Origin of the sequence: Kribbella sp. NPDC051936 (assembly GCF_040680955.1) — a bacterium.
Taxonomy (GTDB): Bacteria; Actinomycetota; Actinomycetes; order Propionibacteriales; family Kribbellaceae; genus Kribbella.
The window spans coordinates 337,597-392,904 of record NZ_JBFAXS010000003.1; the positions used below are offsets into that span (position 1 = coordinate 337,597).

Consider the following 55,308-nt stretch of genomic DNA (forward strand, 5'->3'; position numbering starts at 1 on the left):
ACGTGACGGTCACCGCGGTGGGTTTGCGGCCCGACTTCGCCTGCTGCGCCATCTTGGCCCGCGCGGACTTCATGACGGCGTCGTAGAACGCCTTGGTGGCGGCTTCGTCCTGCGGCGAGCCGACGTACGCCGCCCGGGTGGCAGCGGTGGAGACGGTGGCGACGGTGTGGTCGGTGGCCGGCGCGGCAGTCGAGGGGGACGCTGCCAACGCGGGCACGGCCAGCGCGGCGGCGGCGAGCCCCGCGAAGCTGGTCAGGATACGGCGATGCGACATGGAGGGCCTCACTCCGAATCGGTGGCGGATAGCGACGGGCGGATCACCGATCGCTACCAACGGATGCTGCCAAGACTCACCGGATTTCGCATCGGATCGCGGAAAACCCTCGGGTTAACCCGCGAACCGGGCCGATCGTTCTATGCCGCCCATAGCTTTGTGGTTATGGGGTGTCGTGCGTGTCCAGGAAGCCGCGCAGGTCGCTCGCGATCCGGTCCGGGTACTCGCCGTTGACCGCGTGCGACGCGTCTGGGTAGAACGCGACGGTCTTCGTACGCAATGCGCGCTCGGCGGTACTGCGGGCCTTCGCGGGGTCATGCATCACCGAACGCCCGGCGATGATCGCGAGCACCGGCATCGGCAGGTCCGCCAACTGCTCCTCGGTGATCCGGTGCGGCTGCGGCTGACGCATCGTGTAGTTCTTCATGCCGGACTCGATCATGTCGGCCACCGGCACGTGCTCGACCGGCTTGCCGCCGGCGGTGTAGGAGTTGAAGTTGTCCCGCCACGACCGCGGCAGCCACTTCACCGTGGCCGGCAGCGAGCGGATCACGACCTCGAGCGGCAACCCGTCGTACACGTAGACCGCGTCCAGGGTGGTGACCGTCGCGATCCGGTCGGGGAGCCGGACGGCGAGGTTCATCGCGGTCCAGCCGCCGATGGACAGCCCGAGGAGGTTGAACCGCTTCTCCGGCAGAGCCGCCAGCGTCTGGTCGAGCCAGGCGGCCTTGTCGGCGTCGGAGGTGATCGGCTTGCTCTGGATGCTCATCCCGGGCTCGCCGAGCAGGTCGATCGCGTAGCCGTCGGTGATCGCGAGCAGCGACTTCAGGTTGTCGGCCCACACCGGCGTGCCCGACGAGGTGCCCGGCAGCAGGACCAGCGGATGGCGGTTTCCCTGGGCGCCGGTGAACCGGTACACGCGGACCAGGCCGAACTCGGTGCGAATGTCGTGCACCGTCGCCGGCGCCGGGACGTCGCGCATCGCCGCGTCGTACTTCGAGCGGTAGTCGTCGTACCCGGAAGCGCTGTTCCAGTGACCGACCGGATTCTTGGGCATCGGAGGTCTCCTAACCACTTGGTAGGTAATCCCACCCTACGGTAAGTTGAGTCCATGCCTTCAGCGCGCGGCCGGAACCTGACGTTCACCGAGGAAGCCCGCCGCGCGCAGCTGGTCGACGTCACGATCGAGCTCGTCGCGGATCGCGGGTACGCCGCGGCGTCGCTCGGGCGGATCGCGGAGAGCGCCGGGATCACGAAGGCCGGCGTGCTGTACCACTTCCCGTCCAGACAGGCCCTCGTCGAGGCCGCCTATCAGCACGTGCTGGCGGCGGTGGTGGCGACCGTCGGCGCGGCTGTCGAGGCCGCGGGTCCGGCGGACGGCGTGTCGGCGTACGTCCGGTCGATGGTCGGACATCTGCGGGAGCGGCCGCGGCATGTGCGGATGCTCATCGAGGCGATGACGTCGGTGGCGCCGTTGACCGACTCGAAGGCGCGCTGGTCCGCGGTCGCGGACCTGCTGGCCGCGGCCCGTGCTGCCCGCGGGTTGACGGAGCCGGTGGATCTGCGGTCCGCCGCGCTGCTGATCGGCGGCGGAATCGACGCGATCGTGGCCGAGTCGCTCGCCGATCCGGCGTACGACGCGGCGGCCGCCGCCGAGCTGCTGGTCGACGTGGTCGAGCGTGGGTTCCTGAGTTAGGCCTCGCCGGGGATGCCGACGTTGAGAAGGCGGGCGCCGGGACCGCGGGTGGAGAGGCGGTCCTCCTTGTTGTAGAGGTTGCAGCGCTGGAGGCTGAGGCAGCCGCACCCGATGCAGGAGTCGAGGTCGTCACGGAGCCGTTCGAGCTCGGAGATCCGCTCGTCCAGGCGGCTGCGCCAGGACTTCGAGAGCTTGCTCCAGTCGGCGCGGGTCGGCGTGCGGTCCTCGGGGAGCGAGTCCAGCGCCTGTTTGATCTCGGCGAGCGCGAGACCGACCCGCTGCGCCGCCTGCACGAACGCGATCCGCCGCAGCGTGCTGCGCTGGTACTGCCGCTGGTTGCCGGCCGTCCGCCGGGACGCGATCAGTCCCTGATCCTCGTAGAACCGTAACGCCGACGCCGCCACCCCGGACCGCTGCGCGATCTCCCCGATCGAGAGCCAATGCTCTTTGCTGGGGACGTTCTCCTCTCCCATACCGCCACCCTAGGACGGCATTCCAAAAACTCAACAACGCTTGAACTGTGTGGCGACGGGTGCCGAGAGCACCAGTTGGGCGGGTGGTCTGGTCCGCGGCGGGTGGTCGGGGCGGTCGTCACGATCGGTTATACTTTTCTGGTGTCGGTGCGCGCGTCGCGTCACCAGAGATGTTCCCAGGCGCTCCGACCCGTCGGTTTCAGCATCCGGCTGAAGATCCCGGCGACATGGGTGCAACGCGATAGCACCCGCAGGTCGATGCCCGTCTCCTGCTGAAGTACGTAGCTTGTCCGGTCATGTTTCGTGACCGGCGCTCACGTGCGGCTGCGATCCGGCGCCAATCGTCCGTGAATCCGAGAGAGAGTTTGCGTGACCCAGCACCACCAGCACGACCCCGAGTCCGCCGACGGGCGGACCAAGAAGCCCCGGCACAAGAAGCACCAGAACCAGTCGTACGGCGAGCGGATGGCCGCGGACGCGACGTACGACGCACCGCGCGCGGACCGTGCGCCGGTGAAGGGCTACCGCTCCGAGCAGCCCCGCCCCGACCGCGGCCAGCGCAACCGCGACGACCGTCCGTACAACCGCGACGACCGCCCGCAGTACAACCGCGATGACCGTCCGCGCTTCAACCGCGACGACCGTTCGTCCGACAACCGCGACGACCGTTCGTCGTTCAGCCGTGACGAGCGTCCGCGCTTCAACCGCGATGACCGTCCGCAGTACAACCGTGACGAGCGGCCGCGCTTCAACCGTGACGAGCGTCCGCAGTACAACCGCGATGAGCGGCCGCGCTTCAACCGCGACGACCGTTCGCAGTACAACCGCGATGAGCGGCCGCGCTTCAACCGCGACGACCGTCCGCAGTACAACCGCGACGAGCGTTCGTCGTACCGGCGGGACGACCGTTCGCAGGGTGAGCGGACCGACCGGCCGCGGTTCAACCGGGATGAGCGTCCGCGCTTCAACCGCGACGACCGTCCGCAGTACAACCGGGACAACCGGTCGCAGTACAGCCGGGAGGACCGGCCCCGTTTCGAGCGGGACGACAAGAGCTATCGGAGGGACGAGCGAGTGCAGCGGGACGACCGGCGGAACGAGCGTACGGAGCAGCCGGTGGACCTCGGTACTGTTGCTGAGGACAACCAGTTTGCCGCGCTCGGCCTCGCGCCGCGGCTCGTGCAGCGGCTGGCCCGGGACGGAATCACCACGCCGTTCCCGATCCAGGCGGCGACCATCCCGGACGCGCTGGCCGGCAAGGACGTGCTCGGCCGCGGCCAGACCGGATCCGGCAAGACGCTCGGCTTCGGTCTCCCGACGCTGATGCGGCTGGCCGGCGGCCGGACCGAGTCGCGCCGTCCGCGCGGCATGATCCTGGTGCCGACCCGTGAGCTCGCGATGCAGGTGCACGACGCCCTCGAGCCGCTCGCGCACGTGATGAACGTGTCGCTGAAGCTGATCGCCGGCGGCCTGCCCTACCCGAAGCAGATCGAGTCGCTGCGCCGTGGCGTCGACCTGCTGATCGCCACCCCGGGCCGCCTGATCGACCTGTGCGAGCAGGGCGCGGCGGATCTGGGCGCGGTGGAGATCTCGGTCCTCGACGAGGCCGACCACATGTGCGACATGGGCTTCATGCCGGCCGTCACCACGCTGCTCGACATGACGCCCGCCGAGGGCCAGCGGCTGCTGTTCTCCGCGACTCTCGACAATGACGTCGACAAGATCGTGCGGACCTACCTGAAGGACCCGGTGCAGCACTCGACCGAGTCCGGGCAGGCGACGGTCAGCACGATGGAGCATCACCTGCTGGTGATCGAGCCGGCGCACAAGCAGTCCTTGACCGCGGAGCTGGCCAGTCGTGACGGCCGGACCATCGTCTTCGTCCGTACCAAGCTGGGCGCCGACCGGATCGCGACCCAGCTGCGCGACCGCGGCGTGATGGCCGCGGCCCTGCACGGCGGCCTGGCCCAGGGCGCACGGAACCGGACGCTGGAGCAGTTCAAGGACGGCTCCGTTCCGGTGCTCGTGGCAACGGATGTCGCGGCCCGGGGTATCCACGTCGACGACGTCGGGCTGGTCGTCCAGGCCGACCCGCCGGCCGAGCACAAGGACTACCTGCACCGCGCCGGCCGTACGGCGCGTGCGGGCGGCAAGGGCGCCGTCGTCACGCTCGTTCTGCCGCACCAGCGGCGCGGGATGATGCGGATGGCCGAGTCGGCCGGCGTGAAGGCCGAGCCGGTCCGGGCGCGTCCGGGCGACGAGCTCGTGACGGAGCTGACCGGCGGCAACAAGCCGTCCGGGTACCCGGTGAAGCTGCCGGCCCCGAAGCCGCGCGGCAACAAGGGCGGTCGTCGCTTCGGCAGCACCCGCCCGGGAGGCGGCCACTACAGCCGCGGCGGCAACGGCCCCCGCCGCAGCGGCAACGGCCCCCGCCGTACCGACGGGAAGTCGTACCAGCACTGAGCCGCCGGCGTTGAGCCCCAGTCGCCATTTGAGGGGTTAACCACGCAAGCTGCCCCTTCACACCTTGCATGCACGCTGTGAAGGGGCACGGTCGGGGGTTAACCCCTCAAACGTGTCGGGAGGCGGTCAGGTCAGGACGGCCCAGAGGCGGGCGAGGACCGCGGCGATCTCGTCCGCGTCGAGGGGGACGAGCTCCAGCATGAGTTCGTCCTCGGCCACGCGGTCGGTCATCACGTAGATCGGTGGTGTGCCGGCCTCCAGCTCGGTGGCGACGCGTTTCGCGTCCGGGACCGTCAGCCGGACCCGGGACACCTGCAGGCCGGTGGGATCCTGCACCGCCACGGCAGTGATGCCGGGGATCCGCGAGGCCGCGTCGACCAACGCGTCCACCTTGGCGAGCTCGTCGGCCTCCCACTTCACCCGGTCGAACGCCTGCCACTCCTCGAGGGCCGCGAGAACGCCGACGATCGCTTCCTTCGTCGGCTTCATCAGCCGCCCGATGCCCTTCTCCTGGGCCCGCAGCGCCTGCACCAGGCTCCAGCTCCCGGCCGCCAGTCCGGCGGTCGGCGAGCCGAGGTACTTCTGCCCGCTCACCAGCACCAGGTCCGCGCCCGTCGCGAGCAGGTCCGCGATCCGCGGGAACTGCGCGGCGCCGTCGATGATCGCCGGTACGCCGCGGCGGTGCGCGGCCCGGATCGCGGCGACCAGGTCGATCGGCTCGCCGCGCGTCAACCGCGACGACACCAGCATCAGGCAGGCGACGTCCGGGCCGTCGAGCTCGGCCTCCAGATCGTCGATCGTGCAGCCGTCCTCGTCGCCGGCCAGGTCGACCTGCGCGCCGGCCAGCCTGATTCCCTGCAGGTTGGAGTGCCCGTAGTCGATGACGTGGCAGGCCGGCAGCACGACGCGGTTGTGCATGTCCGTTGCGTCCGGCAACGCCGCCGTCCGCCGGGGGTCGCCGCCGGTCATCGTGGCCGCGGCGGCGAGCGTGACACCGGCCGCGGTGCAGTGCACGACGGCGCCGGCCTGGGCGCCGGTCACCTGCGCGATGGCCTCACTGGCCCGGTCGCCGAGCTCGTCCATGTCGAAGAACTCGGGCAACGCCTGTGCGACCGCCGCCGCCACCCCGTCGGAGCTCCTCGACACCCCCAGCGGGGTGTACGTCCCCTTGGCGTTGATCACCACACTCAACCGATAACGATCGTGGATGCTCATGGTGTTGCCGAGCGTAGTGGTCACGGACAGCAATTGGCGAGAGTCCGAGAGCAATCAAGATCTTGACCCGAAGCTACTCGTGAGTCATTCTCACTTTTACCGACCTGAGGAGGGACCGTGCCCCGCCCCGCACTCCGAACCCGCCTTCGTACGGCTGCCGCCGCGGCCGCTGTCACCGCTGTCCTCGCGGCTCTGCCCGCGCCGACCCAAGCGGCCTCGCAGATCGCTTCGCAAGCCGTTGCCGTGAGCCCCACCGACTATTGCCTGGAGCAGTGCCGTGACATCTTGCCGCCCGGGCAGAACGGCAACGCAACCTTCACGGATCTCCTTGCTTTCAAGGCGTTGGGAGTCCGTCCGGCGCACTTCAGCGACACGGTGAAGCCGTACCAGGACCTGGTCTGGAACTCGCAGGGCATCACAGACGCGGGTCTCGCGCCGTACTTCGACGACGCGTCGTTCGGGGTGAAACCGGACGACGTGGCAAGCACCGTCCAGCCGCGCAGCGACGTGACGATCGTCCGCGACAAGTCGCGCGGCATCCCGCACATCACCGGGACCACGCGGCTGGGCACGATGTTCGGAGCGGGGTACGCCGGCGCGCAGGACCGGCTGTTCGTGATGGACGTGTTCCGGCACCTCGGCCGCGGCCAGCTGACGCCGTTCGCGGGCGGCGCGGCGGCGAACCGGGAGTTCGAGCAGGAGTTCTGGCGGACCGCGCCGTACACCGAGGCCGATCTGCAGCGGCAGTTCGACGACGCGGACGAGTTGTACGGTGCCGACGGCGTGAAGATGCAGCAGGACATCCAAGCCTGGGTGGACGGCGTCAACCACTACATCGACACGGTCGGCATCGCGTACCCCGGCGAGTACGTCGCCCTCGGCCTGCAGTGGCCGACACCGCACTGGAAGGTGACCGATGTGGTCGCCACCGCGGCCGTGGTCGCGGGCATCTTCGGCACCGGCGGCGGGTCCGAGGTGACGTCGGCGCTGGCGTTGCTCGAGGCACAGGCGAAATACGGCGTCGACCAGGGCACCAAGGTGTGGGAGTCGTTCCGCTCCCAGAACGACCCGGAAGCCAGTACGACGGTACACAACGGCGCGACCTTTCCTTACGGGACGACCGGGCCGAATCCGGCCGGCCGCGCGCTGCCGGATCGCGGCTCGGTCACTCCGGAGCCCGAGGTGATCGACCAGACGGCCGGCAAGACGGCCGCCGCCGTACCGGCTCCGGACAACGCGGAAAGCCTGCGCGGAATCTTCGACGGCGGACTCTTTCCGGAAGGTTTCGGAAAGAAGGGCCTGTCGAACGCCCTCCTGGTTTCCGGCGCGCACACCCAGTCCGGCCGCCCGGTCGCGGTGTACGGCCCGCAGACCGGGTACTTCGCCCCGCAGCTGCTGCTCCGTCAGGAGCTCCAGGGGCCCGGCGTCAGCTCGCGTGGTATCGCGTTCGCCGGCCTGAACTTCTACACGCTGATCGGCCGCGGCCCCGACTACTCGTGGAGTGCCACGTCCGCGGGCCAGGACATCAGCGACACGTTCGCCGTGCCGCTGTGCGAGCCGAACGGCGGAACGCCGACGAAAACGTCGCAGTACTACGTTTTCCGCGGCCAGTGCGTGCCGATCGAGCGGCTCGAGCGGCACAACGCGTGGTACTCCAGCCTCGGCTCGTCGGAGCCCGCCGGGTCGTACACGCTGGTTGCCCTGCGCACCAAGTACGGCATCGTCACGCATCGCGGCACCGTCGGCGGAACGCCGGTGCTGTTCACCAAGAACCGCTCGACGTACGGCAACGAGGCGGGGTCGGCGCTCGGGTTCATGCAGTTCAACGACCCGGACAAGGTCAAGTCCGCCGCCGACTTCCAGAAGGCGGCCGCGAACATCGGGTACACCTTCAACTGGTTCTACACCGACAAGGACTCGATCGCGTACTTCAACTCCGGTGACAACCCGGTCCGCGCGGCCGGCGCCGACCCGAACCTGCCGACCTGGAGCTCGTACGAGTGGCAGGGCTGGAACCCGGCCACGAACCGCGCGACGTACACGCCGGCGGCGCAGCACCCGCAGGTGGTGAACCAGGACTACCTGACCAGCTGGAACAACAAGCAGGCGCCCGGGTACTCCGCGTCGGACGGTCAGTGGGGCTACAACGCGGTCTACCGCAGCCAGCCGCTCGACGACCGGATCAAGGCGGTCATCGGCAGCGGCCAGAAGTTCACCCGCGGCAAGCTGGTCGAGGCAATGGAGGACGCGGCCACGGTCGACCTCCGCGGCGACCAGGTCCTGCCCTACCTCCTGAGAGTCCTCAGGTCCGCACCGATCACGGACCCCGCGGTCGCCGACGCGGTCGCGAAACTGACCGCCTGGCAACAGGCCGGCGCGCATCGCAAGACCCCCAGTGCAGTGTCCCGCACGTACGACAACGCCGACGCCGTCCGTCTGCTCGACGCATGGTGGCCCCTGCTCGTCCCCGCACAGTTCAAGGCCCTGGGGCCCGACCTCTACGGCGCACTGACCGCCAACCTCAAGATCGACGAGCGCCCGAGCGCCCAGGGATCCGCCTTCCAGAGCGGTTGGTGGGGCTTCGTCCAGCGCGACCTCCGAAAGGTCCTCGGCGACCCGGTACAGGCGGACCAGCCAGTCACCTTCTGCGGCAGCGGGTCACTGGCCGCCTGCCGCACCACCCTCACCGAGACACTGCTGGCCGCGACCAAGGTCCCGCCGTCGACGATCTACGCGGCGACCGCGGACTGCGCGGCCGGCGACCAGTTCTGCGCCGACCAGATCGCGCACAACCCGATGGGCGGCATCACCCAGGACAGGATCGCGTGGGTCAACCGGCCGACGTACCAGCAGGTGGTCGAGTTCCCGGCGAAGCGCGGCGACGACGTCAGCAACCTGGCGGCCGGGAGGACGGCGACCGCGAGCAGCTACGAGAAGGGCTGGTACAACTCGCCGCCGGCCCAGGCAGTGGACGGGAAGCTGAACACGCGGTGGGCCAGCGACTGGTCCGATCCGCAGTGGCTGAAGGTTGACCTCGGCAACGAGCAGCCGGTCAGCCGGGTGGTGCTGCACTGGGAGGCCGCGTATGCGCGGGCGTACAAGGTCGAGGTGTCCCGCGACGGATCCACCTGGCAGCAGGTGTACGCGACGACAGCCGGTGACGGTGGCCAGGACGTGGTCCGCTTCGGTGCCGTACCGGCCCGGTTCGTGCGGGTGACGGGGACCCAGCGCGCGACGTCGTACGGGTATTCACTCTACGAGCTGCAAGTCTTCAGGTGGTGATACCCCGGCGCCTGTCACCATGGGCGCATGAACCAGAACTTTCCCCCGAACCAGCCGTATCCGCCGCAGCAGCCCGGTTACCAGCAGGGCCCGCCGCCCGGGTACCAAGGTCCGGCGCAGCAGGGGTACCAGCAGGGTCCTCCGCAGCAGGGGTATCAGCAGCAGGGGTATCAGCAGCAGAGCTACAGCCAGCCGGCCCAGCCCGCTCAGCCCACAGCGCCGCACGTCGCTCCTCAGGGGTCGCCGTACCCGGTGCTCGTCTCGACCATGAACGACCTGCCCGGCTACACCGCGGAGCAGGTGTTCGGGGAGGTCTTCGGGCTGACGGTGCGCAGCCGCAACATCGGGTCGAACTTCACCGCGAGCTTCCGGTCGCTCGGCGGTGGCGAGGTGCCGGAGTACACCCAGATGCTGGCCGAGTCGCGGCACGTCGCCGTGATGCGGATGTGCCAGATGGCGCAGCAGATGGGCGCGAACGCGATCCTCGCGATGCGGTTCGACTGCAACGAGATCGCGCAGACCATGAGCGAGGTGGCCGCCTACGGCACGGCGGTGGTCGTCCGGAAGATCGAGCCGCCGCGCGCCCAGGACACGACACCCGACGAGGACGATGCGAATGACAGCTGATCTCACCACGTCGAGCGCAGCGAGCGAGGAACTGATACTGCCGCCCGGTTTCCGGTGGGGGGTCTCGACGTCGGCGTACCAGATCGAGGGTGCCGTGGCCGAGGACGGCCGCGGTCCCTCCACCTGGGACACGTTCTGCGCCGAGCCCGGCCGGATCCTGAACGGCGACACCGGCGCGGTGGCGTGCGACCACTACCACCGGTACGCCGAGGACATCGCGCTGATGCGTGAGCTCGGCGTGGACACCTACCGGTTCTCGTTCGCCTGGCCGCGGATCCAGCCGTCGGGGAGCGGTCCGGGGAACGCGGCCGGCCTGGACTTCTACGACCGGCTGATCGACACGCTGCTCGGCGCCGGGATCCAGCCGGCGCCGACGCTGTACCACTGGGACACCCCGCAACCGCTCGAGGACGCCGGGGGCTGGCTGTCCCGCGACATCACCGACCGGTTCGCGGAGTACGCCGCGATCCTGGGCGCGCGCTTCGCGGACCGGGTGCCGCTGTGGATCACGATCAACGAGCCGGTGGTGCTGACGTTGATGGGGTACTCGCTCGGCGCGCACGCGCCCGGCAAGGAGTTGCTGTTCGACGCGCTCCCGGTCGCGCACCACCAGCTGCTCGCCCACGGCCGCGCGGTGCAGGCACTGCGGGCCGCCGGCGCCCGGACGATCGGCATCGCGTCGAACCACGCGCCGACCTGGCCCGCGACCGACAGCGCGGAGGACAAGGAGGCGGCGGCGCTCTACGACAACCTGGTCAACTGGTTGTTCGCCGATCCGATCCTGCTCGGCGAGTATCCGGCGGGGATGGGCGACGCGATGCCGGGGCCGGTCGCGGACGACCTCGCGGTGATCTCGACCCCGCTCGACTTCTTCGGCATCAACCACTACGCGCCGGTCTCCGTCGGCGTCGCCACCGGTCAGCCGGACACCGCGGCGACCGACGGCGTTCAGCTGCCGCCCGGCTTGCCGTTCGAACCCCGCCGGCTCGAGGGATACCCGACCACGGACTTCGGGTGGCCGGTCGTGCCGGAGGCGTTCGGCGAGATCCTGCGGATCTTCAAGGAGCGGTACGGCGACAAGCTGCCGCCGATCTACATCACCGAGAACGGGTGCGCGATCAACGACGGTCCTGTCGACGGAGTGGTGACCGATCAGCGCCGGATCGACTACCTGGACGGCTACCTGCGGTCGTTGAAGGGCGCGATCGACGCCGGGATCGATGTCCGCGGGTACTTCCAGTGGTCGCTGCTCGACAACTTCGAGTGGGCAGCCGGGTATTCGCAGCGGTTCGGTCTGGTGCACGTCGACTTCGAGACCCTCGAGCGCACGCCGAAGGCGTCGTACTTCTGGCTCCAGGCCCTGATCGCCCAGAACCGGCGATGATTCCCGAGCCCGGCGTGGTGCCGTCCGCCTTGGCAGAGCCGACCGTCCGGGTGCGGGGCGGGTGGACGGCGGCGGTCGTGCTCGCGAATGTCGGGGTGTTCGCCGCCTGGCTCGGGCCGATCCAGGTGCTGCTGGCGAAGCAGTCGGAGGCTGTTGCGCCGGGCAACAAGGAATACGTTTTCGGACTCGTCACCGGTGTCGGTGCGGCGGTGTCCGTGGTGGCGAATCCGGCCTTCGGCGCGCTCTCGGACCGGACCACGTCCAGCCACGGCCGCCGCGTTCCGTGGGTGGTCGCCGGTGCCGTTGGCGGCGCCATCGGTCTCGGGATCCTGTCCGGCGCACACGTGATCGCGCTGATGCTCATCGGCTGGTGCCTGATGCAGCTGTTCGGCAACGCACTGCTCGCCGCGGCCACAGCCGTCGTACCGGACCGGGTTCCGGTCGCCCAACGTGGAGTGGTCGGCGGCTGGGTCGCCATCTCCCAGGTTCTCGGCGCCCTGGTCGGGACGGCACTCGCGGCCGCGTTCGAGAGCTTCACGCTCGGGTACCTCGCCTGCGCCGCGTTCCTGCTGTTGTCGGTCGTTCCGTACCTGTTCCGCAGCGACGACGTCCCGCTGACGGAGCGCCCGCCGTTCGTGCTCGGCGAGTTCCTGAAGGGCTTCTGGATCAGCCCGCGCCGCTACCCGGACTTCGGCTGGGCGTGGCTGACGCGGTTCCTGTTCAACGTGGGCAACGCGTTGGGCACGCTGTACCTCTTCTACTACCTGCAGGACGAGGTCGGCGTCGACGACCCGGACACCGGCGTCCTGATCTTGACGGCCATCTACAGCGTGTGCGTGCTGGTGACCGCGATCGGCTTCGGGCGGTGGTCGGACCGGTCGGGCAGGCGGAAGGTGTTCGTCACCGCGTCCGGCTGGGTGATGGCGGCGGCCGGGGTCGACCTCGCGGTGTGGCCGAGCTGGCCGGGCGCGATTCTCGGGGCGATCATCCTCGGTGCCGGCTTCGGCGTGTACCTGTCGGTGGACTTCGCGCTGCTGACCGAGGTCCTGCCGAGCGCACGCGACCGCGGCAAGGATCTCGGCGTCATCAACATCGCGAACTCGTTCCCGCAGGTGCTGGCGCCGGTCATCGCCGCGCCGATCGTCAAACACCTGGGCGGCTACCCGGTGCTCTACTTCTCGGCGTCCGCGGTCACGCTTCTGGCCGGCGTACTCGTGACCCGGATCCGCTCGGTCAGCTGAGCCGCCGTACGCCCATCGGCGGGGACGGCGATGTGCTCGAGGTCGAGCCAGTTCGCCATCAGGTGGAGCTCGGCCGCCAACTGCTCGACGAAATCGGGGGCGCCCGGCTCGGCGGTGAGGGTCGGCACGACCAGAGTCGAGTTCTGGCGGTCGGCCTTGAGGTCGACGCGGGCGACCAGCCGGTCGCCGAGGAGGAACGGAAGCACGTAGTACCCGTGGACGCGCTGCGGTGCGGGCGTGTAGATGCTGATCCGGTAGAAGAAGTCGAACAGGTGGTGCGTGCGGTCGCGGTTCCAGATCAGCGGATCGAACGGCGACAGCAGCGCCTGCGCCTCGACCGGCCGGTCCTCCGCTTCGTGCCACCGGTACGACTGCTGCTTGACGCCCTCGACCCGCACGGGCACCAGGTCGCCGGCGTCGACCAGATCGGCGATCACCTCGCGACCGGTTGCGGCCGGCAACGGAAAATGCGCCTGACCGCTGCCGCCGCAGAGCTCTTTCAGCGTCGCGATCCCCAGACCACGCGCCGCGATCCGGACCAGCTCACGCCGCGCCTCGTCGGCGGTCGGCACCGGGGCGTCGAGGACGCCGGCGGGTAGCACGCGCTCGGTCAGGTCGTAGATCCGCTCGAAATGCCGACGGCCCGCGATCGTCACCTGGCCCGTGCAGAACAGGTACTCGATCGCGATCTTCGCGTCCTGCCAGTTCCACATCGTGCCGGTGGACGGATCCGGGTGCGGATCGGTGCGCCTGCGGCGTACGCCGTCCGGGCTCGCCTCGCCCGCGGTCACCGGCCCCTGTTCCGTCACGAGCCGGAGGACCTGGTCGACGTACCCGGGCCGCTCCGCCGTCAGCCGGCGCATCCCCGCGACGACCGACCACGGCGCGGTCACGTCCGGGCTCAGCTCGTCGTCCCACACCTGCCGCTCGGCGGCCAGCATCCGCCACCGCATCAACGGGAAGACGTCCAACGGGAGCAGTGCCGCCTTGTGGCCCCAGAAGTACTCGAACAGCTCCCGGTCCGCGCCCCAGCTCATCCGGTCCAGGCTCGCCCGCGAGTAGTTCCCCACCCGCGCGAACGCCGGCAGGTAGTGCGACCGGCACACCACGTTCACCGAGTCCAGCTGCAGTACGCCCGCCTGCCGGATCGCTTTCCGCACCCGTCGTACGTCCACCCGCCTCCGCGCATCGCCGAACCCCTGCGCCCGCAGGGCAATCCGCCGCGCGCTCTCCACCGAGACGTCATCACCAACGGCCACCATGAACCGAACCTATAGCGCAACACTTGGCTCATGCAGTCCATCACGATCGGAAAGTCACCGGAGTACCTCCGGCTGACCGCCGCGCGGCGGCCGTCAGATGCCCCGCACCACGTGCCGAGAGAAACGCGTGCAGCGCCGGCAATCCCAAGGGCAGCACCGAGGTTAAGCCGACCCCCGGCGCGCCGACGGCGGGCGCAGCACCGCGGGACCGGAACGCCCAGCATCCCGTCGGCAGACCGCATTTGAGAGGTTCACCTGCCAACTCGCCCCTTCGCCCACGGTGTGCAGGGGGTGAACGGACACTTTGAGAGGTGAACCCCCGATGATCTCCGGCCAGACGTCGTCACGTCCGGAGGACGTTGCGCGCGCGTTCGAGCTGGGTGTGCCGGTCGGCGGTCTCGTCCTGGTCAGGCGCGGTGACGCGGAGGCCTGGCGGCTCGACACCAGCACCGGAAGCTACTTCGTGAAGGGGTACTTCGAGGACCTGACCGGTCAGCTGGCGGTGGCGATGGAATTCGAGCGGCTGGCGCTCGAGGCCGGGGTGGACATGCCGGAGCCGGTCGCGCCTGCCGATCCATTGCTGGGCTGGGTGACCCGGATCGATGAGCGGCTCTTCCGCGTCTACCGATGGGTCGAGCACCGCGACCCTGCGCTGGACGTCTCCAGCTGGTTCGGCCGCACGATGGCGCAGGTCCATCAGCTGCAGCCCCTCGGCTCGAGCGGCTTGCCTCAGTGGTGGCGGCAAGCGGTTCATTTGCCCGCGACGTGGGAGGGCTGGTTGGCCGACGCACAGCAGCGGCAGGCGCCGTGGGTCGACAGTTTCGCGGAGACTCTTCCGCGCATCCGCACAGCCGGCGCACGCATCGCGGAGCTCTGCGACGACGTACCGGATCTCGTGACAACCCATGGCGACTTCAAGCCCCACAACATCGTCAACTCTCCCTCCGGGCCTGTCCTGGTGGACTGGGACGCCGTCCGCACCGACAGCGCAGCCCTCGAAGCAGGTCGGGCCGCCTATATCTTCGGAGCAGGAGATCCCCAGCGGATCAGAAGGATCCTGACCGCGTACACCGCTGCCGGTGGCGAACTCGGCTGGACCGGACCGGACCTCTTCCTCAGCGTGACCAGAAACCACCTCCAGGTGCTGGGGGACCTGATCCAGGTATGGCTCGGGCAGGCCGACGCAGCCCGCTGGATGGGCGACCGCGCGGCGATCGAGGGCGCAATCGCCGAGAGGCTGCTCGCTATGCGGGCAGCGGCTCCGCCTGGTAGCTGAGGTCCAGCCGGCGGTAGGCCGCGCTCAGGAAGGCCAGCAGGACGACGATCAGCATCAACAGGCTCGCGGCGACGAACGCGAGGGCGATGCCGCGCGCCTGCCCGGCGCCGAGCAACCAGCCGAAGGTACTGCGGCCGGACGCCGAGTCCATGTACGGGATGAGCAGGAACTGCGCCGCCGGGCCGACCGCGAACGCCGCGATCGGGGTCGACGCGGTCTCGATGCTCTGCGCGAACCCGAACACCCTGCCCTGCTTCTCGAACGGCACCATCCGCTGCAGGATCGTCTGCTCGGCCGCCTCGGCGATCGGGATCAGCAGCAGGAACCCGAACATCCCGAGCACCAGCAGCGACTGCCACTCGCGCACCGCCGTGCCCATGCCGACGACCGCGATGCCGACGTTCGCCAGCAGCAGCAACCGCAGCGGCGAGCGGCCGAGCCCGAAGCGGGCCACCAGCGCACCGCCGGCGATGAAGCCGACGCTGGTGAGACCGAGGACCACGCCCCACGACTGGACCGAGAACAGGTTCAGCCCGTACGGGTCCATCAGCGCCATGAACACACCCATGATCAGGTTGTTGAACGTGCTGAACAGCACCAGCGGAAGCAGCCCTGGAACGGCGCGCATCGTCCGCCACGCGCTCCGGACGTCGACCCTGGCGCGCTCGTGCTGCTCCGGCCGCGGTTCGTCGAGGTGGATCGCGAGCAGCAGGTGCACGAGGACGGCGACGGTGAACACGACGGCGATCGCGACCGTACCGCCCATCCCGACGAACCCGACGGACAGGCCGCTCAGGACGCTGGTGATCAAGTGCGCGACGCCGTTGACCGTGCCGACCAGGCCGTTCGCCTTGTCCCGGCGGTCGGCCGGGACGAGCAGGGTCACGGCGGTGGACAGCGCGATGCTGCGGAGCTGACCGGCCGTGCTGCCGACCAGGACGAGCAGTGTGAACACCCAGAACCACGCCCCGTGCCAGTCGGTGATGCGGCGGCCGGCCACGGCGTACAGGACGCCGGCGAGTGCGAAGGCGACGCCGGTGATCGAGGACGACAATGCCATCGCGGTCTTCTTGCGGTGCGCGTCGACGACCGCCCCGAAGATCGTGCCGGAGGCGGCCCCGACGAGCATCGAGACGCCGGAGACGAGCGACGCCGCGAGCACCGAGTGCGTGACCAGATACACCCAGAACGCGAAGCCGAAGCTCAGGAACGTGGTCGTCACGTTCGCGACCAACGTGTTGATCAGCAACCGCCGGAATGTCGTGTTCATACTCCTACGTCGAACGCGACGTCACGGAATTGACATGGCCTCCCGAAGGACCGCGAAATCGTCCGGATCGAGCGGGACGAGACCGCGGCGGAGCTGGTAACCCCAGCTCGCCTCGCCGGTGAGCTTCAGGTCGAGGTCGCGCAGCGCGGCCCGGCGTACCGGCAAGAACTCGATCCGCCGCCGCCACGGCTCGATCGTCCCGCGCGCGCCCATACTCATCGGTTCGGCCTGGTACGGCGCGTCGTCGGCGACCACTCCGAGCGCGGTGAACGCGCGCAGCGGAGTCTTCTCGCCGTACCGCTCGGTCGGGGAGTAGATCGCGAAACCGTCGCCCTTGCGGAGCCGGGCGACGCCGTACCGCTTGCCGTGGTTGAGCTGGATGAAACCGCCGTCGACGGCCCGCCGGGTGTGGTCCGCGGAGACCACACCCAGCCAGGCCCTGTTCAGATCGTTCATGCACCTACTGTGAGGCCGAATATGCGACATCTTTCGTCATAATTCGGCGGCGGAGCTTGTCGAGCAGCGGCGCGGCGATCAGCACCACGATGACGGCGTAGATGACGTACGCGACGGGACCGCCCACCAGCCCCGAGACGTCGCCGTTCGACAGTTGCAGCGCCATCCGGGCCTGGCGCTCCGCGATCGGGCCGAGGATCACGCCGATGATGAGCGGCAGCACCGGCAGCCCGAACCGGCGCATCCCGAACCCGAGCAGGCCGAGCAGCAGGAGCAGCAGCAGGTCGAGCGGCTGCGCGTTCACGGCGTACGCGCCCATCGAGGCGAAGAAGATGATCCCGGCGTACAGGTACGGGCGGGGGATCTGCAGCAGCTTCGCCCAGGCCGGCGCGAGCGGCAGGTTGAGCAGCAGCAGGAACAGGTTGCCGATGAACAGGCTCGCGATCAGCGCCCACACCAGCTTCGGCTCGCGCTGGAACAGCAACGGTCCCGGCTGGATGCCGTACGACGTGAACGCGGCCAGCATCACGGCCGCGGTCGCGTTCGTGGGCAGGCCGAGGGCGAGCATCGGCACCAGCGTCCCGGCGGCCGACGCGTTGTTCGCGGCCTCCGGTCCGGCCACGCCCTCGATCGCGCCGTGCCCGAACTCCTCCGGGTGCTTGGACAGCTTCTTCTCGGTCGCGTACGACAGGAAGGTCGGGATTTCCGCGCCGCCGGCCGGCAGCGCTCCGATCGGGAAACCGTACGCCGTCCCGCGCAGCCACGGCTTCCACGAGCGGCGCCAGTCGGACTTGCCCATCCACGGCCGGCCGACCGGGATCACCGTGCCCGGGTTCCGCCGCAGGTGCGCCGCGACCCAGAGCGCCTCGCCGACCGCGAAGATGCCGACGGCAACCACCACGACGTCGATACCGTCGGCGAGCTGCGGGATCCCGAGGGTCAGCCGCTGCTGGCCGGTCACCTTGTCGATCCCGACCAGCCCGATCACCAGGCCGAGCAGCAGCGCCGCGAACCCGCGGATCCGCGACGACCCGAGCACCGAGGTGGCGCCCGCGAACGCGAGCAGCATGATCGCCAGGTAGTCCGGCGCGCCCAGGCTGATCGCGAACTTCACCACCTGCGGCGCGACCAGCACCAGCAGCAGCGTGCCGATCGTCCCGGCCACGAACGACCCGATCGCGGCCGTCGCGAGCGCCTGCGCGGCCCGCCCGGCGCGGGCCATCTTGTTGCCCTCGATCGCCGTCACCACCGATGACGACTCGCCCGGTGTGTTGAGCAGGATCGACGTCGTCGAGCCGCCGTACATGCCGCCGTAGAAGATGCCGGCGAACATGATGAAGGCCTGCACCGGCTCGAGTCCGTACGTGATCGGCAGCAGCAGCGCGACCGTCATCGCCGGCCCGATCCCGGGCAGCACGCCGACCGCCGTACCGACGGTGACTCCGAGCAGCGCCAGCAGCAGGTTCAGCGGCGTCAGCACGTCGCCGAACCCGTTCAGCAGGTTCATCAGGTTGTCCATCACAGAATCCCTTGCAGTACGCCGGCCGGCAGGTTGACGCCGAGCCCGATCGCGAACGCGTAGAACGTGATCAGCGCCAGCGCGACGGCGATCACCAGGTTGCGGATGTGGTGCCGGCTGCCGAGCGCGAACGCCGAGCCCCAGAACAGCACGGTCCCGCTGATCACCCAGCCCAGCGGCTCGATCAGCACCAGGTTCACCACGAACGCGGCGATCAGCAGCAGCACGGTGCGCCAGTCGACGGGCGACGTGACGTCGACGTCCTCGCCCTCCTCGGCCGCGCCGGTGCCGCCGCGGGCGACATCGACGGCGTACAGCGCGGCGACCACCAGGAGCAGGACGCCGAGCACGATCGGGACCGGCTTCGGGCCGATCGGATCGTTGCTGTTGGCAATGTGCTGGAGCCGGGCGGCGTCGACGATCACCAGGGCGCCGACGACCGCCAGGAACCCGCACACTCCGTACTGCGCACGATCCGGCCGCCGGGTCGCGGCCAAGCTCATCCGCGTCCTCGCTTCGCTCCGGGCGCGGATGAGGCACGAATCGCACTGTGCTTGATGATGACCTCGCTGCGCTCGCTCATGCTGCCAGACCCAGCTTGGTCAGGATGTCGGCGACCGCCTTGTCCTGGTCGGTGAGAAACTTCCCGAACGCGTCGCCGGTCACGAACGCGTCGGTCCAGCCGTGCTTGGTCAGCTCGGCCTTCCACTCCGCCGAGTCGTGCATCTTGGTCAGCGCGTCGATCCAGACCTTCTTGTCCGCGTCGCTGATCTCCGGCGGCGCCACGATGCCGCGCCAGTTCGTGAACACCAGGTCGATCCCGGAGTCCTTCAGCGTCGGCACGTCCTTGAGCGCGTCGATCGGCTTCTCGCTGGTCACCGCGAGCACACGGACCTGGCCGCTCTCCACCTGGTCGAGGAACTCGCCGAAACCGCTGGCGCCGAAGGCGATCTTGCTGCCGAGCAGCGCGGGCAGCAGCTCGCCGCCGCCGTCGTACGAGACGAAGTTGACGTCCTTCGGGTTGATCCCGACCGCCTGCGCGAGCTGCATCGGCAGCAGGTGGTCCGGGCCGCCCGGCGACGAGCCGCCGCCGACCGCCAGCCCCTTCGGGTTCGCCTTCCACGCGGTGACCAGGTCCTGGATGGTCTTGTACGGCGAGTTCTTCGGCACCACGATGGCGCCGGCCTCCTCGATCATCTTCGCGATCGGGGTGGTCTGGGTGAGCGTCGCCTTCGACTTCGACGTGTACGTCGCGCCGACCACGCCGAGCCCCATCTGCATGGCGAGCTTGCCGTTGCCCTTCTCGTTCACGATCCGCTGCAGGCCGACCGTGCCGCCGGCGCCCGGCAGGTTGAACACCTGCGTGCCGGTCGCGATCTTCGCGTCCTCCATCACCTTCGCGGCGGTCCGCGCGGTGGTGTCGTACCCGCCGCCGGCGGTGTTCGGCACCATCAGACGCAGTCCGGTGGCCGGCTTCCCGCTGTCGTCGTTCGCGTCGCCGGACTTGTTCGCGGTCGCACCGCACGCGGTCGCGCTGACCAGGGCGAGCAGCGCCGTGGTGACCCAGAGCATCGGCCTAGACCTCATCGGCTGAGTCCTTTCCTAGAGGGGATCAGGTGGCGACGATCGTGGACCTCCGGTGGTACGGGCGTCTGCGTTGTGGCCGCAGCGGTGGTTGAGTTCATTGTGGTCACAGGCGGAACCTGGGTGAAGTGTGGCACTCGGGCTCCGGACCGGTGATCATGCGGTTCGGAAAGGGCGAGGAGGTGGAGCATGGCGAGGTTGGGACGGCGCCCGACGCTGGCTGGGCAGCTGCTCGTGCTGCAGCTGGCGATCGTGGTGGTCGTGCTCGTCGCCGTGGCCGCGGTCTCGCTTGCCCAGTCTGCCGCCACTTTCAACCGGGTGGAGGGCCGCCGGGTGACCCTGCTCGCGGAGCAGCTGTCGGCGAGTCCCGCGCTGCGCTTCAGCATCCGCAACCCGGCCCCCGCCGAGATGCTCGCGCCGACCCTGCAGACCAGCATCGCCCAGTCCGGCGTCACCTCGATCACGGTCGCCGACGCCAAGGGAAAGGTGATCGCGGCAACCAACGTGACGCTGATCGACACCCAGCTCACGCTGGGTGATCCGGATGTCCGGAAGGGCTGGTCCGGGCAGCTGCGGGGCGACGACGGAATGGAGCTGGTCGCGCAGGTCCCGGTGCTCAGCGAGGGCAAGGACAAGCTCGGCAATCCGGACGGGACGCTCGGTGACCACATCGGCACCGTGATGGTCGGCGAGCGCTCTCCTTCGGTACTGCAGCGGTTGCGCGGCGCGTCGTCGTACCTGGCGATCTATCTCGGGATCGCCTGCGTGCTCGGGCTGCTCGGGTCGTGGCTGCTCGCGCGCCGGATCAAGCGGCAGACGCTCGGGCTCGAACCGCGGGAGATCGCCGGTCTGGCCGAGCACCGCGAAGCCATGCTGTACGGGCTGGCCGAAGGAGTCGTTGCCCTGGACCCCCAGCTGCGCGTGACGCTGGTGAACGACGTCGGCCGGCGGCTGCTGGACCTGCCCGCCGACGCGGTCGGGAAATCGCTGCGGGACCTGGGGATTGAAGGGCGGCTGCGCGAGGTGCTCGCCGGCGACGACGAGGCGCGCGACGCGGTCGTCGTACGGCGGGGGCGGGTGCTCGTGATGAACCGGATGGAGGTGCTCAAGGACGGGCGGTCGCTCGGATCCGTGACCACGCTGCGCGATCGGACCGAGCTCGCGCAGCTCGAGCGCGAGCTGGGCTCGTTCCGCTCGTCCGCCGAGCTGCTGCGGGCGCAGACGCACGAGTTCGCGAACCAGCTGCACACGATCTCGGGGCTGATCCAGATCGGGGAGTACGACGAGGTGGTCACGTACGTCGGTGCGCTCAATCGGTACCGTGAATCGCTCGATCTGACCGTGACACGGCGGGTCCACGACACCACGGTCGCGGCCCTGCTGATGGCGAAGTCGTCGCTCGCGGCCGAGCGCCGCGTCGAGCTTCGGGTGTCCGAGCGGACCACCCTGCTGCGCCTCGATCCGGCGCTGTCCGCCGACATCGCGACCGTCCTCGGGAATCTGGTCGACAACGCCGTCGACGCCGCGGCGCAGTCCGGCACGCCGCTGTCGCCCGCGTGGGTCGAGGTCGAGCTGCGGCAGGACGCGACCAGCGTCGAGATCGTGGTCCGCGACTCCGGACCCGGCGTCGCGCCCGAGCTGGCGCAGGAGGTGTTCGCGCACGGCTTCACCACCAAGGCCGCGGCCGAGGGTGAGCGGGGGATCGGCCTGGCAATGACGCGCCTGATCTGCCGGCGCCGCGGCGGCGAGGTCGCGGTCACCAACCTGTCCGAGGGCGGCGCCGCGTTCGTGGCGCGGATGTCCACCCAGCGAACCCCGGAAGGAGCCCGATGATCACCGTCCTGGTCGTCGACGACGACTTCATGGTCGCCCGCATCCACCGTGGGTTCGTCGACCGCGTCGACGGCTTCGAGGTCGTCGGCACCGCGAACTCGGGCGACCAGGCGGTGGCCGCGCTCGCCGACCTCGCTCCCGACCTGATCCTGCTCGACCTGTACCTCCCCGACGTGTTCGGCCTCGACCTGATCGCCCGGCTGCGCGCCGTCCGGCCCGACGTCGACATCCTCGTCATCACCGCCGCCCGCGAGGCCGACGCCGTGCGCGGCGCCGTACGGCAAGGGGTCGTGAACTACCTGCTGAAACCCTTCGGTTTCGAGGATCTGCGGACCCGGCTCCAGGAGTACGCCCGCCGCCGCGCCAGCGTCCCCGACCAGGTCACCTCCCAGGCCGACGTCGACCGCGTCCTCGCCCCCACCCGCCAACTCGTCAACCGGCTCCCGAAAGGCCTCAGCCAGGAAACCGCCGACCTCGTCGCCGCCGCTCTGCGAGCCACCCCCGACAGCCTCTCCGCCGCCGAATGCGCCGAGAAGATCGGCATCTCCCGCGTCAGCGCCCGCCGCTACCTCGAGTTCTACGCCGCCCAAGGCCGAACCGAAGTTACCCTCCGCTACGGCACCACCGGCCGCCCCGAACGCCGCTACACCTGGCGAACCTAGAACTTCCAGCCCACACGTGCTCCTCAGGCGCTCACCTAGTCGCTTCGATGTACCGGCGACGGCGGTTCTGGCGGCGGTGTGGGTGGGCCAGGGTGGCGGTGGTTGAGGCGCGGCAGTACCGGACGTACTGACTCGAGGTGTACTGGCGACCGCGGTCGGAGTAGAAGATCGCGCCCGCAGCTGTCCAGCGCCATCTGGAGCGGGTCGACGACAAGACTGGTGCGGGTGTGGTCGGCCAGTTGCCAGCCGACGACCATCCGGGTGGCCAGGTCGATCACGGTGGCCAGATACAGCCAGCCCTGACCGATGCGCAGGTAGGTGATGTCACCGACCAGCCTCTCGCCCGGCGCGCAGTTGTCCGGGGCGAAGGCACGCTCCAGCAGGTCGGGTGAGTCGACTGGGCGGTCACCGGGCAGTGGTCCGCCGGTAGCCGCGTGACTGCACGGCCCGCAAGCCAAGCTCACGCATCAAACCGCGACCAGTCCCACGCTGCAGGCACACCCCTCGCGGTTCAGCGGGCACGCCGACCTGCCGGCACCCGTAGGTCTGCCGGGACCGGTCGAACACCTGCCGGATCCGCGTCCCCAAAACCCGCCGCCTGACACCGGCCGCAGCCTCGGCTCGGTGGCGCCAGGCAGCGGCTTTTCAAGAACTCGTTCTCCATCCGCAACCGGCGGATCTCGGCCTCCATCTCCTGCACCCGAACCTGATCCACCGGCTCCACAGACTCCTGCACACCGGCCTGCAAACTCACTCACCCACTTGTTCAGCGTCTTCCGCTTCACACCGAGATCACCCGCCACCTCGGTGATCGGCCGACTCGACCGCACCACCATCTGCACAGCCTCAGCCCGAAACTGCGCACTGAACCGCGGACGCTTCCCGGCTCGCTCCAGAGCACCTGTCCAACGCCCTTGGCACACCTCACCCCGCTTAGCTCGGTGCATTGGTTGCGGCTACCGGGACCCGGGCGATGCTGGCCCGGGTGGTGCCCACGGCCGCGGCATGCTCAACGCCGGCCCGGGGTACGGCGGCGGAAGCTGCGGGTTGCCGCCCGCGGAGCGACAGCGCCGGAGACTGCCCTGGTCTGGACCGACTGCGCTCGGCGGGCCGTGCGCGCCATCATCAGCCGCCCGACCAAGGGCCCGTTTCGACGCATCTTGCACCGCGGCCCTCGACTCGCCGCCACCGGACAGAACCCCACGCACCCCAGCACGATCTTGCTGCAAGGCGCTCTCCCAAGACGTGCCGATTCCCCGGCCACGACACCGGCGATTCCCTTGCCTGCAAGGGATTCCGGAGTCTTGCGGATTTGGCTGTAACCGGATCGTGATCTACAATAGAACACATGTTCGATACCGATCTGGATGATCTCGACACCGCGGACCTGCTCGCCGCGGCCGCCGAGTGCGCCCAGATCGAGAACCGCGCCGCCACCCGCATCCTGGAAACCGCGCTCGCCTACGCCGACCGCAACGCCGTCGCCGAAGGCTACGAACCCCTCCCCGGCTACGAACGCGTCCTCGTCTACGGCGGCGACGGCTGCCCCGGCGTCGCCGAATTCGCCCCGATCGAGTTCGGCGCCGTCCTCGGCATCTCCAGCGGCGCCGCCAGCTCCCTCATCGGCGAGGCCCTCGCCCTGCGCCACCGCCTCCCCACCGTCTGGGCCGCCGTCCTGTCCGGCACCGCGATCGCCTGGCGCGCCCGCAAAATCGCCCACGCCTGCCTGACCCTGTCCCAAGAAGCCGCCGCGATCGTCGACCGCCGCGTCGCCGCCATCATCAACACCGTCACACCCAGAAAACTGGCCGCCATCACCACCGCCGCGATCTGGGAAGCCGACCCAGAGCAAGCCCAGGCCAACGCCGAAGCCGCCGCCAAGACCCGGGGCGTGTTCGTCTCCCAATCCGACGACCACGGCACCAAGAGGATCTGGGTGCGTGCAGCGGCCGGCGACGTGATCCGCTTCGACGCCAAGATCGACGACCTTGCGCAAGCCCTCAAAGCCCTCGGCGACACGGACACCCTCGACCAACGCCGCGCCAAGGCTGTCGGCTGGATCTCCGATCCCGAATCCGCCCACCACCTCATCGAAGTAGCTCGCCACCTCGCCCGCATGCAACCCACCAACACCTGGACCGCTCGCACCGACGAGACCACCGGCGACACGACCGGTGGTGACGGTTGTCCGGTGACCTCGGACCTCAGCGACTTCGAGCAATCCCCGCCGGTCGATGAGCCCGCCGACGTCGACCACATGGCGAGCAAGGCTGCTGGTGCGGTGGCCGGTGAGCCGACTGGTGCTCAGGTGACCGACGGCATCATGACCGACTCGGTGGCTTACAGCACGGTGGCCGGTGGCGAGGCCGAGGGTGCGGACGGGTTCACTCGCCAAGCGCTGGCCGGCACGCTGGCGGCCCGGTTCGCCGCGATCAAGCGCGACGCCTACAGCACTGGCCTCGGCGCGGTCTCCGGGCGGCGTAACCGCCACATCCTGTACGTGCACCTCACCGACAAGACCCTGGCGACCGGCGCCGGGGTGCTGCGGGTTGAGGAGCTCGGTCCGCTCTTCGCCAGCCAACTGACCGAACTGCTTGGCCACGACCAGGTGGTCGTCAAGCCAGTGATCGACCTGCACGACCAGGTCAGCGTCCACAGCTACGAGATCCCGGATCGAATCCGCGAACGCGTTCGTCTGCGTCACCCGGTCGACATGTTCCCGTACGGCGGCGGAGAGGCCACCACCCGGATGGACCAAGACCACATCAGGCCGTACAGCCACGCCGCGCGACCAGCGCAGCATTCAGCACCGGCCAAGCCGTCAGCACCGGCCAAGCCGTCAGCACCGGCCAAGCCGCCGGGGCGATCGAGCGCGCCGGACCGTACCGCCCCGCCAGGCCGAGCCGCCTCAGCGGATCGTGCCTTTCCGCGCAGCCGAACCAGCTCAGCGGATCGCACCGGTCCGCCCGGTCAGACACGCCCGCCTGGCCGCACACGCCCGCCGGAACGCACCGGGCCGCCGGGGCAAACCAGCGTCGACAACCTCATGCCCCAGAGCCGACTCCACCACCGCGCCAAAACCTTCGGCGGCTGGAGGAACCGACGCCTGCCTACCGGCGCCATTGAATGGACCAGCCCTCACGGCTTCCGCTTCCTCGTCGACCACAATGGCACCCACCAACTCCCACCACGACAAACCCGCAACCGCAAACCCGGGCCGCGCCCGGGCCCATGAGCACACCAACCGGCTCGGTAGCCCGTACCTGCCGTACGGAGTGGTCGGGAGGGGAGCGGCGCTGCAACATCGCCCTCGGAGCCGGCGAGCCGAGAATGTCGCCGACAGCTCGCAGAGACGATGCCGGGCGGCGTACGGGAACGCCCTGATTATCGCCCGAAGACAGGTCCGCACCCACCAGATTCCGGACCTGGGCGCTCGCCAACCCGCCCCCCGGTGCTTCATGCCTCGCGAATCAGCGTTTACCCGTGGTGTCGGCGGCCCACCGCGCGGACCGCATTGGCCTCGCAAACGCGCCGATCCGGATCCGGCCGTAGCGGTTCAGTGGGACGGGTCTGCGGCTCGGGCGGCTTGTTCTATTTGGCTGCGGTGGGCGGTCCAGTCGACGTCGGGGTCGGTGTTAGTGGCGTTGTCGAGTTGTTCGCGGAGGATGTCGGCCTGGCCGGCGTGGCGGTTCGATTCGGTGAGGACGTGGACCATCACGTTGAAGAGCATGACGTCGGGGCGCGGCCACCAGGGGACGGTGGCGCGGGCGTCGATCGGGAGTGCGGTGATGGTGGCGTCGGCGTGCTCGCAGGCGCGGCGGTAGTTGGTGAGGATCTGCGCGCGGGTTTCGTGTTCTCTGACCCAGAGATGGTCGTGGTTCGCGTATCCGGGATCGGTGAAGCTGGGGAGCGGGTCGGCGTACGGCCGATCGAAGATCTCGCCGAGATAGCGCGCCTCGGCGATCGTCAGGTGCTTGATCAGGCCGAGCAGATTCGTACCGGTGTGGGTGAGCGGCCGGCGTACGTCGTACTCGGACAACCCGTCGACCTTCGCCACGAGCCCTTCACGTACCCAACGGAGAGCATCGTGCAGATAGGTCTTCGCGAAGTCGTCGATCACACCGCCCATACTCACCCGACGCGGGGTCGCGCCGGTCGGCATTCGCTCGTCCACCCGCGCTGCACGCGGCGATCTCTACACCAGGGCGCCGTGATCAGTCCGGCGCTCCTCACGCCGGTCGCGTTCAGCCCGGCGGCGCAGGCGGCCTGCCGGGGCAGTTCCTGTGGGCGCCCGGCAGCTGGCTACACCCGGCGAGGCCGGGTGCGGGTCGCCGGCCTGCTGGTCGGTGACGGGTGCCAGTTCGCAGCTTGTTGGGGCGGCCGACTGGGCCGGGTGGTAGCTGGCATCTGGGGCGTTGGCCGGAAGCGAGCGTGGCCCTGAGTGGGGTGGGTAGCTGGTCTGGTGGTTGGGGGCGGGTGCCGGTTCGCAGCTTGTTGGGGCCGGCTGGCTGCGCGGGGTGGTAGCTGGTACCTGGGGTGTTGGCCCGAAGGGAGCGTGGCCCTGAGTGGGGTGGGTAGCTGGTCTGGTGGTTGGGGGCGGGTGCCGGTTCGCAGCTTGTTGGGGCCGGCTGGCTGCGCGGGGTGGTAGCTGGTACCTGGGGTGTTGGCCCGAAGGGAGCGTGGCCCTGAGTGGGGTGGGTAGCTGGTCTGGTGGTTGGGGGCGGGTGCTGGTTCGCAGCTTGTTGGGGCGGCTGGCTGCGCCGGGCGGCAATTGGCAGCTCGGGCGTCGGCCGGGAGCAACCGTCCGGCGCTTAGTGGGGTGTGTGCGGGGCGCCGGCCTGCTGGTTGGAGGCGAGCGTCAGCTCGCAGCTGTGGGCGGCAGCTGGCGACAGCTGGCGCGGGATCTCCCACGTCGGCCGGGACAAGTGTGCCGCGCTGAGCCCCGGAGCTCAGGAGAGTGGGGAGGTCGAGGAGCGGAGCGACGAGGAAGGGCTTTCGGCTTGGGTTGGGGCTTAGTCCTCGACCAGTTCGACCGTGGCGGCGTGGCGTTCGGCCAGGGCGTGGTAGACGGTGGCGTTGTGGTCTACGAAGAGTTTGGCGGTGCCGTCGAGCGGGACGATTTTCTTGGCGGGGCTGCCCATGGCGACTGACTCGGGTGGGATGACGGCGCCGGGGGTGACTGTTGAGCCCGCGGCGATGAGGGAGCGGGGGCCGACGACGGCTCCGTCGAGGACGATGGCGCCGTTGCCGACCAGGGCTTGTTCGCCGATGGTGCAGTCGTGGACGAGGCACTGGTGTCCGACGGTCGCGTTCGGGCCGATCTCGCAGCCGTTGTGGCCGACGTGGATGACGGTGTTGTCCTGGATGTTGGCCCCGGCGCGGATCGTGATGGTGCCGAGGTCGGCCCGGAGCACCGCGCCGTACCAGATCGACACCCCGGCCTCGACAACCACGTCGCCGACGAGGGTCGCGGTCGGCGCGATCCACGCGTCGGGGTGCACGGTCGGGCGCTTACCTTCGAACGAGTACAGCGGCATGCGCCACACCCTAGTCAGTGATCGTGATCCCGGAAATCGGCGTACCGGGCGGCAGGTCGCGGATCTGGCTGTGGATCTGCCCGAGGATGTTGAGCGACACCACGAAGTCCATCACCTCGACGTTGTCGAGCGCGATCTCGCCGCCGAGCTGTGGCGGATGCGCGAACGAGTAGACCTGATCAGGACCCGGTACGACGCCTTGGTCCGCGGCACCAAACGCGAGACCGGCCAGCAGGTACTGATCCTGACCGTCCTCGGTGTTCAACGAGTCCCGCAGCTCGTCCGTGAACGTCCGGGTCAGCTCCATGACCGCGAGCCTAGCCTCCAACTAGGGTGAGCGGATGCTCAAACCAGTCGCCGGGTTCGCAGCGTTCGGTCTGTTCTGGGGTGCGTGGGGTGCGATCCTGCCCGCGATCCGCGCCGGGGCCGGAGTGAACGACGGCGAGCTCGGTGTGGCGCTGCTGATGATCGGCCTCGGGGCGCTGCTGTCGATGCGGCTGACCGGATACCTCATCGACCGGTACGGCGGCATGGTGCTGCCCGTCGTCATGGTGCTGTTCGCGCTCTGCGGCGTACTGCCGGCGCTCGCTGGTTCCGTCGTCTCGCTGAGCGCCGCACTGTTGTTGCTCGGAGCAACTTCTGGCGCGACGGACGTGGCGATCAACGCGGCCGGATCGCATGCCGAGGCAGACACGGGACGCCCGGTGATGAACCTTGCCCACGGCATGTTCTCGGTCGCGGTCGTGGTGGCGAGCCTCGGGACGGCGGGGCTCCGCGCCGCGGGTGTCGGCGCGCTGCCGGTGCTGGGCGGTGCGGCGGCGCTGATCGTGGTCACGGCGGTCGTCGCCCTCGCTCCCGGAGCAACCCGCACGGTTCGGACGACGCCCACCGAAAAACGCGCCCGGCTCCAGCCCGTACTGCTCGTGCTCGGCGCACTGTGCGCGCTCGCGTACCTGGTCGAGAACGCCTGGCAGAGCTGGAGCGCTGTCCACCTCGACACCTCGCTGGACGCCCCGGCTGGTCTGGCGTCGATCGCTCCGGCGGTCTTCGCCGCGGCGGCCGCGACCGGCCGCTTCGCCGGCAACGCGTTGCTGAAGCGCATCCAACCGGTGCCCCTCCTGGTCGCGGGCGGTCTGGTGGCCGCGATCGGAACGCTCGTCGCGGCCGCGGCGGGCAACCCGTGGACGGCGCTCGCCGGTATCGGAATCGCCGGTCTCGGTACGTCGGTGTGCGCGCCGACGATCATCGGCATGGCCGGGGCCTGGGCCGGGCCGGAGCGTCGCGCGGGAGCGATCGCGGTGGTGACCACGATCGCGTATCTCGGTTTCCTGGTCGGCCCGGCCGCCGTCGGTGCGCTCTCGTCCGCCTGGTCACTGCCGGCTGCCCTGGCGAGCGTCGCCGTACTGGCGGTGGTCGTCGCCGCACTCGCCCCAGTGGCGGGAGGGCTGGCGGCTTCGCCCAACGGTGAAAGGGATGTGAAAGAGCCCGGGACGAGGCTACGGTGACAGGATCGATCGAGGAGGGTGGCATGACGGAGATCGCGAAATCGGGGGCCGCGGTGATCAGCCGGGCCGACGGGCGGGACGACGGTGAGGAGTGGACCGAGAACTACACCGAACTTCCGGGTGGTGCCGGAGTCTCGCTGATTCTCGAGTCGACCACGCAGGAGGGCGTCGGCCCGCGGCTGCACCTGCACCCGTACGCCGAGACGTTCATCATCCGGCGCGGTTCGGCGACATTCACCGTCGACGGCGAGGAGATCATCGGCAAGGCCGGCCAGATCCTGGTGGTCCCGGCCGAGACCCCGCACAAGTTCCGGACCGGCCCCGGCGGCTACGAAGCGGTGCACATCCACGCCAACCCGACCTTCGAGACCACCTGGCTGGAGTAGCTACTCAGGCGGAGTGAACGCGGCCAGCAGGGTCGCGGTGATGTACGGCGCTGCCTCGTCGGAGGTGATCCGGCCGGCCTGGATCTCGGTCGCGGCGCCGTGCATCACGTTGTGCATCACGCTGACCAGCCACGATGTCGGCAGGTCGGTCCGAAACACTCCTTCGCTGCGGCCGCGTTCGAGCAGCTGCTCCACGCGCGCCATCGGATCGGCGTGCAAGTCGCGCACACGGCCGGGCGGCAATGCGTCCTGAGCCGCGATCAGCAGCGCCCGGTACTGGTCGACCAGGTGCCAGCTCGACGCGATCAACCGGGTCAGCGCTTCCCGCGGGTCTCCGGTCAGATCGACCTGCCCCAGCGTCTCCTCGCCGGTCGCGATCGCCTGCACGAACACCGCGTCGACCAGTTCGGCCCGGGACGGGAAGTGCCCGTACAGGGTCACGCGGCCGACGCCGGCCGCCTTCGCGATCTCCGACGTACTCACCGCCGGATCACGACTCAGACACTCGGCCGCGGCGGTCAGGATCGCCGTGATGTTGCGCTGCGCGTCCGCGCGCCTGGTGGTGACAGCCATCCGGGACCTCCCTGATCTTGAACACCACTGTACGAATTCCTCTTGTCGAACACCAGTGTACGAGTTACCGTACGAACATAACCCGTACACATCTGTTCGACTTAAGGACGAGACCATGACTCAACCCGACCCCCGGCGGTGGCGACTGCTGGGGCTGCTCGCCATCGCGCAGTTCATGCTGATCCTCGACGTCACCGTGGTGGCGATCGCGCTGCCGAACATCGAGACCGACCTCCATCTCCAGCGCGAGACCCTGACCTGGGTGGTCAGCGCGTACACGCTGATGTTCGGCGGTCTGATGCTTCTCGGCGGTCGCGCCGCCGACCTGTTCGGCTCCCGCCGTGTCGTTCTGACCGGCCTGCTGGTGTTCACGCTCGCGTCGCTCGTCACGGGACTGGCCAACGGGCCGGAGGTCCTGCTGGGCGGCCGGGTCGCGCAGGGAATCGGCGCCGCGATGCTCTCCCCGGCGGCGCTGGCCGTCGTCACGAAGACGTTCGACGCTGAGGAGCGCAACAAGGCGCTCGGCATCTGGTCGGCGATGGGCGGTGGCGGCGCCGCGATCGGCGTACTGCTCGGTGGTCTGCTCACCGCAGGCCCCGGCTGGCAATGGGTGTTCTACATCAACCTGCCGATCGGCCTGGTCGTGTTCGCCTTGCTGGTCCGGATGCTGCCGACCGACCATCCGAGCGAGCAGCCGGGACGTCTCGACGTACCGGGTGCGCTGCTGGTCACCGCCGGCACCGGTACGGCGATCTATGCGCTGATCAACGCCGGCGACCACGGCTGGCTGTCGGCCGCGACGCTCGGCACACTTGCCGGAGCCCTTGGGCTGTACGGCGTGTTCGCCTGGGTCCAGCGCACCGTGCGGTCACCGCTGATGGACCTGCGGATCTTCAGCCGCCGTCCCGTCACCGCCGGTACATTCATGATCCTGGTCGCGACGGCGCTGATGATCTCGATGTTCTTCCTCGGCTCGTTCTACCTGCAGCACTTCCAGGGGTACGGCGCCCTGCGCACCGGCCTGCTGTTCCTCCCGGTGGCGGTCGCCGCGATCGTCGGCGCTCAGGTGGCCGGGCACCTTGTCGGCCGGACCGGTGCGCGGCCGATCGCGATCGCCGGGTTCCTGATCACCGCGGCGGGCGTGGCTGTCCCCGCGATCTGGGAGGGTACGGCCGTGATCGTGATCGGGATGACCGTCGGGACGGTCGGGCTCGGCGCCGCGTTCGTGGCGGCGTCGACCACGACCTTCGCGCAGATCGACCACCGCGAGGCCGGGCTGGCGTCCGGGATCCTCAGTACGTTCCACGAGTTCGGCGCGTCGCTCGGCGTCGCCGTCGTGTCGAGTGTCGCGGCGGCGAGTCTCGCCGGGACGGTGTCGACCGGTTTCACCCGTGGGTTCACGTTCGCCGCTGTCACCGCCGCGGTCGCGGCAGTCCTCGCGCTGGTCGTCGTACCGGCGTTCAAGCCTTCGACCGGAGGGGTTCATGTCCATTGAGATCCGCCGTGCTGTCGTCGCGGATGCGGCAGCAGTGCACACGATGCTGGGGGAGCTGGCCGACTACCAGGACCAGGGCGCGTACATGACCGCGAGTGTCGCGGACTGGCAAGGATTCCTCGGGCGTGAGGAGGTGGTCGTGCTGATCGCGGAGGTCGACGGCGACATGGCAGGGTACGTTTCCGCGCTGCGCCGGCCGTACCTGTGGGTCGGTGGTGATCAGTTGGCGTTGGACGATCTCTACGTCCGCGAGCAGTTCCGCGACGCCGGTGTGGGACGGCAGCTCATGCTGGCGCTGGCCCGGTTCGCGTTGCCGGACCGGCTGCCGATCAGTTGGGGGCTGCGTCTGGAGAACACCGCCGGATACCGCTTCTACGAACGCCTCGGCGCCAAGCTGGTCACGAAAACCGTGGCCGGCTGGAGCCCGGAGGCGTACGAGCGTCAGCTGAGCGAATAGGTCGCCGCGACCGGAAGGTGGTCGGAAGCGAAGCTCACCGGGACCGACACGGCGGTCGTCACCAGCTGCGCATTGTGCAGCTGGTAGTCGATCCGCTTGGTCGGCAACGGCGCGGGGCTGGTGAGTCCGAGCCCGAAGCCCTTCTCCGGCCAGGTGTCGGTCCAGTGCGTCGTCAGCGTCCGGACCTCGGTCGACGTCGGTACGGCGTTGAGGTCCCCGACCAGCAGCGTCGCCTCCGGGGCGTCCTTCAGCAGCGCGACGATCGCGTTCACCTGCTCCAGGCGCTCGCCGTCGTTGATCGTCGTCAGGTGCGTGTCGGCGAAGCGCAGCGGCGTACCGTTCACGTCGATCATGGCCTCGAGCAGACCGCGCTGCTCACTGCCCGCATGCAGCGGCAGCAGGGTGTTGCGGGAGTCGACGATCGGGTACTTCGACAGCACGAGCGTCCCGTACTGACGCCGCGGCTTGCCCGGTTCGGCGGGGTCCCAGTCCAGGTTGGCGGCGAAAACGTAGTTCATCTGCAACCGCGCCGCCAGCCAGGCCGGCTGGTCCACCCAGTTGCTGCGCGCGTCGAAGAACTTGTCGACCTCCTGCAGACCGACGACCGCGGCCCCCGACGCCTCGATCGTCTTCGCGACCCGCTCCAGATCGAGCTTGCCGTCGACGCCGGCGCCGTGGTGGATGTTGAACGTCAAGGTCTTCACGGTCGTAGCCTCCACCTTCGCGTGCGCCGTCAACGGTGACACGACTAGAAGTAGGCATCCGGCCAGCGCGGCAAACATCCCCGATCGACGCATGACGCAGAGTTTTTCCGGGCATCGGGGTCATTTCCGGTGTGGAAGCTCAGCGCCCTCCGGCTTACCGGAACGGCATGGTCGTCCGGCGGGCCGCTTCCTAGCGTGAGTTCGGTGCGCAGAACCGTTCCGCCGCAGACCTACTTCGTCGTCAGCGCCGTGTTCCACTACCTCGGCCCCGCGCTGGCGGTGCTGCTGTTCGTCCGCATCGAACCGCTCGGCGTCGCGTGGCTGCGGATTGCCTCGGCCGGACTGATCTTCGCTCTCTGGCGTCGTCCGTGGCGGGCGTGGCGAGTGCTGTCCGGCCCAGCCCGGCGGCTGGTCGTCGGGTGGGGCTTCGTCCTTGCGCTGATGAACTCCTGCTTCTACTTGGCGATCGAACGCATCCCGCTCGGTACGGTCGCCGCGGCCGAGTTCGCGCCGGTGATTGTGCTCGCGGCCATCGCGGTGCGCAGCTTTCGGAACGTGCTCGCAGTGTTGCTTGCCGTGGCCGGCGTCTGTCTGCTGACCGACATCCGCCTGTCCGGCGACTGGATCGGGCTGGTCTTCACGGCGTCGAACGCGCTGCTGTTCGCGGCGTACGTCGTCCTCGGGCATCGCGTGTCGAGGACGGACGGCCTGCGAAGGATCGACGGGCTCGCGCTGGCGATGGGTACGGCGACGGTGCTCGCGCTACCTGCCGGCGTCTGGGCGGCGGTCCCGGCGTTCACCGACGTCAGGTTGCTGGCCGCTGCCGTCGGCGTCGGGGTGTGCTCGTCGGTGATCCCGTACGTCGCGGACCAGTTGGCGATGGCGCGGCTGAAGCGGTCGACGTTCGCGCTGATGCTGGCGTTGCTGCCCGCCACGGCGACGGTGATCGGTGCCGTCGTCCTGCGACAGATCCCGCAGGCCGCCGAACTCGTGGCGGTCGCGATCGTCGTCGCCGCGGTCGGGCTGCATCGCGAACCTAGCTAGGCCGGACGTTGTGGTTGCCGGCGAACACGTTTTCCGGATCGTACTCACGCTTCACCGCCGCCAGCCGTTCGTACGTCGCGGCCGGATAGACCGCGGCGACGTCGGCGTCCCCGGCGTCGGACAGGAAGTTCGCGTAGGCACCGTTGACGTGCGGGCTCAGGCGATCCCACAGCTGCTGCCGGGCCGGGCGCGTCGCCTCGATCACCGGCGGCGGCCCGATCGTGGTGGTGATGAACATCAGGTCGGCCCGGCGGTGCGCGTACGCCGTCGCGTCGTCGGCGACCTGCGCCACCGCGCCGCCCATGCTGCGGACGGCGATGACCGGCGCACCCTGTGCCGTGCCGGCCTCGGCGAGGATCCGCAGCACGTCCGGCACGGAATCCTTGTCGACAAAGGCATTCCGCGTGACGAGCCGGATCCCGGGCGGCGGCACCATGCCGTCCACGAGCACCTCGGCGTACGGCGTCAGCGCGACCTCGTCGGCGATCACGGTACCGAGCGCGCGGATCGGGTCGATCGCCTGCGCGGCGAGGTCCGCGTCATCACCGTCGTACGCGACCTGGATCTCCAGCGGCGCTTCGGGGCCGCCGAGGAACGGGTTCGCGAACGACGCGATCGAGGTCAGCTCCGCGGGCGCGGTGCGCAGGTACTCGGCCCAGCGGGGCAGCACATCCGCGATCTCGGCGGCCGGGAAACTCACCTTGCCGAAGAAGATGTCCGTCGTCGGGTGCGCCGCGAAGTCGAACGCGGTCACGATCCCGAGGTTTCCGCCGCCGCCGCGAACCGCCCAGAACAGCTCGGGGTTCTCGTCCGCGGACGCCCGGACGACGTCGCCCCCCGCGGTCACGATCTCCACCGCGACGAGCGAGTCCAGGGCGAGCCCGTACTTGCGGACCTTCCACCCGATGCCGCCGCTCAGCGTCAGCCCGCCGACACCGACGCTCTTGGTGTCACCCGACGAGATCGCCAGCCCGTGCGGCGCCAGCGCGGCTGCGACCTGGCCCCAGGTGGCGCCGCCGCCGATCCGGACGACGTGCCGCTCCTTGTCGACGAGCTCGACGCCGGCCAGCAGGCCGAGGTCGATCACCACCCCGCCGTCGTTCGTCCCGAATCCTGGGAACGCGTGTCCACCGCCGCGCACCGCGAGCGGCAGGCCGCTGTCCGCGGCGTACCTGACGGCCTTCCGGACATCCTCGACGTTCGCGGGCCTGAGGACGTACGCCGGGGTGCCCCCGACCAGCACGGTCCGGCTCGCGGCGTCGTACCCCTCGTCCTGCGGTCCGACAATCTCTCCAGCGAATCCTTCGACTACAGCGCTCATGACGTTCCTTCGTGTTTGCCCTCATCGAACAAACACCTGACGCCCGCCGGGGCCCGGATGTGACGTGACCAACCAGACATCACAGAACCCGGCCCTATTTCGTCTGCGCTGTCGATTCCCGGGCGGTCCGGTCGACGCAGAGGTAACAGTCAACTGTGAAGGGACTTTCGACATGAGTACTGCGACGCTCCCGGCCACCCGGATCTCCACCCGCGCCCTGCTCACCGGCGGTGCCATCGCCGGTCCGCTGTACGTCGCGACCTGGCTGATCCAGGCGTTCACCCGGGAAGCCTTCGACATCACCCGGCACCCGGCCAGCCTGCTCGCGAACGGCGGTCCGGGGTGGATCCAGACGACGAACTTCATCGTCAGCGGTCTGCTCACGATCGCCGCGGCGGTGGGCCTCCGTCGCGCGATGCCTCCCGCGTCCCCCGGGCGCGTGTGGGGTCCGCGGCTGGTGGCGACGTACGGGGTCGGGCTGCTGCTGGCCGCCGCGTTCCCGGCCGATCCGGGCGCCGGCTTCCCGGCCGGTACCCCGGCCGACTACGCCGAGATCAGCACCCGCGGCATGGGCCACTTCGTCGCCGGCACGATCGGCTTCTCCGGCCTGATCGCCGCCTGCCTGGTGTTCGCCGCCCACTACCGCGCCCTCGGCCGCCGCACCTTCGCCCGCTTCTCCACCGTCACCGGCATCCTCTTCTTCGCCGCCTTCGCAGGCCTCAACGCCGGCGCCGGCAGCCGCCCCACCATCATCGCCTTCGACCTCGCGGTGATCCTCGGCTGGACCTGGCTCACCACAATCACCCTCGACAAGCGCTAGGGGGAGCGTTGCCGGCAAGCTCGACAGGTAGTGCACCCGCGAGACGGCGTACACGCAATCGGATTCACGCTCAGGTGCACTACCCGAATTGCTGATACATCCTGTCGACCTGCAGGTTTTGAGCGGTGCCGCTGGCTCCCGTTCCCAGGCTTGGGTCACGTTCAGCGCGACGGTTCGACCTTCACGTGGCACCCGCTCCACGACTGCTAAGAAAGGCAGGTGCGGAGGGCGTCGATCAGGCGGGTGGCTCGGGGGTCGCCGTGGCCGAGCATGCGGTTGGCTGTGTAGGCGAAGGCGATGCCGTGGTCGTCGTCGCCGAAGGCGAACTGGCCGCCGGCGCCGTCGTTGCCGAAGCTGCGGGGGCCGAGGGTCGGGCGGAAGGGGGAGTCGAGCAGGAAACCCGAGCCCCAGCGCGCGCCGGCGTCGAAGCCGAGGAATCCGGCACCGGAGGAGAGCTCACGCACCGCGTCGCCGACGGTCTCGGGGGACAGCAGCCGCGCGGAGCCGTCGATGCCGGTGACGGCCGCGGCGTACACGCCGGCCAGACCGCTCGCGGACGCGACCGCACCCGCCCCGGGCAGTTCCATCCCCAGCAGGTCGGGATCGTTCCAGCCATGCGGTACGTCGAGACCGGGGAACTCGAGCGCCCCGTTCATCGTGACGATCCGCATCAGCAGGTGCTCAGGATCGAGCGCAGGCGGACGCCCGGGAGCCTCCTCCAGTCGCGCCAGCGTCGGCAGCTCCGCGGCCGGCAAGCCGATCCACGCCCGCAGCTCGAGCGGGTCGCCGATGACGGTCCGGAAGTACGCCCCGGGCAGCTGCCCGGTGATCCGCCGGACGACCTCACCGAGCACGAACCCGAACACATGCCCGTGGTACTCGAACGCCGTCCCCGGCTCCCACAGCGGCTTCTGCTCCTCGATCGCCTTGACCACCGGCATCCACGCGGCGATCTCCTCGAACGTCAGCGTCGTGTCCAGCACCGGAATCCCGGCCCGGTGACCGAGCACCATCCGGCACGTGATCGCGTCCTTGCCCTCCGCAACGAACTCCGGCCAGTACGTCCCGATCGGCGCGTCCAGATCGAGCCGCCCTTCCTGCGCCAGCAGGTGGACGACGACGCTCACCGGCCCCTTCGCGCAGGAGAACACCGGTACGACGGTCTCGCGCGTCCACGGCCGCCCCGGCGCGGCATCCCCGTCCCAGAGCTCGACCACCCGGCGCCCGCCGGCGTACACGCTGACCGCCGCACCCAGCTCGGGGAACAGCGAGAAGTTCTCCGTGAAGGCGTCCGCGACCGCGCCGAACCCGTCATCCGCCCAACCCTGACTCATGGGCACGACGATAGATCCGGCACGGCCGCGGCGACGATCGAATTACGGAAGGACCCACTTCTGGTTCAGCGCGCTGTTGCAGGTGTTGAGGATCAGCTTCGTCCCGTTGGCGGTGGACCCGCCGGTTGCGTCGAGACAGAGCCCCGAGGCGGCGTTGACGAAGGCGCCGTTGGTCTGTGGGATCCACCGTTGACCGGCCGAGTTGTCGCAGCTCCACAACACTGCCGGCGTGTTGACGGCGGTCCCGCGCGCGGAAAGGCACTTGCCCATCGTGCGGATGGTGCCGTCGTCGGTGGACGGGGTCCACTGCTGGTTCACGGAGCCCTTGCAGGTGTAAAGCGTCGTCGGCGTACCGTCTGTGGTCAGCGCCTGGTAGACGTCGATGCACTTGCCGCCGATCCCGGTCGCGGGGCCGGTGTCCTGGAACACCCCGAACTCCCAGAAGGAGTAGTAGCTCCCGGCAACAGCTCGCTTCGTCGCGACGATCCGCACGTACCGCGCGTAGTTCGCCGCGAACTTGATGTTGTCGGTCCCGCCGTCGCCGCCCACGCTCGACGCCACCGTCTTCCACGTGCGCCCACTCCCGGACACCTGGATCTGGAACGCCTTCGCGTACGCCGTCGACAGCCAGTTCATCATCACCCGGTTGACGACCTGCACCGAGCCGAGATCGACCTGGTACCACTGCGGGTCCGTCCGCGCGCTCGACCATGCGGTGCTCATCGAACCGTCCACGGCCTTGGACGCCTCACGCCCGGCGACATAGACGCTCGAGGCGACAGCCGGCCGGCCGCGGGCGAGGTTCCGCTTGAGGCCGAAGGCGGCCCGGTACGTCGCAGCCGTCGCCGGCGCGATCAGGTTGTGATCGCGCGCCCCGCCGTCGGACCACAGGCCGAACCGGTAGAGCTGGTTCGCGACGTTCTGCACGGGATCCGTCGCGACCGACACACTCGAGCCGATGATCGTCGTGGCACCGAGCGGACTCTTGCCGCTCTTGTCCTGAACCGTCACCGGCAGCCCGGCCGGCGTTGTCGTGAACGTCGTCGTCACCGTCTTCGGATCGAGCCGCACGCTCTTCGAATCGGTCAGCCCCTGAGCGTCCCGCGCGGTCAGCTTCAGTTCGAGGTACGACGGGTACTCGTGGTCCGGCGCCGTGAACGAGCCGCTCGCCCCGCTCAGTGAGGTGATCGTGTGCGTGTGGCAATCGCTCGGGCAGTGGTGCATGATCAGCGACCACGTCAGCGCGGACGCCGGTAGCGTGCCCTGCTCGGGATCCGTCGCCGAACCCGAGAAGTTGATGGTGTCCCCAACCTTCCAGGTGAGCGCCGGACCGGGGGACGTGATCGTCGCGGTCGGCGCGGTGTTGGCGACGTTGATCTGCGTCGACGTCGTACTGCTCGCCGTCCCGTCGGACACCCGTAGGCGCGCGGTCACAGTGCCGGTGGTCGTGTACGTGTGCTGCACGGTCGCGGCCGTCGAGTCGTCGTACGCCCCGTCGCCGTCGAGGTCCCACGCGTAGGTGAGCGCATCGCCGTCGGCGTCGTTCGACGCGGTCCCGTCGAACGTCACCGTCAACGGGGTCGGCCCGCTCGACGGGTCGGCCTGGATCACCGCGGTCGGCGGGTTGTTGGTGCCGTTGTAGACGTAGCGCAGGATCCGGCCGTTGTCGTAGTCGACCGTGAAGAGGTCGCCGCCGGGGCCGGTCTGCAGACGCGTCGCGCCGTACCCGGAGGCGAAGAGCTGGATGTTCGCGGGGTCCGGGAGACCGTTGCTGCCCTTCATCATCGCCCACACGCATTTGCGGCTGTAGTCGGTGAAGAACAGCGCACCGTCGTACGTCGACGGGTAGTTCCCGCCCTTGTAGAAGGACAGTCCGGAGATCGACGAGCTGCCGGCGGTGCAGGTGTTGGCGATCTTGTCGGCGTGCCGGTAGGCGTAGTACGGCGCGGCGACCGCGGACGAGCCGGCCGCGTACAGGTTCTCGCAGATGGAGACGTTCGCACTGTCGTACCCGGGCTGGCGGGCGGCGCCTTCGTAGCACGGCCAGCCGAAGTTCGTGACGCCCGCGGTCGGTACGACGATGCGGTCGATCTCCTCCCAGGTCGAGTACCCGACGTCGCCGATCCACAACTCGTTCGTCCCCGGCCGGAACGTGAACCGCATCGGGTTCCGCAGGCCCTCCGCGACGATCCGGCGCGCGTTCAGGTCGGGGCTGGAGATCAGTGGGTTGTTCGGTGCGGCCTGCCCGGTGTCGGGGTCGATGCGGATGATCGAGCCGTCGAGGCTGGCCGGATCGCCCGCGGTTCGCAGGTCCTGAGCGCGCAGCGCGCCGCCCTCGGCGGTCGGCGGCAGGAGTGTCGCGCCGACCGGCGCAGGCCCGTCGCCACACGGGTTGTCGGGTGTCACGTCGGACGTGGTGTAGCCGTCCTGCCCGTAGTCGACGTAGTTGAAGCTCGCGCCGTCACCGCCGCCGGCGTACAGGTAGCCGTCCGGGCCGAACTCGATCGAACCGATCGAGTGGCTCGGGTACTGCTGGCACCAGTCCTCGACGAGCACCTGCTCCGCGCCGTTCGCGTTCAGCACCGAGAGCCGTGCACTGGCCTGGCAGCCGTCGGCGGTCGGACCGGGCGGCGACGGGCACGGGTCGGCGTCGGTGTCCGGCGTACCCCACTTCGGAGTCGGCCCGCCGATCAGGCCGTCGTGCGTGTACAGCACGTAGATCCGCGGATCCGTAGGGAAATCGGGATGCAGCGCGAGACCGAGCAGCCCGCGGTCCCAGTAGTTGTGCACCTCGGTGCGCAGGTCGGCGTACACACTCGGCGTCGGATCGTCGAGCGAGTCGAAGACCTTGATCAGGCCGCTCTTCTCGGCGACGAACACCCGGCCGTCCGGCGAGAACGCGACGTTCGTCGGACTGTCGAGCCCGCTGAACACCACTTGCTCACTGAAACCGGTGGGCGTGACTGCAGCCCGTGCCGGTGTGGTCGCGACGACCGGCAGCAGCAGTACCACGCACAGAGTGGACAGCGCACGGCGCAGCCACTGGGCAGATATCCTCACGAAGCCCCCCAGGCCGAAGTTCCGGCGCCCGTCCCCACAACCCCCTGCGGGCACTCGGATCGCGCCAGGATGACGTCCGGCACAGATGCTGCGCAAGCCCCGGCCCGTATTCGTTTCGAACAATCCACCGCGCGGTCACTCGGCCGGTCGGACCGGGCACACTGGGCTGATGATGCGCAGCGTTCGGGAGTTGCCGACGGGCCCCGGCGTCTACCGTTTCCGGGACGACGCCGGGAAGGTCCTGTACATCGGGCGCGCCCGCAACCTGCGCCGGCGCGTGCAGTCGTACTGGGTGCATCTCGGCGACCGCCCGCATCTGCGCCGGATGGTGCGGCGGATCGCCCGCGTGGAAGGTGTCTGGTGCGACTCCGAACACGAAGCGGCATGGCTCGAACGCAATCTGCTCGAACACTCCAAGCCGCGCTGGAACCGGACCGAGGGCGGCGCGGAGGTGGTCGGCTACATCCGGCTCGGCGACGCAACGAAACCCGGCTTGCGGTTCGAGCACCTGATCAGCGGGAATGCGCTGCATTTCGGTCCGTACCTCGGCGGGTTGCGGATCCGGCAGGCGATCTCCGGTCTGCACCGGGTGCTGCCGCTGCAGTACACCGTCGCGGGTGACGGTTCGGCCGAGGAGTTCGGGCGGCTGTTCGGGATCGGGCCGGGGGATCGGGACGCGCTGACGCGCACCGCGATCGCTGTCCTGCAACGGGATCCGGCCGCGGTCGGGGCGTTGCGCGACGAGCTGGTCCGGCGGCGTGATCGGGCGGCGGGGGAGTTGCGGTACGAGTTCGCGGCCAAGGTGCAGGGCGAGATCGAGGCGCTCGACTGGATCTGTTCGGAGCAGAAGGTCGCGTGGCTCGAGCCGCAGGACGCGGATGTGTACGGGTGGGCGGACGGCGTACTCGTGCGGTTCGAGCTGCGCGGCGGGCGGATGTGCACGTGGACGCAACGCGCGGCCGGCGCGGCGGCAGCGCGGAAGCGGGTCGCCGAGACGCCGGAGTTGTGGCGGTCGTTCGCGCGGCGGAACGCGGAGCTGGCGGCTCGCCTTCTCGGTGAGTGACTTCCCGGCTACTTAGCATGTTGGGCATGACGCAGCCCCCGGCACCGCCGAACCAGCCGCCCGGTCCGCCGTACCCAGGGTTCCCGCAACCTGTCCAACCGCGCCGGACTTGGGTGCCGTTGGTGATCGTCGGCGGTCTCGTGCTGGTGCTCGTCGGTGTGATCGCGACGGGTCTCGTGCTGTTCCTGAACCGCGACGACGCGAAGCCCGCAGCCGACAGCTCGACCCCGGCCGCTCGGACCAAGCCGTCCGACCCGACCGCTGTCGAGTTCCGCCGGGTCCTGACGGCGAAGCCCGGCACCTGCCCGACCCCGGCATCATCGGGGACGGCGTGCGACGACAAGGGCACCCGCTACACGCTCGGCAAGGTCGAACTCAACGGCAGCAACGTGTCCGAGGTGAAGGCGGCGATCCAGGAGAACGGCGCCGGCGGCTGGTACGTCGGCCTGACGCTCGACGCGGAAGGCGCCAAGCAGTTCGAGCAGCTGACCGCGGCCGTCGCCCAGCAGCAACCGCCCGCGAACCAGTTGGCGATCGTGGTCCACGGCCAGGTCGTCGCCGCGCCGTCCGTCCAGTCGGCGATCTCCGGCGGCCAGATCCAGATCTCCGGCTCCTACACCCGCGACACCGCCCAGGAGCTCGCCGCCAAGATCACCGGCTGATCTTCCAGTGCTTCAGGCGGCGGTACCTCCTGGGTCGCGTCCTCCGCCCGCCGCCGGTCACCGCAGAGCAGGTACGCCGGGCGCCACCTGGCGTCGCGCCGGCGCGGGATTCGGTTGCATCAGCGGTTCGTGACCTCGAAGGCGACGATCGCGGCGGCGACGGCGACGTTCAGCGACTCGACGCCGGAGTGCAGCGGGATCTGCAGGTCGGAGTCGGTGGCCACCGTGACACCATTGGTCTCGCCGCCGAGCACGTACACCGCGCGCGGCGCGAGCTCGGCCTTGAACAGCGAGTCCTGCGAGCGCGCCGACAACCCGTACACGTGGTACCCGGCGGTCCGCAGTACGTCGACCGCGGCCTTCGCCGTCGACGTGTTCACGATCGGCGCCTGGAACGCGACCCCGGCCGACGCCTTGATGACGAGCGGCCCGACATGCGGCGTACCGGCCCGGGGGAGGATCACCCCGTCGAACCCGGCGCCGGTCGCGGTCCGCAGGATCATGCCGACGTTTCCGGGATTGGTCACGCCGTCGAGCAGGAAAACGTTGGTCGGCCGTTTTCCGCGCGCCCGCACGAACTCCTCCAGCGGCGTCATCCGCGGCGCGTCCACGTCCGCGACCACGCCCTGGTCGTGCTTGCCGTTGCCGGCCAGCCACTTCACCCGGCTGGCGGTCGCCCGCTCGACCGGCGTTCCGTACTTCTCCGCCGCCCGCAGGATCTCCTGCATGGACTGTCCGGTCGCGTTGTCCGCGAGGACCACCTTCGCGACCGAGAGCTTCGGATCGTGCAACGCCTCCAGGACAGGCTTGCGCCCGTAGACCGTGATCCACCTGTCCCGCGGCGACTTCTTCGAATCCACCCGCCTACCGTAGCGCCGGGTTGGTCGCCTTCCCGTCCAGCCAGAGCATGTTGCTCGGGTCGCCGTGCGGGCCGGGGCGGCCGACGTGCTTGTCGCTGATCTCCGGCCCGTTCTTGATCACGTGCACCAACGCCATGCCGTGCCCGCGGCCGAGCTCGTAGTCCGCCTTCAGCCAGTCCAGGATCACGCCGGATTTCACCTCTGCGGCGCCGTACCCCCGCTGGTGCGCCTCGTCGACCAGCTCCCGCGGGGTCTTTCCGGTCTTTTCCTCGATCTTGTCCAAGTACGCCTGGAACGACATGGTTCTCCTCCTGAGTGGTCGTCGTACACCAGGGCGTCGAACGAGCCGGCCTGGAATCGACACGGCAGTTTGCCGGATGTCCGCGCGGGTACCTGGAGACCGACAACCGAGCGGATGTTCGACTGGAGGAACGATGGATGTGCACCCCGTGCCGGACAAGAATCCCGAGGAGTGGACGACCGGCGAGGAGCCGATGACCGGTCCGCAGGCCTCGTACCTGACCACGCTCGCGCAGGAAGCCGGCGTCGACGTACCGGACAACCTGAGCAAGGCCGACGCGTCGCGCCTGATCGACGACCTGCAGAACCGGACCGGTCGCGGGTCCTCCTAGCGACGGATCAGCTCGTCGCGGACCCGCAGCACCGCGGCCGCCGAGCGATCGATGTCGGACGGGCTGGTCGTCCAGTTGGTCACGGAGATCCGCATGGCGGCGCGGCCGTGCCAGGTGGTACCCGACATCCAGCAAGTACCTTCTTCCTGCACCTTCGTCACCACGTGCCTGGTGAGTTCGTCGTCGCCGAACCTCACCAGGACCTGGTTGAGTACGACGTCGTTGAGCACCTCGACGTCGCCCGCGGCAAGCGTCTCGGCGAACCGTTGCGCCATCGCGTGGCACCGGTCGACGATCTCCGCGATTCCGGCCCGCCCGAGCGCGCGGACCGCGGCGTACACCGGGATCCCGCGGGCGCGCCGCGAGAATTCCGGGTTGTAGTCCATCGGGTCCCGCTCGCCGTTCTCGTCCTGGATCAGGTACGCGGCCCGGATCGACATCGCGGCCCGGTGGGGGTCGGGATGGGCGCAGAGAACCAGGCCGGAGTCGTACGGCACGTTGAGCCACTTGTGCGCGTCGGACGCCCACGAGTCGGCCAGTTCGATTCCGTCGACGAGTGGGCGCAGCTGTTCGCTGACCGCGGCCCAGAGACCGAAGGCTCCGTCGACGTGGACCCAGGCCTGGTGCTCATGCGCCCGCTCACAGATGTCGCGGACCGCGTCGATCGCCCCGGTATTCACGTTGCCGACCTGTGCGCACACGATCTGGGGCGCGTCATCGGTGAGGGCTGCCTCGAGCGCATCGACGCGCATCCGGCCTTGGTCGTCCACCGCGATCGGGACGATGCAGTTCGTCCCCAGCCCGAGGAAGCGCAGCGCCCGGTCGATCGTGTCGTGCCGTTCCGCCCCGGCCAGCACCCGGATCGGCGGCGCGCCGGCCAGTCCGTCCTGTTCCACGTCCCATCCGGCTCTGCGCAGTACCTCGTGGCGCGCGGCCGCCAATCCGGTGAAGTTCGCCATCTGCGCCCCGGTCACGAAGCCCACCGACGTACCCGCCGGCAGCGCGAAGAGCTCGACCAGCCAGGCGGCGGCGACCTCCTCGACCACCGCGGCGGCCGGCGAGGCGGCGTACAGACCGGCGTTCTGGTCCCACGTCGTCGTCAGCCAGTCGGCGGCGAGCGACGCCGGCGTGGCGCCGCCGAACACGAACCCGAAGAACCGTCCGCTACCGCTCGGCAACAGTCCGTCCTCGACCCCCTCCGCCAGGCGCGCGATCACCTTCCGCGGATCCGTCGGCCCGGCCGGCAGCGGCCCGCCGAGCGCTTCGCGGAGCTCGCCGGCAGTCGCGCGCGGGCCGACCCGCCGCTCCGGTAGCCGGTCCAGATATGCCGTCGCCCGCTCATAGGCCTCCGTGAGCGGTCCCTCCCAATCGACCATGTCTCCTTTGTACGCTTCGCCCATGCACAACAGGAGCCGGTGGTCCGCGATCGTCGGCTACTCCCTGGTCGGCGCGGCCACCCAGCTCGTCTGGCTCAACTTCGCGGGCGTCACCACCGTGGCGGCCGCGCGGTACGGCGTGTCCGAGAGCGCGATCGGCTGGCTCGCCCAGGTCTTCCCGCTGCTGTACGTCGTCCTCGCGATCCCGTGCGGCCTCGCCCTCGATCGCTGGTTCAGGTCCGCGCTGATCGTGGGCGCCGTACTGACCGCGGTCGGTGCGGCGGTGCGACTGATCGGCGACGACTTCGGCTGGCTGCTCGCCGGCCAGATCCTCGCCTCGATCGCCCAGCCCCTGGTCCTGAACGCCGTCACCGGCATCACCGGCCGCTACTTGAACGAAAAAGACCGCCCGACCGGCATCGCGATCGGCACCGCGAGCATCTTCGCCGGCATGGTGATCGCCTTCCTCCTTTCAGCAATCTTCACCACCGCCGCCTCCCTCCCTACGATGCTGGTGCTCACCGCGATCTTCTGCATCGCATCGGCCCTCACCCTCGCCGCAGCCCTCCGCTCGAAGGCCCCCTTCGACCCCGCCCTCACCGCCTCACCACACGCCGACCCCACCGCCCTCAGCACACCCTCCACCGCCTCGCCCACCGGCCCCGCGGCGGCCGCCGGACACGCTTTGACCGCTGGCTCGCCGGCCACGCCTTCTGACACCGGCGAGCCGTCGCACCGCCCGGTTTGGGGCGCTCTCGCCACCTCATGGAGTGACCCGCTGATCCGCCGGCTGTGTGTCCTCGCGCTCTTCCCCTTCGGTGTGTTCGTTGCCATGAGCACCTTCGCCCAGGCACTCCTGCAACCGGCCGGCGTGAGCGGCGCCACCGCGAGCACGATCCTCCTGGTCCAGGTCGTCGCCGGCGTCCTCGGCAGCGCCACGATCCCGATCCTCGTCGCCCGGCACCGCGCCGAATCCACCCTCCTCGTCGTCAGCCTGACCGCCACCGCCGCCGCCTGCGTCCTGCTCGCCGTCGCCCCAAGCACCGTCACAGCCTTCGTCGCGATCACGCTGATCGGCCTGCTGCTCCTCCCGGCACTCCCGATCGTCCTCGAACTCGTCGAGCGCCGCACCGGCGAAGCCGAAGGCACCGCCGCCGGCCTGATCTGGATGGCCGGCAACCTCGGCGGCCTGATCGTCGCTGTGATCGTCGGCCTGCTCGTCGGCCACCCGTCAGCCGCGTTCCTGGTGATGGCCGCGATCGCCCTCATCGCCGTACCGGGGGCTCGCTCCCTGCGTCGCCCGATCGCCGTCTTGCGATCGCAGTCACAGCCGTAGCGAGCAATCCACCCGCGCCCGCGGCGACGAACGTCGTACGGGCGTCGGTGTGCTGCAGGAGCAGACCACCCCCGACGTACGAGATCCCGGCCGCCAGCCCGATCGCGCCGTACAGGTTTCCGAACACCCGACTCAGCAGATGCGGCGGTACGACGCGCTGCAGGTGGGTGTTGACCCCGACGTCGATGCCCGCGATCCCGAGCCCGCGAATCACCTGCAACGCGAGCGCCGCCCAGATCGCCCACGCGAGACCGGTGAGCAGATTGCCGACGCTGCTCACGGCGAACCCGAGCAGCATCAGGACGGGCATCTTGAAGCGAACGGCGTACCGCGCCAGGATCGCGAACCCGAGGATCAGCCCGATCCCGACCCCGGCGTACAACGTCGCCGCCGCCGAATCACTCCCGTGCAACTCGTCCTTCGCGAGGAACACCATCGCGACATCGTCCACGCCGTTGAACGCGACCACCGCGAAGAACCCGATCCCGATCACGCGGATGGCCCGGGTCCGGACGATGTACCCCAGCCCGTCCCGCGCATCCTTCAACAGACTGTGCCCCGACCGCTCCACCTGGATCCTCGGCAACCGGCTCAGCAGCGCCGCCGACACGAAGAACGTCGCGGCGTCGATGTACAGGATCCCGCGGACGTCGGTGACCAGGAACAACCCCGCGGCGATCAGCGGCCCGACCGCCTCCAGCCCGTTCGTCCCCGCCCCCAACGCCGAGTTCGCCGCCTCCAACTGATCGTCCCGCACCAGCCGCGGCATCGCACTCCGCGATCCGGCCAGAAACACCTGCGCCGTAACCCCCCGCACTGCCACCAGCACAAGCAACACCGGCAACGGCGGCAAGCTGACCGCCATGACGACCGTCAGAACCCCCTGGACGACGCCACAAACCACCATCACCCGCTTGAGATCGAACCGATCCCCAACCGCCCCCGCCACCGCCCCGAACAACCCCGGCACGAAGTCCCCCGCCAGCAACAACAACGCCACCGCCAGCGCGGCCCCCGTCGCCCGCTGCACATACAACAGCAACGCCACGAGCCCCAACGAGTCCCCGAGCACCGACACCACCCGAGCACCCCAAAGCCCCCGAAACCCACCCGACCCCCGCAGCACACCCCACACAATCCACTACTATGTACCGACACCACGCCGGTGTGGCGCAATTGGCAGCGCACCGCTCTTGTAAAGCGGTGGTTAGGGGTTCGAGTCCCCTCACCGGCTCTCACCAGAAGTACGACCCCACGCGTGCTCCGACCCACCCCGGGCTGGCGCCCGGAGTTGCCGGCGACCGCCGGCGAGTTGCGAGTTGGCGCTCGCGTTGACTGCTGGCACAAACCGGCCTCTTGCCGGATCGTGACGACGGGCACGTGATGCAGCGCGAGGAGCCCTGCCCGAACCCAGAGGCCGCGCATGACGCGCGTGGTTGCCGACACCTTGTCGAATCGCTGACGCGTTGCTCGAAGTTCATGAGGCAGATGACTCGACGCTCGATCGGTACCGCGAGCTAGCCGATCGGTGCACCGACATGTGCGCACGCCTCGGCAGCGAGAGCCATCTCCACGCCTTGCGCCACTAGTCGGGCACTGAGCTCATCAGTTCCGGCGTTGACATCCGCACAGTCGCAGGCCGCCTCGGTCCCGGCGGCGGCACGACCACCTTCCGGGTTTATGCGGCCTGGGTCGCTGAGTCAGACCGCCAAGCTGCGAACCTTCTCGCCGGCCGCGTTCGCAAGCCAGAACCCCGGGCGGCAGACGGAGCGACGACCAGAAGCGATCAGCCCCGCCGCCACCGCCGGGGTCCCATTGGCCCACGACCTTCTGATCCGTAGGAGCCTGCACATGGCCTTCGGCAGCTTTGTCGAGAGTCGGTGGCCCATCCAGGTAAGGTCGGTCCGATTCAAGATCTGGGGGTGGGAAAATGACGTTGGGTGAAGCCATCGAGCGGCTCGGAGAATTCAATCGCGAACATACGATCTATGCCGCCAAGCCATGGACGGTCGATTCGGAGGCCCGCGTCCAGCAGGATCCTCATTCGACAGCTCCGCTAGACGGATTGGACTACCTCCTGGACGTCTACACCGCACTGGATGTCATCGAGGTTTGGAGCGAACATCGAGATGGGGCACACCCGACCATCGCTGAGCGATGCGCGGCTTTGGTGTATTACGCGAATCATGACGCCTACTTGATTCCGGAGGAGTAAGACTTGTCCGCCTGACCATGAGTCATGGTGCCCGCGCGCGTCCTAGTCCGATGGAAGTTGATGGTGGCCACGGTGTCGGGGCTGTCAAGCGGCTCACGTAGCTTCGCGGCAGGGAGTTGGCTGAGTGGGCAAGGACCACGGCGCGAAGGGGTCGGGCGTGGGCGCGTGGGGCGGCGTACTAGAAACCCAGTCCCTGGGCCTGGGTTTGGATGGCGCGCTCGGAGGGTCCTCCGTCAAGACATACCGGACAGATCTCTCCGGACATACCGAACTGGTTCAAGGGTTTGGCGGGAGCGGTGTTGAGTCTGCGGGTGTGTCCAATCGCCGAGGTTGTTGCCGCCTACGGTGCACTGAACACGACCCCTCGTCTTCAAACTCGTCGACGACCTTTAGATCCGCATCATCAACACCCCCACCCGGCGAACTCTTCCGCGAGCTCACTCTCGACTACCAACCCCTCGGCAGACCCCCAGGACCACCCAAGAACAAAAACTGGACCCTAATCAGGGGTCCGGTCCGTCCGGGTCTCCTGAGAGATCACACCCTCACCGGCTCGCTGACTGACCAACGACTGTGCCATTCGGAACCCCGACGCGGTGACGATTCCGGTGACATCACCAGCGCCTGCGGCACCGAGTTCGTCGACGTCGACGAGCGCGATCGGCGCTGATGCACACCGAGTGCGACGATAGATGAATGGAGGACGCTTCGGACCTGCTCGAGGCGCAACGACGCCAAGCGCTCCGACGGCTGGCGAGCCTGACGGGCGACTTTCGCGAGGTGGTCGCCGCCTCACGAGACTCCAACGCCGACGACGAACACGACCCTGAGGGCGCGACGATCGCCTTCGAGAGATCCCAGGTCACATCGCTGGTGCAACAGGTCCGGAAGCAACTGGCGGAGATCGAGGCAGCATTCGGCCGACTGTCGGCCGGCACCTACGGCACTTGCGAACAGTGCGGCCAACCCATCGCCCCAGCCCGCCTGCAAGCCAGACCCGCAGCCCGCACCTGCATCACCTGCGCCCAGCTCAGGACCACGTGAAGTGAACCTCGAGTGAGACCTCGAGCTTGGTGTCCCCGGGGGTGATGTGGATTTCGGACTCGAACCCGGCTTGGGCTCCCAAGGCCTGTCCATGGAAGCCGTGGTGGTTGTAGCTCTCCGATATCCCGGTGGCCGCGCCGAGGTTACGTCCGGCCAGTTCGGCCAACTCCTCGGCCTTGTCCCGCGCCTGCCGAAAGGCCAGCGCTCGAGCTTTCGTCAGCAGTGCGGTCTTGTCACCGACGTCGAATCGGACGGCGTGCAGGTCGAGACTGTCTCCGGCCGCCTCCACAGCCACGTTGAGCAACCGCCCGAAGCCGAGCAGGTCCCGGCTCGTCACGGTCAGCAGATGCGCCGCGCCGTAGGTCTGCGGCCGCCCCGGCTCCCGGTAGTGCTGGGAGACCTCGACTTCGGTGGTCCTGATCGCGGACGTGTCCACACCTTGTCCCCGCAAAGCAGCTACGACGGCGTCGGTACGCTCGGCTACCTCGGCGACGGCGGTCGCCACGTCGTCGGCCTGGTATCCAACCGCCAACGACATCCGCAAAACATCGGGCGGTGCACTGGCCTGCCCCGATCCCACAACTGTTATCCCTGCGTCCATCTCGGCAGTGTGCCACTGGCGAGAGGGGAACCCGATGCTGCCGAGGCGCAGGTCTCCGACGAGCGGGTCGCCAGGGACAGGGTGCAGGCGCTCTTCTGCCCAACGCCTCCCTGGAAGACGTCGTCACCGAGACCCTCGCCTAACCCAGATACCCCTCGTCGGGCCGAAACTGTCGGAGCAGGTCGTCGAGGCGGCGTAGTACGTGGCTGCGCCAGCCGCCGTTCATGAGGCGGCGAGCGAGTTGTTGGGTGGGGTCGTCGGGGTCGAAGCCGGAGTGTTCGAGCAACAGCCGGGTTCCGCTGCCTTCGGGTTGGAGGGTCCAGGCGACCTCGGTCGCTTTGCTGTGGGGGTTGTCGGCATCGGCCCAGCTGATGCGCAAGTGCTTCGATGGCGTCAGCTCCAGCACCTGGCACGCGATCCGGCCGGAGAAGCCGGTCTGGGCGACGGGGCGGCCGTGGAAGGTGAAGTGATGGCCGACGATCGGCTGGAAGTCGTTCGGCATCAGCCATTGCGCCATCAGGTCCGGCACCGTCAATGCTCGCCAGAGCTTCGCCGGTGGGTGGGGGAAGTACTGGTCGACCTGGATGGTGGTGAGATCGTCAGTCATCGTCATCCAGTCGGTCGAGGACATCGCCGAGCGCGGACATCCGGTTCCGCCAGAAGCGCTCGTACGGGCTGAGCCAGTCGATCAGCTCCGCCATCGGTTCTCCGGTGACACGGTAGAAGCGGTGCCGGCCTTCTTGCCGCTCCTCGACGAGTCCGCTCTCCCGCAGAGCGCGAAGGTGTTCGGAGACGCTGGGCCGGGCCATGTCGAACTTCCCCGCGAGCTCCCCGGCGGTGTGCTCACCGTCGAGGAGCGCGTCAAGGATGTCGCGGCGGGTGGGGTTGGCCAGCGCGCTGAACACCTCGTCCAGCGGTCCGCCCTTGAGACGTCTGGGCAACGAAGATCAGCCCTGCAGGGCGTAGCTGTTGCCGTCAGGGTCGGAGAACGTCGCTTGCTTGCCCCACGGCATCTCGTTCGGGCCGTCCACGACCACGCCGCCCGCCCGCAGTCGAGCGATGTCGGCGTCAAGGTCACTGCTTGCGAGCAGAGTCCCCCGCCCGCCGCCGGAGGTCATGCCGGGGAAGGGCTTGTGCAGCACGAGCGTGGTCCCCTCCGCGGCACCGACTTCCAGCCAGCGGTTGTCACCGAAGGTCTGGTCGGTCTTCACCTCCAGGCCAAGTGTGTCGACGTAGAAGTCGCGGGCACGATCCTGGTCGGAAACGAATACGGCCACGGTCTTCACAGTGTTGATAGCCATGCCGACACAATAGGTAGGAATATTCCTACGCGTCAAGATGCGCAGCTTCGCCGGAGTGTTCGCCTTGATGCTGGGCGACCAGCGGGCGGCATGGGCTGCGTCAGGTCTTTTCCGGGGCCCGGCCGCGGAACTGGTCGGCGGGGTAGCGGGTTGAGGAGCCGTTCAGTTTGCGGAAGGCAGCCTCGGAAAGGTCGATGTTGAGGATGTCGGCGAGGCGGACGACGTAGATCAGTACGTCGGCCAGTTCCTCGCCGGCTTGGGTGTGGAGGGGGTCTTCCTGGGCGCGGGCGGCGGCGGGGAGCCATTGGAAGAGTTCGGTTAGTTCGCCGACCTCGCCGACCAGGGCGAGGAGCAAGGACTTCGGGTCGTGGAACTTGACCCAGTCGCGTTCCTCGGTGAAGGCGCGATTGTTGTCGCGGAGCACGGTCGGATCGGACACGCCGCGACCATGCCACGGAGTCAGTGCATGTATAGGCCGCCGTCCACGTTGAGGGTGTGGCCGGAGATGTAGCCGGCGTCCTCTGACATCAGGAAGGCTATGGCGGAGGCTACATCGTGAGGGTCGCCTATGCGGTTGACCAGGAGGTCGGCGGCCATGGTTGTGCGGCGGTCGGGGGTTATGGGGCCGCCCATGATGTCGGTGTCTATCGGGCCGGGGGCTACGGCGTTGACGGTGATGCCGCACGGGCCTAGCTCTCGGGCCAGGGCTCGGGTTAGGCCTATTACGCCGGCTTTGGCTACGGAATAGGGGGTTTTGCTGTAGGTGCCGCCGCCTCGTTGGGCTGAGGTGGAGGAGATGCTGACGATGCGGCCGTAGCCGTGGGTGACCATGCTCTCGGCGATGCGGTGGGTGACGTAGTGGACGCCGTTGAGGTTGATGTTGATGACTCGGTGCCACTCGGCGGAGGGGAGTTCGAGGTAGGGGACGGGGGAGCTGACGCCGGCGATGTTGGCGAGGGCTGCCAGGGGTGGGAGGGTGGATTCGAGGTCATCGATCGCGGTGCGTACTGCGGTCTCGTCGGAGACGTCGGCGGTGGCGGCGAAGGCTTTCACGTTGTGGGTGGCAACGATTTCGGCGGCCAGGTCGTCGCAGGGATCGATGTCGAGGAGGCCGATGTTCCAGCCTTGGGAGGCGAGCAGCAGCGCGGTGGTGCGGCCGATGCCGCGGGGTGAGGCTGCGCCGGTGACGATCGCGGTGCGGTTCACTTGGCAGCTCCGTAGTCCTGGCCGGGCTTCCAGTCGCTGAAGACGTAGTCGGATTCGGAGACCTTCGCTCCGGCCGCCTTGGCCTTCTGCAGGGCTTGGGCCCGGTCGGCGGTGGTCGCGTCGCTGAGCTTCTTCAGTTCGGCCTTGAGGTCCTTGATCGATCCGCCCAGGTAGCCCTGGACGATGTTGCCGACGTGCGGCGTCACAGGTTTGCGCAGCGCGTCGACACGAGCGATGGCGGGGTTCTTCACGATCGCCTGCGGCATCAGAAACACGTTTTCCTTGCAGAACTCGACGCCCTTCTTGTAGGCGTCGACGGCCTTCGAGGACGCGACGAGGTCGAGGTTCAGCGGCGGCTGGTCCATCGCCTCGATCATGCCGGTCTGGTACTCGTCGGACATGAAGGACGCGATCAGCTTCCCGGCCGCGTCAGGGTTCTTGCTGTCCGCGGAGACGAAGTACGTCGAGGACGGCCGGCCCCGGTAGCACCAGGGGTTCATGCCGGACGTCGGCGTCAAAATGTGCCCGGAAGCAAGCTTGTCGACGATCGTCGGCGCCAGCGCCTTCGACCCGCCGGCGCACCAGATCCCGTCGATGAACGTTCCGACCGCGCCGGACGCGTACCGGGTGCGGGCGTCGACGACGCCGAAATTGTTCGAGCCCGGCATGATCAGCTTGTCGTCGTTCAGCTGCTTCAGGAACTCGATCACACCGACATAGGTGTCGTGGTGGTAGGCGTACTCGCCGGTGTCGAACCGCAGCCCCTGGTATCCGGGGAAGCCGGCCGCCTGTGCCATGTCGTCGACTTGGTCGCGGATCCGGCCACCATCGGCACCGATCGCCAACGTGAGCGGCTGGATCCCGGCCGACTTCAACTTGCCCAGGGCCTCTTTGAACGCCATGTAGTCCGACGGCACGTTGTCCGGGTCGAGCCCGGCCTTGGACCAGTGGTCCTTGTTCACCCAGACCAGCGTGGAGCTCTGCCGGAAACTGAGCATCGGGAATCCGTACAGCTTGCCGTCGAGTTGGGTGATGCCCTCGGTCAACGCGTCCTTCGGGAGCTTGGCCCTGATGTCGGCCGGGATCACCATCTCGTGCACCCACTTGCCGGTGACCAGCGCGGGCAACGGCAACCCGATCACGTTGGAGTAGACGTCCGGCATCTTGTTGGCCTGATGCGCCAGCTGGAACGCCTGGGTCGCCTTTGACGCGTCGTAGTACGTGTGCGCGACGTTGGTCTTCAACGGCGAGGACTGAGACTTGGCCCAGCCGTCGTTGAGATGCTTGAACGAGCTGAAGTGGTCCCACCAGTCCAGGGTTCCGGTGGCGCCGGCGTTCGCGCTTCCGCTCTGGGAGCTCGAGTTGCTGCTGCATCCGGTCGCGGCGCCGGCGACGGCCAGTACCGAGGCGCCGAGCAGGCTGCGACGTGTCATACCAGGCATGTTTCCGCTCCTTACAAGTTACGACTTGACTGCTCCGGAGATTCCCTCGACGAAGTAGCGCTGCAGGAAGATGAAGAGAACCACCACCGGGACGATCGAGATCACGCCGGCCGCGGCCATACCGGACCAGTCGGTGGCGGTCTCGCCGACGAACGCCTGCATGCCGACGCTCACCGTCCGCAGGTCAGGCCGGCTGAACGTGAACACCAGCGGCAGGAAGAAGGCGTTCCAGGTGGTGATGAAGGTGAGTACGGCGACCGTCGCCGTGACCGGCATCGCCAGCGGCAGCATCACCGAGAAGAACGTCCGGACGAAGCCGGCGCCGTCGACGACAGCGGCCTCCTCGAGCTCTCGCGGAATCTGCCGGAAATAGCCGTAGTAGATGAGGATCGCCGACACGTACGCCCCGCCGCTGAGGGCCAGGATCATCCCGCCCAGCGAGTCGATCAGGCCGAGCTGCATCGAGATCTTGACCACCGGGATGATCGTGTAGCCGGTCGGTACGAACAGCGTCGCAACGAGGACGCCGAGGAAGATCTTGGACCCGCGGAACTTGTAGCGGGCCAGGACGTACCCGGCCGTCGCGCAGCGGATCGTGACGAGGACGACGGTGATCAGCGTGACCACGACGGTGTTGATCAGGTACCGGCCGAAGTGCGCGTCGTTCCAGGCCCGCGCGTAGTTGTCCCAGACGAACTTCGAGGGCCAGAGCTTGAGGCCGCCGGTGAACATCTCCATGTTGTCCTTGAGCGACGCCGACAGCATCCACAGGAACGGGAAGATCCACAGCACCGCAATGCCCACCAGGCAGATCGCG

At 69.0% G+C, this 55,308-nt stretch carries 52 protein-coding genes, 1 tRNA gene and 2 pseudogenes (2 of these 55 cut by a window edge); 23 read left to right on the forward strand and 32 right to left on the reverse strand.

The window, feature by feature from the left end; all coding sequences use genetic code 11:
* Window positions 1-274: the 5' end (the start) of a snapalysin gene (gene snpA / locus AB0L64_RS11835; RefSeq protein ID WP_363710132.1), read on the reverse strand. 419 nt of this gene lie to the left of the window's left edge; 274 of the gene's 693 nt are visible here — the first part of the coding sequence; it begins with the start codon at window positions 272-274; its stop codon lies off the left edge, out of view.
* A gap of 163 nt (window positions 275-437) precedes the next feature.
* A complete protein-coding gene (locus tag AB0L64_RS11840) occupies window positions 438-1,331 on the reverse strand; it encodes an alpha/beta hydrolase (protein WP_363710133.1) in 894 nt (297 codons plus the stop codon).
* Window positions 1,332-1,385: 54 nt separating this feature from the next.
* On the opposite strand from AB0L64_RS11840, the gene AB0L64_RS11845 reads away from it, so the two are divergent.
* Window positions 1,386-1,970 (forward strand): helix-turn-helix domain-containing protein, encoded by a 585-nt coding sequence (locus tag AB0L64_RS11845; RefSeq protein ID WP_363710134.1) that lies wholly within the window; start codon window positions 1,386-1,388, stop codon window positions 1,968-1,970.
* Here AB0L64_RS11845 and soxR read toward each other — a convergent pair.
* Window positions 1,967-2,443: a redox-sensitive transcriptional activator SoxR gene (soxR, locus tag AB0L64_RS11850; protein WP_355695902.1), complete on the reverse strand. Its 477-nt coding sequence runs from the start codon at window positions 2,441-2,443 to the stop codon at window positions 1,967-1,969. The genes AB0L64_RS11845 and soxR overlap by 4 nt on opposite strands.
* A gap of 369 nt (window positions 2,444-2,812) precedes the next feature.
* Between soxR and AB0L64_RS11855 the strand changes: the two genes are divergently transcribed.
* Entirely contained in the window at window positions 2,813-4,906 is a 2,094-nt protein-coding gene (locus tag AB0L64_RS11855; protein WP_363710135.1) for a DEAD/DEAH box helicase, read from the forward strand.
* Between the two features lie 126 nt (window positions 4,907-5,032).
* On the opposite strand, the gene AB0L64_RS11860 is transcribed toward AB0L64_RS11855, so the two are convergent.
* A complete protein-coding gene (locus AB0L64_RS11860) occupies window positions 5,033-6,121 on the reverse strand; it encodes an aminotransferase class V-fold PLP-dependent enzyme (protein ID WP_363710136.1) in 1,089 nt (362 codons plus the stop codon).
* Between the two features lie 117 nt (window positions 6,122-6,238).
* Here AB0L64_RS11860 and AB0L64_RS11865 point away from each other — a divergent pair, with 117 nt between their 5' ends.
* Genes AB0L64_RS11865 through AB0L64_RS11880 form a run of 4 tightly spaced genes read left to right on the forward strand, consistent with a single transcriptional unit; the run spans window position 6,239 to window position 12,655 of the window.
* The gene (locus AB0L64_RS11865) at window positions 6,239-9,403 is read left to right on the forward strand and encodes a penicillin acylase family protein (RefSeq protein ID WP_363710137.1); all 3,165 of its coding nucleotides are present in this window, start codon (window positions 6,239-6,241) and stop codon (window positions 9,401-9,403) included.
* A 27-nt stretch (window positions 9,404-9,430) separates the two neighbouring features.
* A complete protein-coding gene (locus AB0L64_RS11870; RefSeq protein WP_363710138.1) occupies window positions 9,431-10,030 on the forward strand; it encodes a YbjQ family protein in 600 nt (199 codons plus the stop codon).
* The gene (locus AB0L64_RS11875; RefSeq protein WP_363710139.1) at window positions 10,020-11,414 is read left to right on the forward strand and encodes a GH1 family beta-glucosidase; all 1,395 of its coding nucleotides are present in this window, start codon (window positions 10,020-10,022) and stop codon (window positions 11,412-11,414) included. The genes AB0L64_RS11870 and AB0L64_RS11875 overlap by 11 nt, the downstream gene beginning before the upstream one ends.
* A complete protein-coding gene (locus AB0L64_RS11880) occupies window positions 11,411-12,655 on the forward strand; it encodes an MFS transporter (RefSeq protein ID WP_363710140.1) in 1,245 nt (414 codons plus the stop codon). Before AB0L64_RS11875 ends, AB0L64_RS11880 begins: the two co-directional genes overlap by 4 nt.
* Here the strand turns inward: AB0L64_RS11880 and AB0L64_RS11885 are convergent.
* Window positions 12,586-13,917: a crosslink repair DNA glycosylase YcaQ family protein gene (locus tag AB0L64_RS11885; RefSeq protein ID WP_363710141.1), complete on the reverse strand. Its 1,332-nt coding sequence runs from the start codon at window positions 13,915-13,917 to the stop codon at window positions 12,586-12,588. The genes AB0L64_RS11880 and AB0L64_RS11885 overlap by 70 nt on opposite strands.
* A gap of 322 nt (window positions 13,918-14,239) precedes the next feature.
* On the opposite strand from AB0L64_RS11885, the gene AB0L64_RS11890 reads away from it, so the two are divergent.
* Window positions 14,240-15,193: a phosphotransferase gene (locus AB0L64_RS11890; protein WP_363710142.1), complete on the forward strand. Its 954-nt coding sequence runs from the start codon at window positions 14,240-14,242 to the stop codon at window positions 15,191-15,193.
* On the opposite strand, the gene AB0L64_RS11895 is transcribed toward AB0L64_RS11890, so the two are convergent.
* The 5 genes from AB0L64_RS11895 to AB0L64_RS11915 all read right to left on the reverse strand — a co-directional run bounded on the left by AB0L64_RS11895 (window position 15,162) and on the right by AB0L64_RS11915 (window position 20,025).
* Entirely contained in the window at window positions 15,162-16,463 is a 1,302-nt protein-coding gene (locus tag AB0L64_RS11895; protein ID WP_363710143.1) for an MFS transporter, read from the reverse strand. The two genes, AB0L64_RS11890 and AB0L64_RS11895, sit on opposite strands and share 32 nt — an antisense overlap.
* Before the next feature lie 21 nt (window positions 16,464-16,484).
* On the reverse strand, window positions 16,485-16,919 hold the full coding sequence (locus tag AB0L64_RS11900) for an EVE domain-containing protein (protein WP_363710144.1): 435 nt from the start codon (window positions 16,917-16,919) through the stop codon (window positions 16,485-16,487).
* A 4-nt stretch (window positions 16,920-16,923) separates the two neighbouring features.
* Window positions 16,924-18,438 carry a tripartite tricarboxylate transporter permease gene (locus tag AB0L64_RS11905; RefSeq protein WP_359934084.1) on the reverse strand — a complete coding sequence of 505 codons (1,515 nt, stop codon included), beginning with the start codon at window positions 18,436-18,438 and terminating at the stop codon, window positions 16,924-16,926.
* Entirely contained in the window at window positions 18,438-18,941 is a 504-nt protein-coding gene (locus AB0L64_RS11910; RefSeq protein ID WP_363710145.1) for a tripartite tricarboxylate transporter TctB family protein, read from the reverse strand. The genes AB0L64_RS11905 and AB0L64_RS11910 overlap by 1 nt, the downstream gene beginning before the upstream one ends.
* Before the next feature lie 76 nt (window positions 18,942-19,017).
* A complete protein-coding gene (locus tag AB0L64_RS11915; RefSeq protein WP_359934080.1) occupies window positions 19,018-20,025 on the reverse strand; it encodes a tripartite tricarboxylate transporter substrate binding protein in 1,008 nt (335 codons plus the stop codon).
* A gap of 186 nt (window positions 20,026-20,211) precedes the next feature.
* Between AB0L64_RS11915 and AB0L64_RS11920 the strand changes: the two genes are divergently transcribed.
* Entirely contained in the window at window positions 20,212-21,855 is a 1,644-nt protein-coding gene (locus AB0L64_RS11920; RefSeq protein WP_363710146.1) for an ATP-binding protein, read from the forward strand.
* Window positions 21,852-22,517, forward strand: coding sequence for a response regulator (locus AB0L64_RS11925; protein WP_359934076.1), 666 nt, complete (start codon window positions 21,852-21,854; stop codon window positions 22,515-22,517). The genes AB0L64_RS11920 and AB0L64_RS11925 overlap by 4 nt, the downstream gene beginning before the upstream one ends.
* Before the next feature lie 133 nt (window positions 22,518-22,650).
* Here AB0L64_RS11925 and AB0L64_RS11930 read toward each other — a convergent pair.
* Together AB0L64_RS11930 and AB0L64_RS11935 are read right to left on the reverse strand one after the other, a co-directional pair.
* A pseudogene (locus AB0L64_RS11930) lies at window positions 22,651-22,864 on the reverse strand (DDE-type integrase/transposase/recombinase); the annotation flags it as partial.
* Window positions 22,865-22,984: 120 nt separating this feature from the next.
* Window positions 22,985-23,464, reverse strand: coding sequence for a transposase (locus tag AB0L64_RS11935; protein WP_363710147.1), 480 nt, complete (start codon window positions 23,462-23,464; stop codon window positions 22,985-22,987).
* Between the two features lie 401 nt (window positions 23,465-23,865).
* Here AB0L64_RS11935 and AB0L64_RS11940 point away from each other — a divergent pair, with 401 nt between their 5' ends.
* Window positions 23,866-25,752, forward strand: a complete 1,887-nt coding sequence (locus tag AB0L64_RS11940) for a DUF222 domain-containing protein (RefSeq protein ID WP_363710148.1) — start codon at window positions 23,866-23,868, stop codon at window positions 25,750-25,752.
* A gap of 321 nt (window positions 25,753-26,073) precedes the next feature.
* On the opposite strand, the gene AB0L64_RS11945 is transcribed toward AB0L64_RS11940, so the two are convergent.
* From AB0L64_RS11945 to AB0L64_RS11955, 3 genes are all read right to left on the reverse strand, one after another.
* The gene (locus AB0L64_RS11945) at window positions 26,074-26,691 is read right to left on the reverse strand and encodes a DinB family protein (protein ID WP_363710149.1); all 618 of its coding nucleotides are present in this window, start codon (window positions 26,689-26,691) and stop codon (window positions 26,074-26,076) included.
* A gap of 838 nt (window positions 26,692-27,529) precedes the next feature.
* Entirely contained in the window at window positions 27,530-28,054 is a 525-nt protein-coding gene (locus AB0L64_RS11950; RefSeq protein ID WP_363710150.1) for a gamma carbonic anhydrase family protein, read from the reverse strand.
* A 10-nt stretch (window positions 28,055-28,064) separates the two neighbouring features.
* Window positions 28,065-28,361, reverse strand: a complete 297-nt coding sequence (locus AB0L64_RS11955; protein WP_363710151.1) for a T6SS immunity protein Tdi1 domain-containing protein — start codon at window positions 28,359-28,361, stop codon at window positions 28,065-28,067.
* Between the two features lie 34 nt (window positions 28,362-28,395).
* Between AB0L64_RS11955 and AB0L64_RS11960 the strand changes: the two genes are divergently transcribed.
* Complete coding sequence (locus AB0L64_RS11960) at window positions 28,396-29,559, forward strand: MFS transporter (protein WP_363710152.1); 1,164 nt, start codon at window positions 28,396-28,398, stop codon at window positions 29,557-29,559.
* A 23-nt stretch (window positions 29,560-29,582) separates the two neighbouring features.
* Entirely contained in the window at window positions 29,583-29,945 is a 363-nt protein-coding gene (locus AB0L64_RS11965) for a cupin domain-containing protein (protein ID WP_363710153.1), read from the forward strand.
* Here the strand turns inward: AB0L64_RS11965 and AB0L64_RS11970 are convergent, their stop codons facing one another.
* On the reverse strand, window positions 29,946-30,518 hold the full coding sequence (locus AB0L64_RS11970; RefSeq protein ID WP_363710154.1) for a TetR/AcrR family transcriptional regulator: 573 nt from the start codon (window positions 30,516-30,518) through the stop codon (window positions 29,946-29,948).
* A 115-nt stretch (window positions 30,519-30,633) separates the two neighbouring features.
* Here AB0L64_RS11970 and AB0L64_RS11975 point away from each other — a divergent pair, with 115 nt between their 5' ends.
* Window positions 30,634-32,013: an MFS transporter gene (locus AB0L64_RS11975; protein WP_363710155.1), complete on the forward strand. Its 1,380-nt coding sequence runs from the start codon at window positions 30,634-30,636 to the stop codon at window positions 32,011-32,013.
* Complete coding sequence (locus AB0L64_RS11980; protein WP_363710156.1) at window positions 32,003-32,470, forward strand: GNAT family N-acetyltransferase; 468 nt, start codon at window positions 32,003-32,005, stop codon at window positions 32,468-32,470. Before AB0L64_RS11975 ends, AB0L64_RS11980 begins: the two co-directional genes overlap by 11 nt.
* Here the strand turns inward: AB0L64_RS11980 and AB0L64_RS11985 are convergent.
* Window positions 32,455-33,174: an endonuclease/exonuclease/phosphatase family protein gene (locus tag AB0L64_RS11985; RefSeq protein ID WP_363710157.1), complete on the reverse strand. Its 720-nt coding sequence runs from the start codon at window positions 33,172-33,174 to the stop codon at window positions 32,455-32,457. The genes AB0L64_RS11980 and AB0L64_RS11985 overlap by 16 nt on opposite strands.
* A gap of 204 nt (window positions 33,175-33,378) precedes the next feature.
* Here AB0L64_RS11985 and AB0L64_RS11990 point away from each other — a divergent pair, with 204 nt between their 5' ends.
* Window positions 33,379-34,218, forward strand: coding sequence for an EamA family transporter (locus AB0L64_RS11990; RefSeq protein WP_363710158.1), 840 nt, complete (start codon window positions 33,379-33,381; stop codon window positions 34,216-34,218).
* On the opposite strand, the gene AB0L64_RS11995 is transcribed toward AB0L64_RS11990, so the two are convergent.
* Window positions 34,211-35,539: an FAD-binding oxidoreductase gene (locus AB0L64_RS11995; protein WP_363710159.1), complete on the reverse strand. Its 1,329-nt coding sequence runs from the start codon at window positions 35,537-35,539 to the stop codon at window positions 34,211-34,213. The two genes, AB0L64_RS11990 and AB0L64_RS11995, sit on opposite strands and share 8 nt — an antisense overlap.
* Window positions 35,540-35,711: 172 nt before the next feature.
* Between AB0L64_RS11995 and AB0L64_RS12000 the strand changes: the two genes are divergently transcribed.
* On the forward strand, window positions 35,712-36,359 hold the full coding sequence (locus AB0L64_RS12000; RefSeq protein WP_363710160.1) for a DUF998 domain-containing protein: 648 nt from the start codon (window positions 35,712-35,714) through the stop codon (window positions 36,357-36,359).
* 206 nt (window positions 36,360-36,565) lie between these two features.
* Here AB0L64_RS12000 and AB0L64_RS12005 read toward each other — a convergent pair whose 3' ends face one another.
* Together AB0L64_RS12005 and AB0L64_RS12010 are read right to left on the reverse strand one after the other, a co-directional pair.
* Window positions 36,566-37,693 (reverse strand): serine hydrolase domain-containing protein, encoded by a 1,128-nt coding sequence (locus tag AB0L64_RS12005; protein ID WP_363710161.1) that lies wholly within the window; start codon window positions 37,691-37,693, stop codon window positions 36,566-36,568.
* Window positions 37,694-37,735: 42 nt separating this feature from the next.
* Window positions 37,736-40,705: a PQQ-dependent sugar dehydrogenase gene (locus AB0L64_RS12010; RefSeq protein WP_363710162.1), complete on the reverse strand. Its 2,970-nt coding sequence runs from the start codon at window positions 40,703-40,705 to the stop codon at window positions 37,736-37,738.
* Between the two features lie 217 nt (window positions 40,706-40,922).
* Here AB0L64_RS12010 and AB0L64_RS12015 point away from each other — a divergent pair, with 217 nt between their 5' ends.
* Both AB0L64_RS12015 and AB0L64_RS12020 read left to right on the forward strand, forming a co-directional pair.
* The gene (locus AB0L64_RS12015; protein ID WP_363710163.1) at window positions 40,923-41,816 is read left to right on the forward strand and encodes a GIY-YIG nuclease family protein; all 894 of its coding nucleotides are present in this window, start codon (window positions 40,923-40,925) and stop codon (window positions 41,814-41,816) included.
* Between the two features lie 26 nt (window positions 41,817-41,842).
* Window positions 41,843-42,478, forward strand: a complete 636-nt coding sequence (locus tag AB0L64_RS12020; RefSeq protein WP_363710164.1) for a hypothetical protein — start codon at window positions 41,843-41,845, stop codon at window positions 42,476-42,478.
* A gap of 119 nt (window positions 42,479-42,597) precedes the next feature.
* Here the strand turns inward: AB0L64_RS12020 and AB0L64_RS12025 are convergent, their stop codons facing one another.
* The gene (locus AB0L64_RS12025; RefSeq protein ID WP_363710165.1) at window positions 42,598-43,338 is read right to left on the reverse strand and encodes an RNA methyltransferase; all 741 of its coding nucleotides are present in this window, start codon (window positions 43,336-43,338) and stop codon (window positions 42,598-42,600) included.
* 4 nt (window positions 43,339-43,342) lie between these two features.
* A complete protein-coding gene (locus AB0L64_RS12030; protein ID WP_363710166.1) occupies window positions 43,343-43,639 on the reverse strand; it encodes a DUF4287 domain-containing protein in 297 nt (98 codons plus the stop codon).
* Window positions 43,640-43,772: 133 nt separating this feature from the next.
* On the opposite strand from AB0L64_RS12030, the gene AB0L64_RS12035 reads away from it, so the two are divergent.
* Window positions 43,773-43,970, forward strand: coding sequence for a DUF3072 domain-containing protein (locus AB0L64_RS12035; protein ID WP_363710167.1), 198 nt, complete (start codon window positions 43,773-43,775; stop codon window positions 43,968-43,970).
* On the opposite strand, the gene AB0L64_RS12040 is transcribed toward AB0L64_RS12035, so the two are convergent.
* Complete coding sequence (locus AB0L64_RS12040) at window positions 43,967-45,346, reverse strand: aminotransferase class V-fold PLP-dependent enzyme (RefSeq protein WP_363710168.1); 1,380 nt, start codon at window positions 45,344-45,346, stop codon at window positions 43,967-43,969. The two genes, AB0L64_RS12035 and AB0L64_RS12040, sit on opposite strands and share 4 nt — an antisense overlap.
* Before the next feature lie 22 nt (window positions 45,347-45,368).
* On the opposite strand from AB0L64_RS12040, the gene AB0L64_RS12045 reads away from it, so the two are divergent.
* Window positions 45,369-46,682: an MFS transporter gene (locus AB0L64_RS12045; protein ID WP_363710169.1), complete on the forward strand. Its 1,314-nt coding sequence runs from the start codon at window positions 45,369-45,371 to the stop codon at window positions 46,680-46,682.
* Here the strand turns inward: AB0L64_RS12045 and AB0L64_RS12050 are convergent.
* Window positions 46,612-47,817 (reverse strand): MFS transporter, encoded by a 1,206-nt coding sequence (locus tag AB0L64_RS12050; RefSeq protein WP_363710170.1) that lies wholly within the window; start codon window positions 47,815-47,817, stop codon window positions 46,612-46,614. The genes AB0L64_RS12045 and AB0L64_RS12050 overlap by 71 nt on opposite strands.
* A gap of 26 nt (window positions 47,818-47,843) precedes the next feature.
* Between AB0L64_RS12050 and AB0L64_RS12055 the strand changes: the two genes are divergently transcribed.
* From AB0L64_RS12055 to AB0L64_RS12065, 3 genes and pseudogenes are all read left to right on the forward strand, one after another.
* Window positions 47,844-47,916, forward strand: a tRNA-Thr gene (locus tag AB0L64_RS12055).
* Between the two features lie 696 nt (window positions 47,917-48,612).
* Window positions 48,613-48,897, forward strand: a complete 285-nt coding sequence (locus AB0L64_RS12060) for a hypothetical protein (protein ID WP_363710171.1) — start codon at window positions 48,613-48,615, stop codon at window positions 48,895-48,897.
* Window positions 48,898-49,830: 933 nt separating this feature from the next.
* Window positions 49,831-49,941, forward strand: a pseudogene (locus AB0L64_RS12065) (TraR/DksA C4-type zinc finger protein); the annotation flags it as partial.
* On the opposite strand, the gene AB0L64_RS12070 reads toward AB0L64_RS12065, so the two are convergent.
* From AB0L64_RS12070 to AB0L64_RS12105, 8 genes are all read right to left on the reverse strand, one after another.
* Window positions 49,928-50,542, reverse strand: coding sequence for an SIMPL domain-containing protein (locus AB0L64_RS12070; protein WP_363710172.1), 615 nt, complete (start codon window positions 50,540-50,542; stop codon window positions 49,928-49,930). The pseudogene AB0L64_RS12065 and the gene AB0L64_RS12070 overlap by 14 nt on opposite strands.
* Before the next feature lie 139 nt (window positions 50,543-50,681).
* Complete coding sequence (locus AB0L64_RS12075; RefSeq protein WP_363710173.1) at window positions 50,682-51,149, reverse strand: SRPBCC domain-containing protein; 468 nt, start codon at window positions 51,147-51,149, stop codon at window positions 50,682-50,684.
* Window positions 51,142-51,483 carry a metalloregulator ArsR/SmtB family transcription factor gene (locus AB0L64_RS12080; RefSeq protein WP_363710174.1) on the reverse strand — a complete coding sequence of 114 codons (342 nt, stop codon included), beginning with the start codon at window positions 51,481-51,483 and terminating at the stop codon, window positions 51,142-51,144. The genes AB0L64_RS12075 and AB0L64_RS12080 overlap by 8 nt, the downstream gene beginning before the upstream one ends.
* A gap of 6 nt (window positions 51,484-51,489) precedes the next feature.
* The gene (locus tag AB0L64_RS12085) at window positions 51,490-51,843 is read right to left on the reverse strand and encodes a VOC family protein (protein ID WP_363710175.1); all 354 of its coding nucleotides are present in this window, start codon (window positions 51,841-51,843) and stop codon (window positions 51,490-51,492) included.
* A 100-nt stretch (window positions 51,844-51,943) separates the two neighbouring features.
* On the reverse strand, window positions 51,944-52,282 hold the full coding sequence (locus tag AB0L64_RS12090) for a nucleotide pyrophosphohydrolase (protein WP_363710176.1): 339 nt from the start codon (window positions 52,280-52,282) through the stop codon (window positions 51,944-51,946).
* A 20-nt stretch (window positions 52,283-52,302) separates the two neighbouring features.
* Window positions 52,303-53,049: an SDR family NAD(P)-dependent oxidoreductase gene (locus AB0L64_RS12095; protein WP_363710177.1), complete on the reverse strand. Its 747-nt coding sequence runs from the start codon at window positions 53,047-53,049 to the stop codon at window positions 52,303-52,305.
* Entirely contained in the window at window positions 53,046-54,482 is a 1,437-nt protein-coding gene (locus tag AB0L64_RS12100; protein WP_363710178.1) for an ABC transporter substrate-binding protein, read from the reverse strand. Before AB0L64_RS12100 ends, AB0L64_RS12095 begins: the two co-directional genes overlap by 4 nt.
* 27 nt (window positions 54,483-54,509) lie before the next feature.
* Window positions 54,510-55,308: the 3' portion of a carbohydrate ABC transporter permease gene (locus AB0L64_RS12105; RefSeq protein ID WP_359938275.1), read on the reverse strand. Its footprint extends 68 nt past the window's final position; the window shows 799 of its 867 coding nt (coding positions 69-867); its start codon lies beyond the right edge, outside the window; it ends in the stop codon at window positions 54,510-54,512.

What these genes read in the sequence shown, in the direction of transcription:
- AB0L64_RS11840 (WP_363710133.1), bottom strand. Translation starts at nt 1,331, where the DNA reads ATGCCCAAGAATCCGGTCGGTCACTGGAACAGCGCTTCCGGGTACGAC.
- AB0L64_RS11845 (WP_363710134.1), top strand. Translation starts at nt 1,386, where the DNA reads ATGCCTTCAGCGCGCGGCCGGAACCTGACGTTCACCGAGGAAGCCCGC.
- soxR (WP_355695902.1), bottom strand. Translation starts at nt 2,443, where the DNA reads ATGGGAGAGGAGAACGTCCCCAGCAAAGAGCATTGGCTCTCGATCGGG.
- AB0L64_RS11860 (WP_363710136.1), bottom strand. Translation starts at nt 6,121, where the DNA reads ATGAGCATCCACGATCGTTATCGGTTGAGTGTGGTGATCAACGCCAAG.
- AB0L64_RS11870 (WP_363710138.1), top strand. Translation starts at nt 9,431, where the DNA reads ATGAACCAGAACTTTCCCCCGAACCAGCCGTATCCGCCGCAGCAGCCC.
- AB0L64_RS11875 (WP_363710139.1), top strand. Translation starts at nt 10,020, where the DNA reads ATGACAGCTGATCTCACCACGTCGAGCGCAGCGAGCGAGGAACTGATA.
- AB0L64_RS11880 (WP_363710140.1), top strand. Translation starts at nt 11,411, where the DNA reads ATGATTCCCGAGCCCGGCGTGGTGCCGTCCGCCTTGGCAGAGCCGACC.
- AB0L64_RS11885 (WP_363710141.1), bottom strand. Translation starts at nt 13,917, where the DNA reads ATGGTGGCCGTTGGTGATGACGTCTCGGTGGAGAGCGCGCGGCGGATT.
- AB0L64_RS11890 (WP_363710142.1), top strand. Translation starts at nt 14,240, where the DNA reads ATGATCTCCGGCCAGACGTCGTCACGTCCGGAGGACGTTGCGCGCGCG.
- AB0L64_RS11895 (WP_363710143.1), bottom strand. Translation starts at nt 16,463, where the DNA reads ATGAACACGACATTCCGGCGGTTGCTGATCAACACGTTGGTCGCGAAC.
- AB0L64_RS11900 (WP_363710144.1), bottom strand. Translation starts at nt 16,919, where the DNA reads ATGAACGATCTGAACAGGGCCTGGCTGGGTGTGGTCTCCGCGGACCAC.
- AB0L64_RS11905 (WP_359934084.1), bottom strand. Translation starts at nt 18,438, where the DNA reads ATGGACAACCTGATGAACCTGCTGAACGGGTTCGGCGACGTGCTGACG.
- AB0L64_RS11910 (WP_363710145.1), bottom strand. Translation starts at nt 18,941, where the DNA reads ATGAGCTTGGCCGCGACCCGGCGGCCGGATCGTGCGCAGTACGGAGTG.
- AB0L64_RS11915 (WP_359934080.1), bottom strand. Translation starts at nt 20,025, where the DNA reads ATGAGGTCTAGGCCGATGCTCTGGGTCACCACGGCGCTGCTCGCCCTG.
- AB0L64_RS11920 (WP_363710146.1), top strand. Translation starts at nt 20,212, where the DNA reads ATGGCGAGGTTGGGACGGCGCCCGACGCTGGCTGGGCAGCTGCTCGTG.
- AB0L64_RS11925 (WP_359934076.1), top strand. Translation starts at nt 21,852, where the DNA reads ATGATCACCGTCCTGGTCGTCGACGACGACTTCATGGTCGCCCGCATC.
- AB0L64_RS11935 (WP_363710147.1), bottom strand. Translation starts at nt 23,464, where the DNA reads ATGCACCGAGCTAAGCGGGGTGAGGTGTGCCAAGGGCGTTGGACAGGT.
- AB0L64_RS11940 (WP_363710148.1), top strand. Translation starts at nt 23,866, where the DNA reads ATGTTCGATACCGATCTGGATGATCTCGACACCGCGGACCTGCTCGCC.
- AB0L64_RS11950 (WP_363710150.1), bottom strand. Translation starts at nt 28,054, where the DNA reads ATGCCGCTGTACTCGTTCGAAGGTAAGCGCCCGACCGTGCACCCCGAC.
- AB0L64_RS11955 (WP_363710151.1), bottom strand. Translation starts at nt 28,361, where the DNA reads ATGGAGCTGACCCGGACGTTCACGGACGAGCTGCGGGACTCGTTGAAC.
- AB0L64_RS11960 (WP_363710152.1), top strand. Translation starts at nt 28,396, where the DNA reads ATGCTCAAACCAGTCGCCGGGTTCGCAGCGTTCGGTCTGTTCTGGGGT.
- AB0L64_RS11965 (WP_363710153.1), top strand. Translation starts at nt 29,583, where the DNA reads ATGACGGAGATCGCGAAATCGGGGGCCGCGGTGATCAGCCGGGCCGAC.
- AB0L64_RS11970 (WP_363710154.1), bottom strand. Translation starts at nt 30,518, where the DNA reads ATGGCTGTCACCACCAGGCGCGCGGACGCGCAGCGCAACATCACGGCG.
- AB0L64_RS11975 (WP_363710155.1), top strand. Translation starts at nt 30,634, where the DNA reads ATGACTCAACCCGACCCCCGGCGGTGGCGACTGCTGGGGCTGCTCGCC.
- AB0L64_RS11980 (WP_363710156.1), top strand. Translation starts at nt 32,003, where the DNA reads ATGTCCATTGAGATCCGCCGTGCTGTCGTCGCGGATGCGGCAGCAGTG.
- AB0L64_RS11995 (WP_363710159.1), bottom strand. Translation starts at nt 35,539, where the DNA reads ATGAGCGCTGTAGTCGAAGGATTCGCTGGAGAGATTGTCGGACCGCAG.
- AB0L64_RS12000 (WP_363710160.1), top strand. Translation starts at nt 35,712, where the DNA reads ATGAGTACTGCGACGCTCCCGGCCACCCGGATCTCCACCCGCGCCCTG.
- AB0L64_RS12005 (WP_363710161.1), bottom strand. Translation starts at nt 37,693, where the DNA reads ATGAGTCAGGGTTGGGCGGATGACGGGTTCGGCGCGGTCGCGGACGCC.
- AB0L64_RS12015 (WP_363710163.1), top strand. Translation starts at nt 40,923, where the DNA reads ATGATGCGCAGCGTTCGGGAGTTGCCGACGGGCCCCGGCGTCTACCGT.
- AB0L64_RS12020 (WP_363710164.1), top strand. Translation starts at nt 41,843, where the DNA reads ATGACGCAGCCCCCGGCACCGCCGAACCAGCCGCCCGGTCCGCCGTAC.
- AB0L64_RS12030 (WP_363710166.1), bottom strand. Translation starts at nt 43,639, where the DNA reads ATGTCGTTCCAGGCGTACTTGGACAAGATCGAGGAAAAGACCGGAAAG.
- AB0L64_RS12035 (WP_363710167.1), top strand. Translation starts at nt 43,773, where the DNA reads ATGGATGTGCACCCCGTGCCGGACAAGAATCCCGAGGAGTGGACGACC.
- AB0L64_RS12040 (WP_363710168.1), bottom strand. Translation starts at nt 45,346, where the DNA reads ATGGTCGATTGGGAGGGACCGCTCACGGAGGCCTATGAGCGGGCGACG.
- AB0L64_RS12045 (WP_363710169.1), top strand. Translation starts at nt 45,369, where the DNA reads ATGCACAACAGGAGCCGGTGGTCCGCGATCGTCGGCTACTCCCTGGTC.
- AB0L64_RS12060 (WP_363710171.1), top strand. Translation starts at nt 48,613, where the DNA reads ATGACGTTGGGTGAAGCCATCGAGCGGCTCGGAGAATTCAATCGCGAA.
- AB0L64_RS12070 (WP_363710172.1), bottom strand. Translation starts at nt 50,542, where the DNA reads ATGGACGCAGGGATAACAGTTGTGGGATCGGGGCAGGCCAGTGCACCG.
- AB0L64_RS12075 (WP_363710173.1), bottom strand. Translation starts at nt 51,149, where the DNA reads ATGACTGACGATCTCACCACCATCCAGGTCGACCAGTACTTCCCCCAC.
- AB0L64_RS12085 (WP_363710175.1), bottom strand. Translation starts at nt 51,843, where the DNA reads ATGGCTATCAACACTGTGAAGACCGTGGCCGTATTCGTTTCCGACCAG.
- AB0L64_RS12100 (WP_363710178.1), bottom strand. Translation starts at nt 54,482, where the DNA reads ATGACACGTCGCAGCCTGCTCGGCGCCTCGGTACTGGCCGTCGCCGGC.